At 70.5% G+C, this 55801-nt stretch carries 51 protein-coding genes, 1 pseudogene and 1 riboswitch; of the genes and pseudogenes, 21 read left to right on the top strand and 31 right to left on the bottom strand.

Annotation, left to right across the window (positions count from 1 at the left end):
- The coding region (gene leuE, locus ABZ471_RS32465) for a leucine efflux protein LeuE (protein WP_359071457.1) at nucleotides 1–631 on the bottom strand (631 nt) is incomplete at its 3' end.
- A gap of 48 nt (nucleotides 632–679) precedes the next feature.
- Entirely contained in the window at nucleotides 680–2260 is a 1581-nt protein-coding gene (locus ABZ471_RS32470) for a methylmalonyl-CoA mutase family protein (protein ID WP_359071459.1), read from the bottom strand.
- Between the two features lie 80 nt (nucleotides 2261–2340).
- Here ABZ471_RS32470 and ABZ471_RS32475 point away from each other — a divergent pair, with 80 nt between their 5' ends.
- Entirely contained in the window at nucleotides 2341–3171 is an 831-nt protein-coding gene (locus tag ABZ471_RS32475; RefSeq protein WP_359071461.1) for a L,D-transpeptidase family protein, read from the top strand.
- A 207-nt stretch (nucleotides 3172–3378) separates the two neighbouring features.
- On the opposite strand, the gene ABZ471_RS32480 is transcribed toward ABZ471_RS32475, so the two are convergent.
- The 8 genes from ABZ471_RS32480 to ABZ471_RS32515 all read right to left on the bottom strand — a co-directional run bounded on the left by ABZ471_RS32480 (nucleotide 3379) and on the right by ABZ471_RS32515 (nucleotide 10751).
- Nucleotides 3379–4530: a hypothetical protein gene (locus ABZ471_RS32480; protein ID WP_359071463.1), complete on the bottom strand. Its 1152-nt coding sequence runs from the start codon at nucleotides 4528–4530 to the stop codon at nucleotides 3379–3381.
- Nucleotides 4530–5192 carry an RNA polymerase sigma factor gene (locus ABZ471_RS32485; protein ID WP_359071465.1) on the bottom strand — a complete coding sequence of 221 codons (663 nt, stop codon included), beginning with the start codon at nucleotides 5190–5192 and terminating at the stop codon, nucleotides 4530–4532. The genes ABZ471_RS32480 and ABZ471_RS32485 overlap by 1 nt, the downstream gene beginning before the upstream one ends.
- A gap of 247 nt (nucleotides 5193–5439) precedes the next feature.
- Nucleotides 5440–6225: a hypothetical protein gene (locus ABZ471_RS32490; protein ID WP_359071467.1), complete on the bottom strand. Its 786-nt coding sequence runs from the start codon at nucleotides 6223–6225 to the stop codon at nucleotides 5440–5442.
- Nucleotides 6226–6326: 101 nt separating this feature from the next.
- On the bottom strand, nucleotides 6327–6968 hold the full coding sequence (locus ABZ471_RS32495; RefSeq protein ID WP_359071469.1) for an RNA polymerase sigma factor: 642 nt from the start codon (nucleotides 6966–6968) through the stop codon (nucleotides 6327–6329).
- 183 nt (nucleotides 6969–7151) lie between these two features.
- Complete coding sequence (locus tag ABZ471_RS32500; protein WP_359071470.1) at nucleotides 7152–7535, bottom strand: hypothetical protein; 384 nt, start codon at nucleotides 7533–7535, stop codon at nucleotides 7152–7154.
- Nucleotides 7536–7682: 147 nt separating this feature from the next.
- Nucleotides 7683–8240, bottom strand: coding sequence for a hypothetical protein (locus ABZ471_RS32505; protein WP_359071471.1), 558 nt, complete (start codon nucleotides 8238–8240; stop codon nucleotides 7683–7685).
- Between the two features lie 91 nt (nucleotides 8241–8331).
- The gene (locus ABZ471_RS32510) at nucleotides 8332–9006 is read right to left on the bottom strand and encodes a DUF4328 domain-containing protein (RefSeq protein WP_359071472.1); all 675 of its coding nucleotides are present in this window, start codon (nucleotides 9004–9006) and stop codon (nucleotides 8332–8334) included.
- 86 nt (nucleotides 9007–9092) lie between these two features.
- Nucleotides 9093–10751 carry a glycoside hydrolase family 20 protein gene (locus tag ABZ471_RS32515; RefSeq protein WP_359071474.1) on the bottom strand — a complete coding sequence of 553 codons (1659 nt, stop codon included), beginning with the start codon at nucleotides 10749–10751 and terminating at the stop codon, nucleotides 9093–9095.
- 154 nt (nucleotides 10752–10905) lie between these two features.
- Here ABZ471_RS32515 and ABZ471_RS32520 point away from each other — a divergent pair, with 154 nt between their 5' ends.
- From ABZ471_RS32520 to ABZ471_RS32565, 10 genes are all read left to right on the top strand, one after another.
- A complete protein-coding gene (locus ABZ471_RS32520) occupies nucleotides 10906–11454 on the top strand; it encodes a 2-oxo-4-hydroxy-4-carboxy-5-ureidoimidazoline decarboxylase (protein ID WP_359071476.1) in 549 nt (182 codons plus the stop codon).
- 191 nt (nucleotides 11455–11645) lie between these two features.
- Nucleotides 11646–12026 (top strand): succinate dehydrogenase, cytochrome b556 subunit, encoded by a 381-nt coding sequence (gene sdhC / locus ABZ471_RS32525; protein ID WP_359071478.1) that lies wholly within the window; start codon nucleotides 11646–11648, stop codon nucleotides 12024–12026.
- 5 nt (nucleotides 12027–12031) lie between these two features.
- Nucleotides 12032–12514, top strand: coding sequence for a succinate dehydrogenase hydrophobic membrane anchor subunit (locus ABZ471_RS32530; protein WP_359071480.1), 483 nt, complete (start codon nucleotides 12032–12034; stop codon nucleotides 12512–12514).
- A gap of 19 nt (nucleotides 12515–12533) precedes the next feature.
- On the top strand, nucleotides 12534–14288 hold the full coding sequence (gene sdhA / locus ABZ471_RS32535; RefSeq protein WP_359071482.1) for a succinate dehydrogenase flavoprotein subunit: 1755 nt from the start codon (nucleotides 12534–12536) through the stop codon (nucleotides 14286–14288).
- Nucleotides 14288–15052, top strand: a complete 765-nt coding sequence (locus ABZ471_RS32540) for a succinate dehydrogenase iron-sulfur subunit (protein ID WP_359071483.1) — start codon at nucleotides 14288–14290, stop codon at nucleotides 15050–15052. Before sdhA ends, ABZ471_RS32540 begins: the two co-directional genes overlap by 1 nt.
- Before the next feature lie 184 nt (nucleotides 15053–15236).
- The gene (locus tag ABZ471_RS32545) at nucleotides 15237–15743 is read left to right on the top strand and encodes a hypothetical protein (RefSeq protein WP_359071484.1); all 507 of its coding nucleotides are present in this window, start codon (nucleotides 15237–15239) and stop codon (nucleotides 15741–15743) included.
- Nucleotides 15744–15830: 87 nt separating this feature from the next.
- A complete protein-coding gene (locus tag ABZ471_RS32550) occupies nucleotides 15831–16241 on the top strand; it encodes a VOC family protein (protein ID WP_359071486.1) in 411 nt (136 codons plus the stop codon).
- 109 nt (nucleotides 16242–16350) lie between these two features.
- Nucleotides 16351–16758, top strand: a complete 408-nt coding sequence (locus tag ABZ471_RS32555) for a hypothetical protein (protein WP_359071488.1) — start codon at nucleotides 16351–16353, stop codon at nucleotides 16756–16758.
- Entirely contained in the window at nucleotides 16755–17264 is a 510-nt protein-coding gene (locus ABZ471_RS32560) for a DUF393 domain-containing protein (protein ID WP_359071489.1), read from the top strand. The genes ABZ471_RS32555 and ABZ471_RS32560 overlap by 4 nt, the downstream gene beginning before the upstream one ends.
- A gap of 9 nt (nucleotides 17265–17273) precedes the next feature.
- Nucleotides 17274–18014, top strand: a complete 741-nt coding sequence (locus tag ABZ471_RS32565) for a TetR family transcriptional regulator (RefSeq protein ID WP_359071491.1) — start codon at nucleotides 17274–17276, stop codon at nucleotides 18012–18014.
- Between the two features lie 18 nt (nucleotides 18015–18032).
- Here the strand turns inward: ABZ471_RS32565 and ABZ471_RS32570 are convergent, their stop codons facing one another.
- From ABZ471_RS32570 to ABZ471_RS32580, 3 genes are all read right to left on the bottom strand, one after another.
- Nucleotides 18033–19577: an ABC transporter substrate-binding protein gene (locus ABZ471_RS32570; RefSeq protein WP_359071493.1), complete on the bottom strand. Its 1545-nt coding sequence runs from the start codon at nucleotides 19575–19577 to the stop codon at nucleotides 18033–18035.
- 236 nt (nucleotides 19578–19813) lie between these two features.
- Nucleotides 19814–21145, bottom strand: coding sequence for a metallophosphoesterase (locus tag ABZ471_RS32575; protein ID WP_359071495.1), 1332 nt, complete (start codon nucleotides 21143–21145; stop codon nucleotides 19814–19816).
- 16 nt (nucleotides 21146–21161) lie between these two features.
- Nucleotides 21162–21401 (bottom strand): SCO4848 family membrane protein, encoded by a 240-nt coding sequence (locus tag ABZ471_RS32580; RefSeq protein ID WP_316747584.1) that lies wholly within the window; start codon nucleotides 21399–21401, stop codon nucleotides 21162–21164.
- A 91-nt stretch (nucleotides 21402–21492) separates the two neighbouring features.
- Here ABZ471_RS32580 and ABZ471_RS32585 point away from each other — a divergent pair, with 91 nt between their 5' ends.
- Nucleotides 21493–22731: a D-alanyl-D-alanine carboxypeptidase gene (locus ABZ471_RS32585; protein ID WP_359071497.1), complete on the top strand. Its 1239-nt coding sequence runs from the start codon at nucleotides 21493–21495 to the stop codon at nucleotides 22729–22731.
- On the opposite strand, the gene ABZ471_RS32590 is transcribed toward ABZ471_RS32585, so the two are convergent.
- On the bottom strand, nucleotides 22679–23596 hold the full coding sequence (locus tag ABZ471_RS32590; RefSeq protein WP_359071499.1) for a YihY/virulence factor BrkB family protein: 918 nt from the start codon (nucleotides 23594–23596) through the stop codon (nucleotides 22679–22681). The two genes, ABZ471_RS32585 and ABZ471_RS32590, sit on opposite strands and share 53 nt — an antisense overlap.
- An 85-nt stretch (nucleotides 23597–23681) precedes the next feature.
- Between ABZ471_RS32590 and ABZ471_RS32595 the strand changes: the two genes are divergently transcribed.
- Complete coding sequence (locus ABZ471_RS32595; protein ID WP_359071501.1) at nucleotides 23682–24437, top strand: decaprenylphospho-beta-D-erythro-pentofuranosid-2-ulose 2-reductase; 756 nt, start codon at nucleotides 23682–23684, stop codon at nucleotides 24435–24437.
- 56 nt (nucleotides 24438–24493) lie between these two features.
- On the opposite strand, the gene ABZ471_RS32600 is transcribed toward ABZ471_RS32595, so the two are convergent.
- From ABZ471_RS32600 to ABZ471_RS32610, 3 genes are all read right to left on the bottom strand, one after another.
- The gene (locus ABZ471_RS32600) at nucleotides 24494–25078 is read right to left on the bottom strand and encodes a 2'-5' RNA ligase family protein (RefSeq protein ID WP_359071502.1); all 585 of its coding nucleotides are present in this window, start codon (nucleotides 25076–25078) and stop codon (nucleotides 24494–24496) included.
- 214 nt (nucleotides 25079–25292) lie between these two features.
- Nucleotides 25293–26306: a tryptophan--tRNA ligase gene (trpS, locus tag ABZ471_RS32605; RefSeq protein ID WP_359071504.1), complete on the bottom strand. Its 1014-nt coding sequence runs from the start codon at nucleotides 26304–26306 to the stop codon at nucleotides 25293–25295.
- Between the two features lie 150 nt (nucleotides 26307–26456).
- Nucleotides 26457–27905, bottom strand: coding sequence for a glycine hydroxymethyltransferase (locus tag ABZ471_RS32610; RefSeq protein ID WP_359071505.1), 1449 nt, complete (start codon nucleotides 27903–27905; stop codon nucleotides 26457–26459).
- Between the two features lie 32 nt (nucleotides 27906–27937).
- Nucleotides 27938–28027, bottom strand: a riboswitch (ZMP/ZTP riboswitch).
- Nucleotides 28028–28129: 102 nt separating this feature from the next.
- Between ABZ471_RS32610 and rocD the strand changes: the two genes are divergently transcribed.
- Entirely contained in the window at nucleotides 28130–29335 is a 1206-nt protein-coding gene (gene rocD / locus ABZ471_RS32615) for an ornithine--oxo-acid transaminase (RefSeq protein ID WP_359071506.1), read from the top strand.
- A 7-nt stretch (nucleotides 29336–29342) separates the two neighbouring features.
- Here the strand turns inward: rocD and ABZ471_RS32620 are convergent, their stop codons facing one another.
- On the bottom strand, nucleotides 29343–30527 hold the full coding sequence (locus tag ABZ471_RS32620; protein ID WP_359071508.1) for a glutathionylspermidine synthase family protein: 1185 nt from the start codon (nucleotides 30525–30527) through the stop codon (nucleotides 29343–29345).
- A gap of 26 nt (nucleotides 30528–30553) precedes the next feature.
- The gene (locus ABZ471_RS32625) at nucleotides 30554–30925 is read right to left on the bottom strand and encodes a hypothetical protein (RefSeq protein WP_359071510.1); all 372 of its coding nucleotides are present in this window, start codon (nucleotides 30923–30925) and stop codon (nucleotides 30554–30556) included.
- Between the two features lie 119 nt (nucleotides 30926–31044).
- Between ABZ471_RS32625 and ABZ471_RS32630 the strand changes: the two genes are divergently transcribed.
- Complete coding sequence (locus ABZ471_RS32630) at nucleotides 31045–31887, top strand: DMT family transporter (RefSeq protein ID WP_359071537.1); 843 nt, start codon at nucleotides 31045–31047, stop codon at nucleotides 31885–31887.
- A gap of 1 nt (nucleotide 31888) precedes the next feature.
- Nucleotides 31889–32155: pseudogene (locus tag ABZ471_RS32635) on the top strand (tyrosine-type recombinase/integrase); the annotation flags it as partial.
- A 152-nt stretch (nucleotides 32156–32307) separates the two neighbouring features.
- Here the strand turns inward: ABZ471_RS32635 and ABZ471_RS32640 are convergent.
- The 4 genes from ABZ471_RS32640 to ABZ471_RS32655 all read right to left on the bottom strand — a co-directional run bounded on the left by ABZ471_RS32640 (nucleotide 32308) and on the right by ABZ471_RS32655 (nucleotide 40911).
- A complete protein-coding gene (locus ABZ471_RS32640; protein ID WP_359071511.1) occupies nucleotides 32308–32712 on the bottom strand; it encodes a hypothetical protein in 405 nt (134 codons plus the stop codon).
- Between the two features lie 167 nt (nucleotides 32713–32879).
- A complete protein-coding gene (locus tag ABZ471_RS32645; protein ID WP_359071512.1) occupies nucleotides 32880–39974 on the bottom strand; it encodes an RHS repeat-associated core domain-containing protein in 7095 nt (2364 codons plus the stop codon).
- A 419-nt stretch (nucleotides 39975–40393) separates the two neighbouring features.
- The gene (locus tag ABZ471_RS32650; protein WP_359071514.1) at nucleotides 40394–40654 is read right to left on the bottom strand and encodes a hypothetical protein; all 261 of its coding nucleotides are present in this window, start codon (nucleotides 40652–40654) and stop codon (nucleotides 40394–40396) included.
- Nucleotides 40651–40911 (bottom strand): hypothetical protein, encoded by a 261-nt coding sequence (locus tag ABZ471_RS32655; protein WP_359071515.1) that lies wholly within the window; start codon nucleotides 40909–40911, stop codon nucleotides 40651–40653. The genes ABZ471_RS32650 and ABZ471_RS32655 overlap by 4 nt, the downstream gene beginning before the upstream one ends.
- 167 nt (nucleotides 40912–41078) lie before the next feature.
- Here ABZ471_RS32655 and ABZ471_RS32660 point away from each other — a divergent pair, with 167 nt between their 5' ends.
- Nucleotides 41079–41342: a GntR family transcriptional regulator gene (locus ABZ471_RS32660; protein WP_359071517.1), complete on the top strand. Its 264-nt coding sequence runs from the start codon at nucleotides 41079–41081 to the stop codon at nucleotides 41340–41342.
- Nucleotides 41343–41354: 12 nt separating this feature from the next.
- On the opposite strand, the gene ABZ471_RS32665 is transcribed toward ABZ471_RS32660, so the two are convergent.
- On the bottom strand, nucleotides 41355–42743 hold the full coding sequence (locus ABZ471_RS32665) for a PLP-dependent aminotransferase family protein (RefSeq protein ID WP_359071518.1): 1389 nt from the start codon (nucleotides 42741–42743) through the stop codon (nucleotides 41355–41357).
- Nucleotides 42744–42789: 46 nt separating this feature from the next.
- On the opposite strand from ABZ471_RS32665, the gene ABZ471_RS32670 reads away from it, so the two are divergent.
- Nucleotides 42790–43290, top strand: coding sequence for a carboxymuconolactone decarboxylase family protein (locus tag ABZ471_RS32670; RefSeq protein WP_359071519.1), 501 nt, complete (start codon nucleotides 42790–42792; stop codon nucleotides 43288–43290).
- Nucleotides 43287–44009, top strand: a complete 723-nt coding sequence (locus ABZ471_RS32675) for an isocitrate lyase/phosphoenolpyruvate mutase family protein (protein ID WP_359071520.1) — start codon at nucleotides 43287–43289, stop codon at nucleotides 44007–44009. The genes ABZ471_RS32670 and ABZ471_RS32675 overlap by 4 nt, the downstream gene beginning before the upstream one ends.
- A 6-nt stretch (nucleotides 44010–44015) precedes the next feature.
- Here the strand turns inward: ABZ471_RS32675 and ABZ471_RS32680 are convergent, their stop codons facing one another.
- The 5 genes from ABZ471_RS32680 to ABZ471_RS32700 are packed head-to-tail and all read right to left on the bottom strand — an operon-like array spanning nucleotide 44016 to nucleotide 51099.
- The gene (locus ABZ471_RS32680) at nucleotides 44016–44975 is read right to left on the bottom strand and encodes an ABC transporter substrate-binding protein (RefSeq protein ID WP_359071522.1); all 960 of its coding nucleotides are present in this window, start codon (nucleotides 44973–44975) and stop codon (nucleotides 44016–44018) included.
- Between the two features lies 1 nt (nucleotide 44976).
- Nucleotides 44977–46923 carry an ABC transporter permease subunit gene (locus ABZ471_RS32685; protein WP_359071524.1) on the bottom strand — a complete coding sequence of 649 codons (1947 nt, stop codon included), beginning with the start codon at nucleotides 46921–46923 and terminating at the stop codon, nucleotides 44977–44979.
- Nucleotides 46923–47990: a glycine betaine/L-proline ABC transporter ATP-binding protein gene (locus ABZ471_RS32690; RefSeq protein WP_359071526.1), complete on the bottom strand. Its 1068-nt coding sequence runs from the start codon at nucleotides 47988–47990 to the stop codon at nucleotides 46923–46925. Before ABZ471_RS32690 ends, ABZ471_RS32685 begins: the two co-directional genes overlap by 1 nt.
- Complete coding sequence (locus ABZ471_RS32695; protein ID WP_359071527.1) at nucleotides 47990–49519, bottom strand: GMC oxidoreductase; 1530 nt, start codon at nucleotides 49517–49519, stop codon at nucleotides 47990–47992. Before ABZ471_RS32695 ends, ABZ471_RS32690 begins: the two co-directional genes overlap by 1 nt.
- A 59-nt stretch (nucleotides 49520–49578) precedes the next feature.
- Complete coding sequence (locus tag ABZ471_RS32700; protein ID WP_359071528.1) at nucleotides 49579–51099, bottom strand: aldehyde dehydrogenase family protein; 1521 nt, start codon at nucleotides 51097–51099, stop codon at nucleotides 49579–49581.
- A gap of 200 nt (nucleotides 51100–51299) precedes the next feature.
- On the opposite strand from ABZ471_RS32700, the gene ABZ471_RS32705 reads away from it, so the two are divergent.
- Complete coding sequence (locus tag ABZ471_RS32705) at nucleotides 51300–52067, top strand: hypothetical protein (protein ID WP_359071530.1); 768 nt, start codon at nucleotides 51300–51302, stop codon at nucleotides 52065–52067.
- Here the strand turns inward: ABZ471_RS32705 and ABZ471_RS32710 are convergent.
- The gene (locus ABZ471_RS32710) at nucleotides 51983–52996 is read right to left on the bottom strand and encodes a LysR family transcriptional regulator (RefSeq protein WP_359071531.1); all 1014 of its coding nucleotides are present in this window, start codon (nucleotides 52994–52996) and stop codon (nucleotides 51983–51985) included. The two genes, ABZ471_RS32705 and ABZ471_RS32710, sit on opposite strands and share 85 nt — an antisense overlap.
- Nucleotides 52997–53097: 101 nt before the next feature.
- Here ABZ471_RS32710 and ABZ471_RS32715 point away from each other — a divergent pair, with 101 nt between their 5' ends.
- Nucleotides 53098–54501: an MFS transporter gene (locus ABZ471_RS32715; protein ID WP_359071532.1), complete on the top strand. Its 1404-nt coding sequence runs from the start codon at nucleotides 53098–53100 to the stop codon at nucleotides 54499–54501.
- 100 nt (nucleotides 54502–54601) lie between these two features.
- On the opposite strand, the gene ABZ471_RS32720 is transcribed toward ABZ471_RS32715, so the two are convergent.
- Nucleotides 54602–55591 (bottom strand): malate dehydrogenase, encoded by a 990-nt coding sequence (locus ABZ471_RS32720; RefSeq protein WP_359071534.1) that lies wholly within the window; start codon nucleotides 55589–55591, stop codon nucleotides 54602–54604.
- Nucleotides 55592–55801 lie beyond the last annotated feature (210 nt).

Below are 55801 nucleotides of genomic sequence, written 5' to 3' on the forward strand. Positions count from 1 at the left end.
GCTTCACCGCGAACCCGAGGAACAGGGCCCCCGCCGCCGAGGTGGCCGTCGCCGACAGACGCCTGCGGCGGCGGAAGGCGGCGGACAGGCGGGTGCCGCCGAATATCAGCGCGCTCAGGTACAGAAAGCTGGCCACCTGCGCGAAGGCGCCGAGGACGACGAAGGAGAGGGCCGGGTAGGCGTACCCCGGGTCCACGAACTGGACGAAGAAGGCGACGAAGAAGAGGATCGCCTTGGGGTTGAAGAGGCTGACGACGAGGGCCCGGCGAAAGGGCCGCTCCTCCGCCGACGCGACGGGTACGACCTCCTCGGCGGACTGTTCCCGCCGGTTCCGCCACATCCCCCGCGCGGCCCGCAGCATCCCGATCGCCAGCCAGGTCAGGTATCCGGCACCGGCGTACTTCACGATCCCGAACAGCACGGCGTTCCCCTGCAGCAGCGAGGCGACCCCGGCGGCGGACAGCGTCATCAGCACGGTGTCCCCGCACCACACCCCGGCGGCGGCGGTGTACCCCGCCCGCACGCCGCGGCGGGCGGCGACGGAGAGCACGTACAGCGAGTTGGGACCGGGCAGCAGGACGATCAGGACGAGACCTGCCAGGTAGGTGGGGAGATCGATGACGCCGAACATGAGAAGGAGTGTCGCACGGGAGTACGACATCGACTCCGGCGCAGGCGCTCAGAACGCGTCCGAAGGCACATGGCTCCCCCACACCTCCCGCAGCGCGGTGCACACCTCCCCGACCGTCGCCCGCGCCCGCAGCGCCTCCCGCATCGGATACAGGACGTTGTCCTCGCCCTCGGCCGCCTTCTTCAGGGCGGCCAGGGCCGAGGCCACCGCGCCCCGGTCCCGCCCGGCCCGCAGCACGGCCAGGCGCTCCGTCTGCCGGGCCTCGATCGCCGGGTCCACACGGAGGGGCTGGTACGGCTCCTCCGCGTCCAGCTGGAAGCGGTTGACGCCCACGACCACCCGCTCGCCGGCATCCGTCTCCCGGGCGATGCGGTACGCGTTGCGCTCGATCTCCTGCTTCTGGAGACCCTGCTCGATCGCGGCCACCGCGCCACCCAGGTCCTCGACCCTCCGCATCAGGTCCAGGGCGGCCGCCTCGACGTCGTCCGTCATCCTCTCGACCGCGTAGGAGCCCGCGAAGGGGTCCACCGTCGCCGGTACGTCCGTCTCGTACGCCAGCACCTGCTGGGTGCGCAGTGCCAGGCGCGCGCTCTTCTCCGTCGGCAGCGCGATCGCCTCGTCGAAGGAGTTGGTGTGCAGGGACTGGGTGCCGCCCAGTACGGCCCCGAGGGCCTGCACCGCGACCCGGACCAGGTTCACCTCGGGCTGCTGGGCCGTCAGCTCGACCCCCGCCGTCTGGGTGTGGAAGCGCAGCATCCAGGACTTCGGGTTCCGCGCGCCGAAGTCCTCCCGCATCACCCGCGCCCAGATCCTGCGGGCCGCACGGAACTTGGCGACCTCCTCCAGCAGCGTCGTACGGGCCACGAAGAAGAAGGACAGCCGGGGGGCGAAGTCGTCCACGTCCATGCCGGCCGCCACCGCCGTACGGACGTACTCGATGCCGTCGGCGAGGGTGAACGCGATCTCCTGTGCGGGGGACGCACCCGCCTCGGCCATGTGGTAGCCGGAGATCGAGATCGTGTTCCACTTCGGGATCTCGGCGGTGCAGTACTTGAAGATGTCGGCGGTCAGACGGAGGGAGGGCTTCGGCGGGAAGATGTACGTTCCCCGCGCGATGTACTCCTTCAGGACGTCGTTCTGGACGGTGCCGGTCAGGCGGTCCGCCGGAACGCCCTGTTCCTCCGCGACCAGCTGGTAGAGGAGGAGCAGCAGGGCCGCCGGGGCGTTGATCGTCATCGAGGTGGAGACCCGGTCCAGCGGGATGCCGTCGAACAGCACCCGCATGTCCTCGACCGAGTCGATCGCCACGCCCACCTTGCCGACCTCGCCGTGCGCGAGGGGCGCGTCGGAGTCGTGACCCATCTGGGTGGGCAGGTCGAAGGCGACGGACAGGCCGGTGGTGCCGTGCGCGATCAGCTGCCGGTAGCGGGCGTTGGACTCCGCCGCCGTGCCGAAACCGGCGTACTGGCGCATGGTCCAGGGCCGGCCGGTGTACATGGTCGGGTACACCCCGCGGGTGTACGGGTACGCCCCCGGTTCGCCCAGCTTCCGGGCCGGGTCCCAGCCGGTCAGGTCCGCCGGCCCGTAGACCGGCTCGATCGGCAGTCCCGACTCCGACTCACGCGCCATGGATGCCTCCGCAGTACGTTCTGTCCCCCCTCACCATGCCCCGTAGTTCGGCGGCGGTCACGCGGGGAAGCATCACCGGCATGAGGATCCCGGGGAGACCTGCCGTCGTACTCGTCTCGGTCGCCGCCCTCGCCGCGCTCTGCGGCTGCACCGTGCAGCCCCCGGGCGACGACGGCAAGCACCGCCTGCCGGTGCAGATCCAGCTGCCCTCCAGCCACGCTCCCGAACCCACCCGTACGGCCGAGAGCACCCCCGCCGCCGAGCCCGCCGCGCCCGCGCCCCGGGTGCTGTGGTCGCGCGGGAACAGCGGCTCGGGGGTCCGCGAACTACAGGCCCGCCTCCGCCAGGTCGCCTGGCTGTTCGACGGGCCGACGGGGACGTACGACGATCTGACCGAGCAGGCCGTCAGGGGCTTCCAGGGCAAGCGCGGGCTGCCGCGGACCGGCGAGCTGGACACCGTCACGTGGCAGCGACTGCTGGCCATGACGCACGCGCCGGACCGGTGGGAGCTGTATCTGATGGGTGGCCAGCCGGCCGCCGCACCCGATGCGCGCTGTCTGACCGGCCGGGTGCTGTGCATCGACAAGACCACCCGGACGCTGCGCTGGATGATCGACGGGCGCACGGTCGAGACGGTGTCCGTCCGCTTCGGCACGCAGTACACCCCCACGCGCGAGGGTGTGTTCCGCGTCTACTGGAAGTCACGGCACCATGTGTCGACGCTCTACCACTCCCCGATGCCGTACGCGATGTTCTTCAGCGGCGGCCAGGCGGTGCACTACTCCTACGACTTCGCGGCGCGCGGCTACGCGGGCGGTTCGCACGGGTGCGTCAACGTGCGGGACGAGGCGGCGATCGCGGAGCTGTTCGCGCAGGTGAGGATCGGCGACAAGGTCGTCGTCTCCTGGTGAGTTTGCAGGGCGCGGGCGGGACCGGGGGAACGTGTCCCGCCCGCGCCAGGTGCACGAGCCACGGGTACGGGGGGAACCCCGGCTCAGTGCGACGGCCGATGACCAGTCGGCTCACTCAGTACTGCGTTGCGCGGGCTCAAAACGTCACACCTCTCGCGGAAAAATTTTCGCGGTTTACAAAACCGCAGGTCAGAGAGGTGAGAGGAGTCAGAGCGCGCTGTACGAGGGGCTCGGCGAGGGCGCCGGCGCGTTCGCGTGCCCGCCCGGGGACCGGGTCACGAGGGCCGAGGGTGCGGCGGAGGCGAGGCCGTCCCGCTCGTGGCGGTCGTGACCGCGGCCGTCGTGACCGCGGCCGTGACGACCGTGACCGTGACCCCGGCCCGGGTGACCGTCGTCGTCACCGCCCTTGCCCTTGCCGTCCCCCTCGTCCTCGCCCTTGCCCTTGCCTTTTCCGCCGCCCTTGCCGTGCTTGCCGTCCTTGCCGTGCTTGCCGTCCTCGCCGGTGCCCTTGCCCTGGCTGCCGTAGGCGGACTGGCCCGCCAGGACGGACTTGCAGTAGACGGTCACCCGCGTGGAGCCGCCCGCCAGGCCCTCCAGGGCCCGCTTGCGGTCGGTGCCCAGCTCCCTGCCGTCCCGCAGGTCGCGGCAGGCCTCGGTGGCGACCTGCCACCAGGTGCCGGCGGACCCGGAGGGAGCGCCGGAGCCGGGCGCGGCACCCTGGTCCGGTCCGGTGGCCTGCCCGGAGGGGGCACCGGTGAGGGACCCGCTCGTGCCGCCGAGCGGGGTGTCCGTGCTCGGGCGGATGCCCTGGGGGGACTGCGGGGAGGGCGAGACGAGCGGCTGTCCGGAGGTCTGGGCCGAGACGGAGGCACCGGGATCCGGGCGATCGTGGTGGAACGGGAGCGGCAGGACTCCGCTGCCGGTGGCCATGGCGACCCCGCCGAGCGTGCCCGCGGCGACCGCCGCGGCCAGCGCGAGGCGCACCGGGCGGGCCCAGTGCGGCCGGCGGGAGCGGGTTCCGTTACGGGGCGGCGCACCGATGCGGACCAGTCCGGCGTCGGAGCCGTGGGCGAGGAGGCCGGAGCGGCCGGCGGAGGTGTCGTCGCCGGGCGCGGCGGCGGTCCGCTCGGCGGCGGCCGCATCGCGGGCCTCGCGGGCCTTGCGGAACGCGGCCAGCGCGGCCTGCTCGCCAGGAAGTTCACCAGTCGCGGGCGCCGCCTCGGTGGCGAGGGCGCCCAGCGCATCGACCAAGCGTTTCGCCTGGTCAGGGGAAGGTTCGTCGACGGCTTCCAGCGACTCACCGCGCAGCAGACGTTCCGCCGTTTCTTTGGTAAGCCACTTGTACTGCTCGTCGGCCATCACATGTCCTTCTGCGTCCGCGCACGCGTATGCGTCACAGTGGCGGACGTCACCGCACGGCCGCGCGGTTCTCGCTGGGGCGGGAGCGCGTCGAGCCCGCCGGCCGATTCCGGATCGTCGCCGAGCAGCTCGGCCAGCCGCTTCAGGCCCCGGTGCGCGGCGGTGCGTACGGCGCCGGCGCGCTTGCCGAGCGTCTCGGCCGCGGACTTGGCGTCGAGGCCCACCACCACACGCAGCACGACCGCTTCGGCCTGGTCCTGCGGGAGTCGGGCGATGAGGGAGAGGGTGCTGTCGGTGGCCAGGGCCTCGATGGCCTCGCCGGCCGTGTCGGACTCGGCTGCCCGGCCGGTCAGTTCGGTCTCGTCGCCGCCTATCGCGGGGCGGCGGGCGCGCATCCGCATGTGGTCCAGGGCGCGGTTGCGGGCGATCCGGGCGGCCCAGCCGCGGAACCTGTCCGCGTCGCCGCTGAACCGGTCGAGGTCCCGGGCGATCTGCAGCCAGGCCTCGGACGCGACGTCCTCCGCGTCCGGGTCTCCGACCAGCGTGCGCACATATCCGAGCAGCCTCGGCTGCACCGCGCGGTACACCGTACGGAACGCGGTCTCGTCCCCGTCCTGTGCCGCACGCACCGCGGCGGTCAGCTCCGCGTCGTCCCCCAGCACCGCACTCCCTATACGCCTGTCTTCGGTCGGCGCGAAAGGCACGTTACGGCGTGAAACCGTTCGGCGTCCATGTCTGTAGAAGATGCAACTAACTCGTGACACCGACAGGGTGTGACAGAAAACGCACTCACGGCGCTGTAGGAAGTACGGGCCGCCGCGCGGCTCGTGAGCGCGACGGCCGGGGCCTCTCCTGTGGGGGGTGGCGGCCCCGGCCGTTGCCCTGGCACCCGACGGGGGGTGGACAGGGTCACTTCTTGCCGCCGACCTTCTCGGGGTCGGCGGCCTTTTTGTCGGTACTGCCGCCGTTGTCCGACTTGTCACCCTTGTCTTCGGTCGAGCCGTTCGAGCCGTCCGCATCTTTCGCATCTTTCGCATCTTTCGCGCCGTTCACACCGTTCGCACCGTTCGTACGCGCGAGCTGGGCGGCGCAGTAGGCGGCGACCTTCTCCTCGCCGCCCGCGGCCGTGACCAGCCGCTGCCAGGCGGTCGAGTCCAGGGCCTTGCCGCGGCCCTTGACGTGCTCATAGGCACGGCAGTGGGCCAGGGTGTCCTTGGCCGTGTCCGGACGGTCCGGGCGTGCCGACGGTGCGGTGGACGCGGGCGCGGTCGGCTCGGTGGCCGACCGTTCCGGGGCGCTCGCGGAGGGGTGGACCCGCTGCCGGTCGCCGGCGTCCGCCCCGGACCCGGCGGAGCCGATCTCGGCGTAGGCGACTCCGCCCAGCGTGGCGCTGGCGAGGAAAACGGAGAGCGTGGTCTTCAGCGACAACCTCGTACGGCTCGGCAGGGGCCGCCAGTCGTCCCGGCGCCGGGTGTGCGTCCGGTGTGCCCCGGAGTCTCGGACGGCACGGAACGCGGCCACGGCGCGCTGCTCGGCCTCGGAGTCGATGCCGTCCGCGGTGGCGTCCCTGCGAAGGGCGGCGGCGAACCGCAGCTCGAACTCGGCGTCCCCGCCGGCCGGCGCCGGTCCCAGAGTGGTGCCGCCAGGGTGCGCGCGCCGACGGCCGGACCCGTCGCCACTGTGCCGTTCACCCATGTCCGTTCCGTTCCTAGTCCAGCCCGTCCGGCCGCTCGAATCCGCCGGGGGTCCCGCCCCACTGTTTCTTTCAGATCCATACGGACGACGGTCGTCACCGTTCATTTCGACTCACCCAGCGTCCGGGAGCCGTCATCCGTCACACCTGTGTCCCCGGTGTCCGCCGCGCCCTCGACACCCAGCTGGCGGGCGAGCCGCTTCAGCCCCCGGTACGCGGCCGTGCGGACCGCGCCGGGGCGCTTGCCGAGGACGCGCGCGACGGAGGGGCCGTCGAGGCCGACGACCACCCGCAGCAGGACGGCCTCGGCCTGGTCCCGCGGCAGTTCCCGGACCAGGGCCAGGGCACGCTCGGTGGAGAGGGTCTCCAGCGCCTGGTCGTACGTGCTGTGCGGTCCGGGCAGGTCCAGTACGTCCTGTTCGAGCGCGGCCGCCCGGGGCCGTACCCGCTGTCTGCGCAGGTGGTCCAGGGCCCGGTGCCGGGCGATGGTCGCGGTCCAGCCGCGGAACCCGGCGCCGTCCCCGCGGAACCGCCCGAGGTCGCGGGCTATCTCCAGCCAGGCGTCGGAGGCCACGTCCTCCGCGTCGTCCCCGACGAGGCCGCGGAGATAGCCGAGGAGCCCCGGCTGCACGATCCGGTAGGCCACCGCGAAAGCGTTCTCGTCACCGTCCTGGGCCCGCGCGACGGCCGCGCCCAGCTCCCCGTCGTGCGCCTGCAGGCGACGGGGTTCCCCTCCCTGGCCCAAGACTGTCCTCGTTCGTACCGAGTTCGTAGCCACCACGTGTGGCCGCATCCCTCACCGGGCGACACGCTCCGGCCGTGTCCACGCCCTCCAAGGCCATCAGCGCCGGGCCTCACAGAAGTGTCACAGGGAGGCCCGGGACCTCGACCGCCGGGCCCCTCGGGCCACCGCCCGGCGGCGGGTGGGTCAGCCGGCGGCGGTCGCGTCCCGGCACAGCAGGCGCAGCGAGCCGTTTCCGGCGAAGCAGCGGCGGGCCTCGGCCATGGGGTCCCACAGCCGGCCGTCGGTCGTGCGGATCCAGTGCTCCCCGCCGGTCGCCCACCACTCGGCGCCGGTCTGGCGGACGACGACCTCGCCGGCGTAGGCGCCGAAGCCGCGCAGCACGCTCTCCACCGCCTCGTACGGCGCTCCCTCGCGCCGTATCTCCTCGATCATCCGGTCCACCCGCCACAGGCTCTGGGCCGTGTAGTCGAGCCGCACCCGCGCACCCTCGCGCATGGTCGCCACCGCGTCGGCCGCCCACCGGACGGGCTTCGCCGCGGCGTGCGGCCTGGTCTCCTGTGCTGTCACGTACTGCGCTGTCACATAGGGAAGAGCGAGCGCGGCCGGGTATCCGTCACGCGAATCCGGCCCGTTTCCCCAACCGGCGCAGCACCGCCCCACCGCCGCCGCACGACGGTCACAGGACTCGCCCAGAAGCGGGGGTTTGAAATCCGGTCACCCGCGGCTGCGGGCCCGGCGGGACACCACCGCCTGCAGCACCCGGCGGCCCTCGACCGAGACGTCGAGGGCGCGGCGCAGCCCGTTCGTGCCGTGCTCGGCGAGGAGTTCCAGAACGACGACCTGGCGGCGCAGCTCGGCGGCAACCAGCGGGGACACCTCCGCGGCGCCGCCCGCGCGCCCGGCCTCCAGGCCGTCGGCCGACGAGCCGTCGCCCGCGGCCGGGTCGAGGAGCCGGTGGATGCGCAGGGAGGCGACGGAGCAGGCGTCGGCCCAGGACCGTATCGCCTCGGCGGTGCGTTCGACCGGGGCCGCGTCCAGCATGCGGTGGGCGAGATGCTCGGCCTCGTCCTCACCGGCCTGTGCCGGACCGAGCGCGCCGCGCGCCTTCTCCAGGCCGGCAGTCCACTCGGAGCCGTCGGCGATGCTCGCCCACATCGGGCGCAGCACCTCGTCGTCACCGCCGAGCAGCGGCACACATCGATCCAAACAAGCCAGCCCACTGGCAGCCAGTCCGCGTTCGTCGGCCTGAGCGATCAGTTCCACCAGGCTCATGAAAGCCTCCCTCGCCAGGGCGCCGCCTTTACGGAGCCCGCACTTCCCCTTACTGCGTGCGACGGCGAGAGAGTGTCACAGAAGTGGGTTTTCAGCCAAGAGCCGGAACGAGGATCGGGCCGGCGAGGGCCTTCTCGTGCTGCATGCGGGTCAGCCGCAGTACGACGAGGACGGCAAGCCCGGCGGCCACGATGTCGACGGCGTCCGAGATCATCACCTCCAGCGCGGCTTCATGGAAGTCGGCCACGGTGTGCGCCGAGCCGTAGGCCCTCTGCATGAGCCAGCCCACCTGGCTGGACACGAGCCACAGCGCCCACCAGAGGTTGATCAGCCCGTGCCGCGGGCGAGCGCCCGCCGGGCCGCTCGCGTCCCAGATGTCCAGGACGACCCGGCGCGGGTACCAGAAGTTCGCCAGCGGCACGACCCAGCCTGCGATCGCCCAGGCGCGCGCCTTGCTGTGGCCGTCCGGGCTGAACACCTCGGCGTTCACCCGCACCCGGTAGAGCCAGACGAGGAACACCACACTGCAGACCAGCCACATCGCCGTCTGCACTACCCCGGACGCCGTGTACAGGGTGTCGGCTTGGTGGGCGCGCCCGGTCAGAGCCGCGCCGAAGTTGCCGGAACCCCTCGCGAGTTCGTCCGCCACCCGGTACACACCGAAACCGGCCCCGACGGCGAGCAGATCGGTCAGGGCGACCAGGCCGAGCAGCACGATGGTGGCCCGGCCGAGCCCGAGCGGCGAGCGCAAGCGTGGAACAGACATGAATCGAGACCCCCCGGTGTCCCCCTGTATGTGCTTCGGCACGCGGAAGATACGGTTCATCGGCCCCCTACGTCCACCCGAACGGGTCAGCCCAGCCGGTCCGCCAGCTGCTTGAACTGCGCCCAGGACAGCTCGGGCGTGCCCGGGTCCCACAGCTTCTGCACGGTGGCCCGCAGGGGCATCCGGATGCCGGCGGCGACCTGGTCCTGCGTCTGCGAGTTCGCGAGGTCGCTCCACACCGCGAAGGACCCGCCGAGTATCTGCCCCTCGTAGCTCGCCGGTACGGCGGTGGTGCCGCGCAGCACCCGCGGGTTCCACTGCTCGTAGATCCGCTGCCCGGTCGGGTAGACGAAGGTCTGCGGCTGTCCCAGGACGTAGTAGAGGAACTCGTCGTTGTAGTTGATCACCTTGCGGCCCGCGCTCAGGTACTCCGCCGGCGGCCGGGCGCCGATCTCCTTGCCGGTCCAGTAGGCCACCTGGAGGTCCTTGGCGGGCTGCACCGAAGTGTTCCGGAAGAAGCCGTCGTTCCAGGCCCGCATGGTCCTGTCGTGGGCGCGCACGGTGGTGGCGCGGTCGTTCAGCCAGCCGGTGGCGAGGTCGGCGACGGTGGCGCCGGAGCCGAACCTCTGCTGGGCGGCGGCCGCCAGCTGCGGATAGGAGGCCTGCGGGTTCGCCACGGTCAGTGCCTGGTACTCGTCGCCGCCGAGGTGCCACTGGTTGCCGGTGAAGAGCCCGGCGTACTCGTTGAGCAGATCGTCGACGATCTTCGCGGAGGCGCCGTTGGAGATGTCGATCGCGCCGCGCGTCGCGACCCCGTTCACGTTGCGCAGCTGAAGGTCGGGGTGGACGGCGATGACAGCGCCCAGGTGCCCGGGCGAGTCGATCTCGGGCACGACGGTGATGTGCCGCGCTGCCGCCAGGTCGACGATCTGCTTGACCTGCGCCTTGGTCAGATGGTCCTGGGAGACGATCTCGGGATGGCTGCTGGACTCGATCCGGAAGCCCTGGTCGTCGGAGAAGTGCAGGCCCAGTTCGTTGAACTTCAGGTCCCCCAGCTCGCGTATCCGGTCCTCGATCCAGGACGCGGTGTACGGCTTGCGCGCGATGTCGAGCATGAAGCCGCGCACCGGCTTCGCGGGCTCGTCGCGTACGACGCCCTCCGGGGCCGTACCGCCGCTGTGCACCACCTGCTTGAGGGTGCGGGTGCCGTAGAAGACGCCCGCGTCGCCCGGCCCGCTGATGTCGACCCGCCCGTCGCGGACGGTCATGGTGTACGACTCCGGGTTCCCGCCCCCGCCCCCGCTCCCGAGCGCCAGCCGGACGTCACCCGCCCGCCTGTCGTCCTTCTCCCCCGCGTACGCCAGCCCCAGTTCGCCCGCCAGCAGCCGCCCCTCGTCCGCCAGCTGCGGGTCGCCCACCACCACCCGCTCGCCCTGCTGCGGACGCCAGCCGGGGCCGTGCGCAGCGGTGTGGGAACGCACCGCGGGGATCGTGCGCGGTGCCTGGGAGAGCGGATAGGACCGGCTGGGCGAGGGACTCCTCGGCGCGGCGGCCTGCGCGTTCGCGGCGCCGGAGGAACGTTCCGACGAGGCCGGTGCCGTGCCCCGGGCCGGTTTCCCGCCATCGGCCGAGGCCCACACGCCGACGCCCACGCCGAGCGCGACGGTCCCCACGAAAGTGACGGCCACGACCGCCTGCTTCCGCCTGACCTGCTGCGCCGAGGCACGGCGCCTGTGCTGGCTCACTCAAACAACGTACGACCGATCGGCGCATCAGGCGTCACCGACACGTTCCGAAACTCTCCCGTCCGAGTGAAATTCGGGCATCCGACGGACATACAGTGACCACTCTCGATAACGTGATGACACACCTTTCACCACATCCCCTGCCACGCCACATGTGACGCGAGGACCCACGCTGCCTGCGCACCGTCTCCCGTATCTCCCGACGCCGCTGGACGCCTTCAACGCCGCACCCGCCGGCGAGGCCCGCACCCTGCTCCTCGCCTGCCTGCGCAGCCCGCGCTGGTCCCGCCGCATCGTGGCCCACCGTCCGTACCCCGACCTGGACTCCCTCCTGGCGGCAGCGGACGAGGCGGCGTACGACCTGTCCCCGGGAGATCTGTCGGCCGCCCTGGCGGGCGAGTCGCTGCCCGAGCTGCCTGACGGAACGTATTCGGCCGCGCATACGGCGCTGAGCGCGGCACATGCCGCGTACGAGGCCCGCTTCGGTCATGTGTTCGTCATCTATTTGGGTGACACTCCGCCCGAGGAGTGCCTGGACCGCATCCTCGAAGGCATCCGATCACGATTGACAAACGATCCCGAGGAGGAGCGGGTGACAGCGGCGGAGCAGCTACGGCGTCTTGCAAGAAGCAGACTGGCAGCCAACCTGAGGGGCGCGGGGAACTGCGCGACCAGCCCAAACGCACCCGCACGCGGCAAATGACCGATGAGCCCGCCCCCGCGGCCGCCCGGCAATAGCCCGTCCGGTGCCACTTTGATCACACCAACGGGCCCCCCGTCAGCGGCAGCGCACCGCATGGATACGATGCTGGGGGCCGGTGGACCGTACCCGGCCGGGCCCGACCGACACCGAAGCCGGCGCGGCCCTAATCCCCGCTCCCGGAGGGTTCTTCCGTGCCGGCTGGAACGCTGTACCGCGGCCGGGAAGGAATGTGGTCCTGGGTGGCTCACCGAGTCACCGGCGTCCTCATCTTCTTCTTCCTGTTCGTTCACGTGCTGGACACCGCACTCGTCCGTGTCTCCCCCGAGGACTACGACAAGGTCGTAGCCACGTACAAGACGCCCGTCGTCGCGCTGCTGGAGTACGGCCTTGTCGCCGCCATCCTCTTCCACGCGCTCAACGGCCTGCGCGTCATCGCCGTCGACTTCTGGTCGAAGGGCCCGCGCTACCAGAAGCAGATGCTCTGGACCGTCGTCGGCGTCTGGGTCGTCCTGATGGCCGGGGCGATCTACCCCGTTCTCGGCCACGCCGCTCGTGTTCTGCTCGGGAGCTGACGCCCATGTCCACGACTGAAACCACCGTGTCCGGAGTCGGCCCCGTCGAGGGCGCCCCCGTCTACACGGTCGACAACCCGGCCCCGTTCATCGAGGCGCCGCGCAAGCGGACCAAGAAGACCCCGAAGTCCACGCGGGGCAACTTCGAGATGGCGGCCTGGCTGTTCATGCGCCTGTCCGGCGTCGTGCTGGTCGTTCTCGTCCTCGGCCACCTGCTGATCCAGCTGGTGCTGGACGGCGGTGTCTCCAAGATCGGCTTCGCCTTCGTGGCCGGCCGCTGGGCGTCCCCGTTCTGGCAGGTCTGGGACCTGCTGATGCTGTGGCTGGCGATGCTGCACGGCGCCAACGGCCTGCGCACCGTCATCAACGACTACGCGGAGCGCGCGAACACCCGGCTGTGGCTCAAGGGCCTGCTCTACACCGCCACGGTGTTCACCATCCTGCTGGGCACGCTGGTGATCTTCACCTTCGACCCGAACATCCGCTAGGCACGGGGCTGCGAGAATCATGAAGATCCACAAGTACGACACCGTCATCGTCGGCGCCGGCGGTGCGGGCATGCGCGCGGCCATCGAGTCGACGAAGCGCAGCCGCACCGCGGTCCTGACCAAGCTCTACCCCACCCGCTCCCACACGGGCGCCGCGCAGGGCGGCATGGCCGCCGCGCTCGCCAACGTGGAGGAGGACAACTGGGAGTGGCACACCTTCGACACGGTCAAGGGCGGTGACTACCTGGTCGACCAGGACGCCGCCGAGATCCTGGCGAAGGAGGCCATCGACGCCGTCCTCGACCTGGAGAAGATGGGCCTGCCGTTCAACCGGACCCCGAACGGCACCATCGACCAGCGCCGGTTCGGCGGTCACTCCCGCAACCACGGCGAGGCCCCGGTCCGCCGGTCTTGCTACGCCGCGGACCGCACCGGCCACATGATCCTCCAGACGCTCTACCAGAACTGCGTCAAGGAGGGCGTGGAGTTCTTCAACGAGTTCTACGTCCTGGACCAGCTGATCACCGAGGTCGACGGCGTCAAGAAGTCGGCCGGTGTGGTGGCGTACGAGCTGGCCACCGGTGAGATCCACATCTTCCAGGCGAAGGCCGTCATCTACGCCTCCGGCGGCACCGGCAAGTTCTTCAAGGTGACGTCGAACGCCCACACGCTGACCGGTGACGGCCAGGCCGCCGTCTACCGCCGGGGTCTGCCGCTGGAGGACATGGAGTTCTTCCAGTTCCATCCGACCGGCATCTGGCGCATGGGCATCCTGCTGACGGAGGGCGCCCGTGGTGAGGGCGGCATCCTCCGCAACAAGGACGGCGAGCGCTTCATGGAGAAGTACGCGCCGGTCATGAAGGACCTCGCGTCCCGTGACGTCGTCTCCCGCTCCATCTACACGGAGATCCGCGAGGGCCGCGGCTGCGGTCCCGAGGGCGACCACGTCTACCTCGACCTGACGCACCTCCCGCCGGAGCAGCTGGACGCCAAGCTCCCGGACATCACGGAGTTCGCGCGCACGTACCTGGGCATCGAGCCGTACACGGACCCGATCCCGATCCAGCCGACCGCGCACTACGCGATGGGCGGCATCCCGACGAACGTCGAGGGTGAGGTCCTGTCGGACAACACCACCGTCGTCCCGGGTCTGTACGCGGCCGGCGAGGTCGCCTGCGTGTCGGTGCACGGCGCCAACCGCCTGGGCACCAACTCGCTGCTGGACATCAACGTGTTCGGGCGCCGCGCGGGCATCGCCGCCGCCGAGTACTCCCACACGGCCGACTTCGTCGAGCTGCCGGAGAACCCGGAGTCCCTCGTCGTCGAGCAGATCGAGCAGCTGCGCAACGCCACCGGCAACGAGCGGGTGGCCACGATCCGTCGCGAGCTGCAGGAGACCATGGACGCCAACGTCATGGTGTTCCGCACCGAGCAGACGATCAAGACCGCGGTCGAGAAGATCGCCGAGCTGCGCGAGCGCTACAAGAACGTGTCGATCCAGGACAAGGGCAGGCGGTTCAACACGGACCTGCTGGAGGCCATCGAGCTGGGCAACCTGCTCGAACTGGCCGAGGTCATGGCGGTGTCGGCCCTGGCCCGCAAGGAGTCCCGCGGCGGTCACTACCGCGAGGACTACCCGAACCGGGACGACGTCAACTTCATGCGCCACACGATGGCGTACCGCGAGGTCGGCGCCGACGGCTCGGAAACCGTCCGTCTCGACTACAAGCCGGTCGTCCAGACCCGCTACCAGCCGATGGAGCGTAAGTACTGATGGGAACCCCCGTTCTGGACAAGGTGGAGGCGGAGGCCGCCGCCTCGTCGCACCTGATCACGGTCACCTTCCGGGTCCGCCGCTTCAACCCGGAGGTCGCGGCGGAGGCGACCTGGGAAGACTTCCAGCTGGAGATCGACCCCAAGGAGCGCGTCCTCGACGGCCTCCACAAGATCAAGTGGGACGTCGACGGCACGCTGACCTTCCGCCGCTCCTGCGCGCACGGCATCTGCGGTTCGGACGCGATGCGGATCAACGGCAAGAACCGCCTTGCCTGCAAGACCCTCATCAAGGACATCAACCCCGAGAAGCCGATCACGGTCGAGCCCATCAAGGGCCTGACGGTCCTGAAGGACCTGGTCGTGGACATGGAGCCGTTCTTCCAGGCGTACCGGGACGTCATGCCGTTCCTGGTCACCAAGGACACGAACGAGCCGACGCGCGAGCGTCTGCAGTCCGCCGAGGACCGCGAGCGCTTCGACGACACGACGAAGTGCATCCTCTGCGCGGCCTGCACGTCCTCCTGCCCGGTGTTCTGGAACGACGGCCAGTACTTCGGTCCGGCCGCGATCGTGAACGCCCACCGCTTCATCTTCGACAGCCGTGACGAGGCGGGCGAGCAGCGCCTGGAGATCCTCAACGACAAGGACGGCGTGTGGCGCTGCCGCACGACGTTCAACTGCACGGACGCCTGCCCTCGCGGTATCGAGGTCACCAAGGCGATCCAGGAAGTCAAGCGCGCGCTGATCACGCGTCGCTACTGACGGCAGACTCTGGCTGGGCCCGAGGGGCCGTTCCTTCCGGTACCGGGAGGAACGGCCCCTCGCCGCAGCAGCCCGGGCCACCCGTTCCTGACACCTGTCGGGGCGCGGGTGGCAGGATGAGCCACTGATCCACATCGAGGCAGCCTGATCCGGGGCGGCTGCCGAAAAAAAGGGGGACGCGAGCATGACCGAGCCGACGGCGTACCAGGGCGGCGGGGAGAGCCAGTGGGGACCGGGGCACCCGCCCGCGCAGCCGCCCGCCGTGCAGCCCGGCTACGGGTATCCGGCACCCGTGCAGGGGTACGGCTTCCCCGAGCAGCCGGCGGCTCCGGTTCCCGCGGGCGGGACCCCGATGCTGGCCATCGGTGACATCACGGTCATGGGCGAGCAGATCGTCACGCCCTCGGGCACCCTCCCCCTGCGCGGCGCGATGTGGAACGCCACCGACATGTCGCACACCGAGGAGAAGATCCCGACGCACGCCGTCGTGCTGGCGATCATCTTCTTCCTGTTCTGCCTCCTCGGCCTGTTCTTCCTGCTGATGAAGGAGAAGAGGACCGTGGGCTACATCCAGGTCACCGTGACCAGCGGGGGACGGCACCACTCGACCATGATCCCGGCCCACGGGCCGCAGACCTTCCCGGCGATCATGGGTCAGATCAACTACGCCCGGTCGCTGAGCCACGTGTGACCCGCCCGGCCGGGCCGGGACCCGCGACAGCGCAGGCCCGCACGGGAAATCACCGGTTCGGGGCGGTCACCGGCCTACTCTGACGGTATGTCAGATGACCAGTCGTACGAGCTGCTCGGATTCGACAACGTGCTGCTGCCCGTCGGGGACCTCGGTGAGGCCGTCGGGTTCTACGAGCGGGCCGGGTTCGCCGTCGCGTTCCGGTTCGACGAGGGCGGGATCGCCCTGCTGAAAGTCGGTGGTGAGACGCCCGGGATCCTCCTGCGCGTCGAGGACGGGCTGGGCCGCCGGCCGCCGGCCTGGCCCTCGCCGCGCCTGTGGCTGGAGGTGCCGGACGCGCGGGTCGCGGCACGGGAGCTGGCCGCCGCCGGGATCGCGCTGCTGGACGAGGTGTTCTCCGTGGCCACCGGCTGGACCGTCGAGATCGCCGACCCCTGGGGCAACATCCTCGGCTTCGCCGACTACACCAAGCGCCCGGAGTTGAGCCGCAGGAGCTGAGACGAAGGCCTCACCACCCCACTCCCTCTATTGAGTTGAACACGTTCAAAAGCAGGTCTACAGTCATGCCTGTCAGCGTTTTGAACGCGTTCAAGAAGGGGTGGGGCGCATGGACCGCATCGTCATCGCCTACGTCATCTACCTGGTCGTCAGCATCGCGCTGACCATCTGGGTGGCCCGCACGCTCAGCCGCAACGGCCGGATCTTCCTCGCCGACGTGCTGCACGGCAACGAGAAGCTCGCCAACGCCGTCAGCCACCTCCTGGTGGTCGGCTTCTACCTCGTCAACCTCGGCTTCGTGGCCCTGTTCCTGACCGACAACTCGGACGTCAGCGACACCCGGGCGATCTTCGAGGTCCTGTCGGTCAAGCTCGGCGTGGTGCTGCTGGTGCTCGGCGCGATGCACCTGGGCAACGTGTACGTGCTCAACCGGATCCGGCGGCGCGGGATCATGGAGCGCGAGCAGCAGCCTCCGGTGAACCCGCAGGGCTGGCTGCCACCGACGGTCGGGGCGTGACCGCCGTGACCGTCGGTCAGGACCGGGGCGCCACAGGTGCTCCGGTCCGCGGACTCACCGTCCTGTACGACGCCGAGTGCGGCCTGTGCACGCACCTGCGCGGCTGGCTCGTACGACAGGCGCAACTGGTGCCGCTGGAGCTGGTTCCGGCGGGGTCGGCCGAGGCGTGCGGGCGCTTCCCGGGGCTCGATCACGCCGCCACCCTCGACGAGGTCACCGTGATCGGCGACTCCGGTCAGGTCTACCGGGGCTCCCGCGCCTGGATCGTCGTCCTGTGGGCCCTGCGCGAACACCGTCCGCTGGCCCACCGACTGAGCACTCCGGCCGGCGCGAAGCTGGCGCGGGGCGCGGTGCTGGCGGCCGCGAAGTGGCGGGGCGCGCAGTGGCCGGGCACGCAGTGGGGCGGGCAGTCGTACCAGCGCGCGGAGGGGTGGCAGTACCACCCGAGCACGGGCTGGAGTCATCACCCGCCGTCCTGTTCCGGCGGTGCCTGCGCCACTGGTTAGGCTCCTACCGTGCCCGCGAAGAACGACGGCCCCGAGGCCGGTCCCCTGACCAAGTCCGAGCAGACCCGCGCGCTGATCCTGGAGACCGCGATGCGGTTGTTCCAGGAGCGCGGCTACGACAAGACGACCATGCGGGCCATCGCCACGGAGGCAGGGGTCTCCGTCGGCAACGCGTACTACTACTTCGCGGGCAAGGAGCACCTGATCCAGGGCTTCTACGACCGGATCGCCACCGAGCACCAGGAGGCGGTCCGGGAGGTCCTGGACCGGGAGACCGACCTGGAGGCGCGGCTCGCGGGCGTGCTGACCGCATGGCTGGACATCGCCAGGCCGTACCACGAGTTCGCCGTCCAGTTCTTCAAGAACGCAGCCGACCCGGACAGCCCGCTCAGCCCGTTCTCCCCGGAGAGCGAGCACGCCCGCGAGCAGGCCATCAGCGTCCACCGCGAGGTACTGGCCGGGTCCAAGTCCAAGGTGGCACCCGAACTCCGGGACGTCCTGCCGGAGTTGATGTGGCTCTCGCAGATGGGCCTCGTCCTGTACTGGGTGTTCGACCGCACCGAGGGATACGAGCGCAGCTACCGGCTGGCGCGGCGGGGGGCACGGCTGACCGCCCGCGGGGTCGCCCTGGCCCGCTTCCGGGTGCTGCGCCCCCTCGTGCTCGAAGTCCACGAACTGTTCACGGACTTCCTGCCGGGGATGACGAAGGCACTGCCGGACCCGGGGGCCAGGGCGCGGCGCGAGGACTGACCGCGCCCCGGGCGGAGGTCAGATCCACTGCAGGCGCCACAGGCGGAACACGCCCGTGCCGTCCGAGAGGTACTGGCCGCCGCCGACGTCCTCCGTGCTGACCACGTACTCCTTGCGCTGCCACAGCGGGATCAGCGGCACGTCGGCCGCCACGTCCCCCTGGATCTCACGGAAGTCGGCGACGGCCCGCGTGCGGTCGGCGTACTGCTGGCTGTCCAGGATGAGGTGGTCGACGACCTTGTTGCTGTAGCCGGTGCTCATGGTGGAGCCGGTGCCGACGAGCGGGGAGCCGAAGGTGTCCGGGTCGGGATAGTCGGCCACCCAGCCGACCGCCCAGGCGTCCATCTTCCCGGCGGCCCAGCGCTTCTGGAAGTCGGTCCACTCGTAGCCCTGGACGTCCACCTTGAACAGGCCGCCCGCCTCCAGCTGCTTCTTCAGCGCCGCGGCCTCTTCCTCGCCGGCCCCCCGGCCCTTGCCGTAGCCGAAGGTGAAGCGCACGGGCAGGGTCACCCCGGCCTCGGTGAGCAGCTCCCGCGCCTTCTTGGTGCTCTGCTGCGGGTAGGTGTCGAAGAAGGACGTGGTGTGGCCGGTGATGCCGGTCGGGATCAGCGAGTACAGCGGGTCGACCGTGCCCTCGTACACCTTGGCCGCCAGCTGCTCTCGGTTGACCAGCCAGGCCATGGCGCGGCGCACGCGCACGTCGTGCAGCGGGGAAGCCGCACGGGTGTTGAGGTAGAGGTTGCGGATCTCGGAGCTGTCGGACTCGGTGACGCGCTGGGCGGGATCGCTCGGGTTCAGTTCGGAGAGCACGTTCGGCGGCAGCGTCCGGGTGGCGACGTCGACCTGCTTGGCCTTCCACGCGCTGTCCAGCTTCTGCGAGTCCGTGAAGTAGCGCAGCTCGACGGGGCGGCCGGTGCCGCTGAGATAGCCCTTGTAGCCCTCGTACGGCGCCAGGACGGCCTTCGTGTCCTTCGTGTACGAAGTCAGCGTGTACGGGCCGGTGCCGTCGACGCCGGTGTCGGTACGCAGGGAGCGGGCCGGGTACTTGTCCTTGTCGACGATCGAACCGGCGCCGGTCGCGGCCTTCAGCGGGAAGGTGGCGTCCGGGGACGACAGGTGGAAGGTCACCGTCGTCGCGTCGTCCGCGGTCACCGAGCCGAGGGTGGAGAAGAGGGACGCCGGGCCGACCTCGGAGTTGATCCTCTTGACCCGCTCGAAGGAGTACTTCACGTCCTCGGCGGTCATCTTGCGTCCGCTCGGGAAGGTGATGTCGTCGCGCAGCCTGCACTGGTAGTTGGTCAGGCCGCCCGCCTCGAAACCGCAGCTCTTCGCCGCGTCCGGGACCGGTTCGACACCGCCCGGCTCGAAGGTCAGCAGCGTCTGGAAGACGTTGCTGAACAGGGCCCAGGAACCGGCGTCGTAGGCGCCGGCCGGGTCCAGCGAGGTGACGGCGTCCGTCGTGCCGACCCTGATGGTCTTGTTCTTGTTCTCCTGTGACGGCAGCAACTGCCAGCCGCCGATTCCCACGACGGCGAGTACGAGCAGCGTCACGAGAATGCGCATGCGAACAGATCGCATGGTGGTGCCCTCCCCAGGCCTGCCAAGGCCCTACCCCTGGCCCAGCACAAAACCGCCACTCCCCTAGTGGCGCGGCTCACCTAATCACACGTGTTTCAGCGGGGGGAAGAGCAATCCGACCGAATGAGAAAGAACTTACCGAGGCGTTGTTTCCGCCGGGTTTCACAGCGTCTTCACAGTGGCCGCAAGCGTTTTCTGTCAAGCGCCCGTTGGGGCTGCGTTCATGCGCGCGTGGCGGCCAGCTCGATCACCGTGACGTCCGACGGCGCTCCCACGCGTGTGGGCGGACCCCAGGCGCCCGCGCCCCGGCTGACGTACAGCTGTGTGTCGCCGTAGCGGTCGAGACCGGCCACGGTCGGGTTGGCGGCGGCCGCGATCAGGTTGCCGGGCCAGAGCTGGCCGCCGTGGGTGTGGCCGGAGAGCTGGAGGTCGACGCCGTGCCGGACGGCCTCGTGGATCTGCACCGGCTGGTGGGCGAGGAGCACGCAGGCGCGTGCCGGGTCACGGTCCCCGAGCGCCTTCCGGAAGTCCGGGCCCTGGCCCTCGCTCTCGCCCTGGAGGTCGTTCACCCCGGCCAGATCGAAGTACGGCAGCTCGGTGCGGGCGTTCTCCAGCGGGTGCAGGCCGAGGGTCCGCATCTCGGCGACCCACTGTTCGGCGCCGGAGAAGTACTCGTGGTTGCCGGTGACGAAGTAGGCGCCGTGCCGGGCGGTGAGCTGGGCGAGGGGCACGGCGGCCGGACCGAGGTCCTTGACGCTGCCGTCCACCAGATCGCCGACGACCGCGATCAGATCGGGCCGGGTCGCGTTGACGGTGTCGACGACCCGCTGCGCGAAGCCGCGGCCCAGCACGGGGCCCAGGTGGATGTCGCTGACGACCGCGATCCGGAAACCGTGCGCGGCGCGCGGCAGCTTGGCGAGCGGGACGGTGACCCGTTTCACGCGCGGCCCGCGCAGGACGCCGTAGGTGCCGTAGCCGACGGTCCCCGCGGCGACGGCCGCGGCGGCCCCGCCGACGACCCGGGAGACGACGAGGCGGCGGGAGGGTTCCCCGGGCCCCTCGGGCGCGGGCTCGGACGCACTCGGCGCCGGCGCGCGTTCGCCCGACACGGACTCGGACCCGCTCGGCACAGACTCGCGCACGCTCGGCACGGGCGCGGGCTGGGTTCCGCTCGCCTGCGCCGCCCCCGCCGGTACGGTCTCCGGCTCCCGCACGGAGGTCGCGGCGCTCGCCCGCCGGGCCATGGAGCGGCGCAGCAGGGGCCGTACGGCCTCCCCCGCCACCGTCGCCAGCAGCAGGTACAGCGCGAGCGCCATCCACAGGAACCCGGGCCAGGCGAGCGTGCGCTGGAGCCAGAAGGGGGCGCCGGAGCGTTCGGCGACCAGGGCCGTGATCATCAGCAGCGGACCGGCGACGAAGACCGCCGTGCCGGCGCGGCGGGCGAGGCCCGGGCCGCGCGTCGTGTCCCGGACCAGGCGGCGCCACACGTACCAGTGGCCGAGCACCAGGACGGCCACGGCGACCAGCGCCACGAGGACGAAGACGATGACCACGCTGCCGTATCCCCCGCTATGACGTCCGGCGCAGTGCGCGCAGACCGCGCAACCCGATGACCCCGATGACCGTCCCCAATACGAAGGAGACGACCGCCAGCAGCAGGTGCACCCAGAAGTACGCGGTCGGGTGGCCGTCGTCGAAGGCGAGACCGCTGCTGTCCTTGATCAGGTTCTTGACGAAAGTGACCCAGATGACCCAGCTCCACACCCCGAAGGCGAGCAGGAACCAGGAGACCGGGCGGCTGAGCTTCATGAGACCAGTATCGCCGTCCGGTGTCCGGTTCCTTGGCCGGGGTGGGGGGCGGGGCGGGACTTCGCAGTCCGTGGCAGGTACGTTCTCGACCGTGCCCGCTCCCAAGAAGACCGTCAGGGGTTCCCTGCTGGTCACCACTGCCACGCTGCTGTCCCTGGCCGCCACCGCGCCCGCCGCCCTCGCGGCCCCGACCCCCTCGACCAGCCCGACGGCCACGCCGCCGGCGCAGATGTCACAGGTGGGCGGAGCCCGGCTCGGACTGCCCGGGACACAGGTGAACCTCGCCGACGGTGTGCCCGTGCTCCCCAAGGACCTCACCGCCCGCTCGTGGCTCATCTCCGACGCCGAGTCCGGCGAGATCCTCGCCGCGCACAACGCGCACTGGCAGCTGCCCCCGGCGAGCACCCTGAAGATGCTGTTCGCGGACACCGTGCTGCCGAGGTTCCCGAAGACGACCGAGCACAAGGTGGCACCGACCGACCTGGCGGGCATGGGCGTCGGCTCCAGCGTGGTCGGGATAAAGGAGGGCCGCACCTACACCGTGCACGACCTGTGGCTCGGCGTGTTCCTGCGCTCGGGCAACGACGCCGTGCACGTGCTGTCCGCGATGAACGGCGGTGTCGCACAGACCGTCAGGGACATGCAGGACCACGCCGACGACCTGCAGGCCATGGACACCCACGTGGTCAGCCCGGACGGCTACGACGCGCCGAAGCAGGTGTCGTCGGCGTACGACCTGACGCTGTTCGCCCGCTCCGGGCTGCAGAAGAAGGACTTCCGCGACTACTGCTCGACCGTGTCGGCGAAGTTCGGCTCCGGCGAGATCCGCAACACCAACCGGCTGCTCAGCGGCGACACCGACGTCCCCGTCTACCAGGGCATCGCCGGGGTGAAGAACGGCAACACCACCAACGCGGGGGCGACCTTCACCGGTGTCGCCGAGCGGAACGGCAAGGTGCTGCTGGTCACGGTGATGAACCCGGAGAAGCACGACCACAACGAGGTCTACAAGGAGACCGCCAAGCTGTTCGACTGGGGCTTCCAGGCGGCCGGCAAGGTCAAGGCGGTGGGCGCGCTGGTCCCGCCGAAGAACGCCGCGCAGTCCACCGCCCAGCCCGGCGCCACCGCCTCCGCCGGGCAGGCGGAGGGGACCGGCGGGTCCGGCTCGAAGCCGGTGGCGAGCGCCACCGCCGGGGGCGGCGGTTCCAGCGGCGTCGGGATCGCCCTGGCCGTCGCGGGCGGTCTGCTGGTGCTGCTCGGCGGCGGTGCGTTCCTGGTCAACCGCCGCTGGCCGCTTCCGGATCTGATGCGCCGTCGGCCGCGTTCCTGACGTCGCCGGGTTCGCTCTCCGCGCTCTGCGTCGCCGTCCAGGCGGCGCAGAACAGGACGAGTTTCGCAGTGAAGTTGATCCACAGCAGCAGGGCCACGGGGACGCCGAACGCGCCGTACATGCTCTTCGCGGCGACTCCCTGGATGTAGCCGCTGAGCAGCAGCTTCAGCAGTTCGAAGCCGACCGCGCCGAGGAGCGCGGCGACCACCAGCCGACGCCGCGGCGGCTCGACGCCGGGCAGCAGGGTCAGGACGTAGAGCAGGAGCAGGAAGTCGGCGAGCACCGCGACGGCGAACGCGGCGATCCGCAGCAGGATGCCGCCCCAGCCCGACCGGTCGATGCCGAGCTGGTCGGTGATCCAGCCCACCATCGCGGAGGCGACGGTGGAGATGGCGAGCGTGGCGAGGACGGCTCCGCCGAAACCGACCAGGATGCCCGCGTCCTTGGCCTTGGCCAGGACCGGGTTCTCCTCCTTCTCGGGCAGCTGCCACACCGCGCGCAGGCAGTCGCGCATCTGGCCGACCCAGCCCACGCCGGTGAACAGCAGCACGATGCCGGCGATGAGCCCGACCGTACCGGCGTTCTGGACCAGGGAGTTGATGTCCACCTGGTCGGCGAGGCCGGGGATCTGGTCGGCGATCTTGTTCTGGAGGTTCTTCTGCTGCGACGTGCTGAGCGTGGCGGCGGCGATCGCACCGCCCAGCGTCAGCAGCGGGAACAGTGCCACGAAGCTGATGAAGGTCATCGCGGCGGCCAGCCGCGTCCACTTCACCCGGTCCAGGCGCTCGTACGACTGCCACGCGTGGGTGGCCGTCAGCCACGTGACGGTCGGCCCGACCCCGGGAAGCCTCTTCAGCCAGTCCATGATCGGACTGTGCCCGCTCCGAGTGGGCGTCAACACCGCGTTTCTTCGCCAAGACGGTCATATACGGGCGATACGGTCGGCTGTCATGAAGGACGCCACCGAACTGCCCCGGTCCCTGCTCGTCCTCGGCGGCACGTCCGAGATCGCGCTGGCCACCGCCCGCCGCCTGATCGCCCGCCGCACCCGCACCGTCTGGCTGGCCGGCCGCCCCTCCCCCGCCCTGGAACAGGCGGCCGACAGCCTGCGCGCCCTGGGCGCCGACACCCGCACCGTCGCCTTCGACGCCCTCGACCTCGCGTCCCACGAGACGGTCCTCGGCAAGGTCTTCGCCGAGGGCGGCATCGACATGGTGCTGTTCGCCTTCGGCGTCCTCGGCGACCAGGCCCACGACGAGCGCGACCCGGTGCGCGCCGTCCAGGTCGCCCAGACCAACTACACGGGAGCCGTCTCGGCCGGACTGGTCGCCGCTCGCGCCCTCCAGACCCAGGGCCACGGCTCCCTGGTGGTCCTCTCCTCCGTCGCGGGCGAACGGGCCCGGCGCGCCGACTTCATCTACGGCTCCAGCAAGGCCGGGCTCGACGCCTTCACCCAGGGGCTCGGCGACGCGCTGTTCGGCACCGGCGTGCACGTCATGGTCGTACGCCCCGGATTCGTCCGTACGCGGATGACGGCCGGACGGCCTCCGGCCCCGCTCGCCACCACCCCCGAGGCGGTCGCCACGGCCATCGAGCTGGGCCTGCGCCGCCGCTCGGAGACGGTGTGGGTGCCGGGCGCCCTGCGCCTGGTGATGGCCGCTCTGCGGCACGCACCGCGGGCGCTGTTCCGGAGGCTGCCGATCTGACCGACCGGCCGCCGCCACCGGCTACCGGCTACCGGCTACCGGCTACCGGCTACCGGCTACCGGCTGGCGATCGTCCCGCGTTCGATGTCGGCGTGGCCCCCCTGCGGCGGCACCACCGACCCGCCGAACGTGTACTCCCGCAGCTTGCGCCACACGTCGTCCGCGCCCTGCTCGTACAGCGCGAACCCGGCGCACGACCACTCCGCCTCGAAGCCCGCCAGCTCCGCGAAGGCGCGGTCCATCGCCGCCTCGTCGATGCCGTGCGCGACCGTGACATGCGGGTGGTACGGGAACTGCAGCTCGCGCGCCACGGGCCCCGAGGCGTCGCGGACCCGCTGCTGCAGCCAGGCACAGGCCTCGGCACCCTGCACGACGCGCACGTAGACGACCGGTGACAGGGGCCGGAACGTGCCCGTCCCGGACAGCCGCATCGGGAACGGCCGGCCGGCCGCCGCGATCTCCGTGAGGTGCGTGTCGACCGCCGGCAGGTCGGCCGCCGCCACCTCGGTCGGCGGCAGCAGGGTGACGTGCGTGGGGATGCCGTGAGCCGCGGCGTCGCCGAAGCCCGCGCGCCGCTCCTGGAGCAGGCTGCCGTGAGGCTCCGGGACCGCGATCGACACGCCGATCGTTACGGTCCCCACGTCGTCTCCTGTCGTCGCGCGATGTCGTCTCGGCCCTCTTCGTCCGGGCCGTCGGCTATCGACTGTACGGCCACGGATGTCCTGTGGGCAGGCGCAGCAGAAGTGATGTGCAGCGCTCCGCCCTGTCGGACGTGTGTGCGGCGTACGCCGCTGTGCTCCCCGGTGCCTCCGGGCGCCTCTCTGTGCCCCCTGAGCACCTCTCGGTGCCGCCTGCTCAGTGCTTCGCCGGCAGGAAGCCCACGCGGTCGTACGCCTGCGCGAGCGTCTCCGCCGCCACGGCTCGCGCCTTCTCCGCGCCCTTGGCCAGGACCGAGTCCAGCGTCTCGGGGTCGTCCAGATACTGCTGGGTGCGCTCCCGGAACGGCGTCACGAACTCGACCATGACCTCGGCGAGGTCCGTCTTGAGCGCGCCGTAGCCCTTGCCCTCGTACTTCTCCTCCAGGTCGGAGATACCCGCCCCGGTGAGCGTCGAATAGATCGTGAGCAGATTGCTCACACCCGGCTTGCTCTCGGCGTCGAAACGGATCACCGTGTCGGTGTCCGTGACCGCGCTCCTGACCTTCTTCGCCGTCGTCTTCGGCTCGTCGAGCAGGTTGACGAGGCCCTTCGGCGTGGACGCCGACTTGCTCATCTTGATCGACGGGTCCTGGAGGTCGTAGATCTTCGCCGTCTCCTTGAGGATGTACGGCTTCGGGACCGTGAAGGTCCGGCCGAAGCGCCCGTTGAAACGCTCGGCCAGGTCGCGGGTCAGCTCGATGTGCTGGCGCTGGTCCTCGCCGACCGGCACCTCGTTGGCCTGGTACAGCAGGATGTCCGCGACCTGGAGGACCGGGTATGTGAACAGGCCGACGGACGCGCGGTCCGCACCCTGCTTGGCCGACTTGTCCTTGAACTGGGTCATGCGGCTGGCTTCGCCGAAGCCGGTGAGGCAGTTCATGATCCAGGCGAGCTGGGCGTGCTCGGGGACGTGGCTCTGCACGAAGAGGGTGCAGCGGTCGGGGTCGAGGCCGGCGGCCAGCAGCTGGGCTGCGGCCAGTCGGGTGTTGGCGCGCAGATCCTTCGGGTCCTGCGGGACCGTGATCGCGTGCAGGTCGACGACCATGTAGAAGGCGTCGTGGGACTCCTGCAGGGCTACCCACTGGCGGACGGCGCCGAGGTAGTTGCCGAGGTGGAACGAGCCGGCGGTGGGCTGGATGCCGGAGAGCACGCGGGGTCGGTCAGAGGCCATGTTCACCATTCTCTCAGGTCGCTGATGCCGATCCGGAACTGGTGGGAAACAGCGCCGCTGGGTGGCCCGGCGTGCTGCCGGGCCACCCAGCGGGAGAAGTCTCGTCGGGGGCTGGTCGGCCGGTGAGCGGCCGGTGCGCCTTTGGGCGGGTCAGCCCAGGTCGATCTCCGGGTACAGCGGGAACCCCGCCACCAGGTCCGTCGCCCGCTGGGCGATCTCCTCCGCCACCTTCGGGTCCAGGACGTGGGCGGCCTTGGACGGGGCGCCCGACTTGGTGGTGCCCGGCTCGGCGGTGGTGAGGACGCGGTCGATGAGGCCGGCGACCTCGTCCATCTCCGCGGTGCCGAGGCCACGCGTGGTCAGTGCGGGGGTGCCGATGCGGATGCCGGAGGTGTACCAGGCGCCGTTCGGGTCGGCCGGGATGGCGTTGCGGTTGGTGACGATGCCCGAGTCGAGGAGGGCCGTTTCGGCCTGGCGGCCGGTGAGGCCGTAGGAGGTGGCCACGTCGATCAGGTTGAGGTGGTTGTCCGTGCCGCCGGTGACCAGGGTGGCGCCGCGGCGCATCAGGCCCTCGGCGAGGGCGCGGGAGTTGTCGACGATGCGCTGGGCGTAGTCCTGGAAGGAGGGCCGGCGGGCCTCGGCGAGGGCGACGGCCTTCGCGGCCATGACGTGCGGGAGCGGACCGCCGAGGACCATCGGGCAGCCGCGGTCGACCTGGTCCTTCAGGGAGTCGTCGCACAGGACCATGCCGCCGCGCGGGCCGCGCAGGGACTTGTGGGTGGTCGTGGTGACGATCTGGGCGTGCGGAACCGGGTCGAAGTCGCCGGTCAGGACCTTGCCGGCGACCAGACCGGCGAAGTGGGCCATGTCGACCATCAGGGTCGCCCCGACCTCGTCGGCGATCTCGCGCATGATCCGGAAGTTCACCAGACGCGGGTACGCCGAGTAGCCGGCGACGATGATCAGGGGCTTGAACTCGCGGGCCTGGGCGCGCAGGGCCTCGTAGTCGATGAGTCCCGTGGCCGGGTCGGTGCCGTAGGAGCGCTGGTCGAACATCTTGCCGGAGATGTTCGGGCGGAAGCCGTGGGTGAGGTGGCCGCCGGCGTCCAGGGACATGCCGAGCATGCGCTGGTTGCCGAAGGCCTGGCGGAGCTGGGCCCAGTCGGCCTCGGAGAGGTCGTTGACCTGGCGGACGCCGGTCTTCTCCAGGAACGGGGCCTCCACCCGGTCCGCGAGGACGGCCCAGAAGGCGACGAGGTTGGCGTCGATGCCGGAGTGCGGCTGGACGTAGGCGTGGCGGGCGCCGAAGAGGGCCTTGGCGTGCTCGGCGGCCAGGGACTCCACCGTGTCGACGTTGCGGCAGCCGGCGTAGAAGCGGCGGCCGATGGTGCCCTCGGCGTACTTGTCGCTGAACCAGTTGCCCATCGCCAGCAGGGTGGCCGGGGAGGCGTAGTTCTCGGAGGCGATCAGCTTGAGCATCTCGCGCTGGTCGGCCACCTCCTGGCCGATGGCGTCGGCCACCCGCGGCTCGACGGCACGGATCACGTCGAGGGCGGCGCGGAAGGCAGTGGACTCGGTGGACGGGGACTGCTCTGGCATGGGGACCTCCGGACGGTGTGCGTACAGCGTTCACGTTCGGCCCAGGCGCACGGCACTCATTCCCACTCGGGCCGCTCCCCGATGGTCCGTCCCATCCCAGCGCGCCAGTCACGACCCGGTGATCAGCCTACCGGGCGCGCCGGATCGTGCAGTTCCCGCGTCCACCATGCGAGCGAGGATAAGAAAGGGGGTGCATCCCGACTCTCTGGCCCTCTGGAGTTCCCGTGAACGCTACGGAGACGCTCATCACCGCCGCCGACGCCCACAGTGCGCACAACTACCATCCGCTGCCCGTGGTCGTGGCCACCGCGGACGGGGCCTGGATGACGGATGTCGAGGGGCGGCGCTACCTCGACCTGCTGGCCGGGTACTCGGCCCTGAACTTCGGCCACGGCCACCGGCGGCTGGTGGAGGCGGCCAAGGCGCAGCTGGAGCGGGTGACGCTGACGTCGCGGGCGTTCCACCACGACCGGTTCGCCGCGTTCTGCGAGCAGCTGGCCCATCTGTGCGGCATGTCGATGGTGCTGCCGATGAACACCGGCGTCGAGGCGGTGGAGACGGCGGTGAAGACCGCCCGGAAGTGGGGGTACCGGGTGAAGGGGGTGCCCGCGGAGATGGCGAAGATCGTGGTCGCGACCGGCAACTTCCACGGGCGTACGACGACGGTCATCAGCTTCTCCACCGACCCCGAGGCACGGGCGGACTTCGGGCCCTACACGCCGGGCTTCCAGATCGTGCCGTACGGCGACCTGACCGCGATGCGGTCGGCGCTCACCGAGAACACGGTCGCGGTACTGCTCGAACCGATCCAGGGCGAGTCGGGCGTGATCGTCCCGCCGGCCGGTTACCTGCCGGCGGTGCGCGAGCTGACCCGGCAGCGGGACGTGCTGTTCATCGCCGACGAGATCCAGTCGGGGCTGGGCCGGACCGGGCGGACGTTCGCCTGCGAGCACGAGGGCGTCGTACCGGATGTGTATGTGCTGGGGAAGGCACTGGGCGGCGGGATCCTGCCGGTGTCGGCGGTGGTGTCGAGCACCGAGGTGCTCGGGGTGTTCCGGCCGGGCGAGCACGGGTCGACGTTCGGCGGGAATCCGCTGGCCTGCGCGGTGGCGCTGGAGGTGATCGCGATGCTGCGGACGGGCGAGTACCAGGCACGCTCCGCCGAGCTCGGCGAGCATCTGCACCGGGAGCTGGGCGCCCTGCTCGGCACCGGCAAGGTGACGGCGGTGCGCGGGCGCGGGCTGTGGGCCGGGGTCGACATCGCGCCGAGCGTCGGGACGGGCCGGCAGGTGTCCGAGCGCCTGATGGACCGGGGCGTCCTGGTGAAGGACACCCATGGTGCGACGATCCGGATCGCCCCGCCGCTGGTGATCAGCAAGGAGGACCTCGACTGGGGACTCGCCCAGCTGCGGGCGGTCCTGGAGGCCTAGGGACGTCCTAGAGGATCACGTGCGGCAGGAAGCGGGCGTACTCGTCGGTGATCAGGCCCGAGGACTCGCGGATGCCGAGGCCGGCCGGCTCGTCCTGGACGACCCAGGCGCCGAGGACGACGTGGTTGCCGTCGAAGGCGGGCAGCGGGGCGAGCTGCTGGTAGCAGCAGGGTTCGTCGCGTGTGACGGCCGGGGCGCCGGGCTCGTGGACGGTCACGCCCGCGCCCTCGCGGCCGAGCAGGGGCTTGGCGACGTAACCGGTCGATCGCGCCAGCTCGCGGGGGCCGTCCAGGTAGGAGGGAAGGAGATTCGGGTGGCCGGGGTACAGCTCCCAGAGGATCGCCAGGAGGGCCTTGTTGCTCAGGAGCATCTTCCAGGCGGGTTCGATCCACAGGGTGGTGCCGGTGCCGCCGCCGTTGTCCAGGGTGTCGAGGACGTGCCCGGCGAAGGCGTCGGTGGTGAGCCACTCCCACGGATAGAGCTTGAAGATGCTGCGGATGAAGCGGAGCCGGTTGTCCACGAAGCGACCGGAGAGGGTGTCCCAGCCGATCTCCTCCATGGAGATCCAGTCGGTGGCGAGGCCGGCCTGTTCGGCGGTCTCCTTCAGATAGGCGACCGTCATCAGGTCCTCGCCGAGTTCGTCGGCGGAGGAGTGCGCGAAGTGCAGGGGGCTGCCCGGCGGGAGCAGCGCGGCCTGTTTCCGCCAGGCGTCGACGAGGCGTTCGTGCAGGGAGTTCCACTGGTCGGCGCCGGGAAAACGTTCCTCCATCCAGAACCACTGGGGTGAGGCGGCCTCCACCAGGGACGTGGGGGTGTCGGCGTTGTACTCCAGGAGCTTCGCCGGGCCGGTGCCGTCGTAGCAGAGGTCGAAGCGGCCGTAGACGGAGGGGAGTTCGGCGCGGCGGTGCCAGGCCTCGGTGACGGCCCCGGCGATACGCGGGTCGGTGATGCCGAGGTCGGCGAGGCGGTTCTTCGCCACGATGTGCTCGGCTGCCGCGAGGCACATGCGGTGCAGTTCCTCGACGGTCTCCTCCAGCGCCTCGACCTCGTCCAGCGTGAAGACGTAGTAGGCGCTCTCGTCCCAGTAGGGGCGCAGCTCGCCGTCGGGGTGGCGGGTGAGGGGGTAGACGAGCCCCTGTTCCTCGACGGTCTGCTGCCAGCCGGGGCGGGGGGTGGTCGTACGGCGTTCCATGCGGCGGATCCCGGTCCGGTTTTCGGTCAGCCGCCGGAGCTGCCGTGGCCGCCGCCGAAGCCGCCGCGGTGCACTCCGCTGTGGTAGCCGTCGTCGTTCGAGGAGCCGCGCGAACCGGAGCCGGAGCCCGAGCCCTTGCTCGGCTTGGTGAAGGAACCGCCGCTGACCCAGGAGCCCTTCTTCTTGCCGCCGTAGTACCAGGCCCCGTTCACGGAGGCCTTCGTCACCTTGCAGTTCTTGTCGGAGACGACCTTGTAGCCCTTGGCGAGCCGGTAGCTGTCGCGATCGACGCAGCGCTTGTCCGGGGCGGAGGAGCAGGCGGTCAGGGCGGTGGCCAGGAGGCCCATGCCGCCGAGAAGGACGGTTCCCGAGCGGAGTCGTCGGCGTGCGGTGGCCATGCTGGTGTCTCCCCCGTTGGTTGGCCTGTTTCGGCCGTCAGCCTAGAGACCGGTGAGAGCGGGCCCCGAGGCGGGTTGCCTGTTCGCCTCTCCCCTAGAGTCACTTCGTGCTCTTTGGAATGGTGTGTGCCCTGGCCGCGGCGGTCTGCTTCGGTACGGCGACGGTGTTGCAGGCGGTCGCCGCGCGAGAGGCCGGTACGGGCGGCGGCGGCGAAGCCGCTCTGCTGCTGCGCGCGTTGCGGCAGTGGCGGTATCTGGCCGGTCTTGCGCTGGACGGACTGGGCTTCGTGTTCCAGATCGCGGCGCTGCGGTCGATTCCGATCTACGCCGTCAGCGCGGCACTGGCGTCGAGTCTGGCGGTGACGGCGGTGGTCGCGGCGCGCCTGCTGCGGGTCCGGCTGAGCGGCACGGAGTGGGGCGCGGTGGGCGTGGTCTGCGCCGGACTCGCGATGCTGGGGCTGGCGTCCGGGCCGGAGGGGGAGCAGGAGGGTTCCGACGCCCTGAAGTGGGCGATGCTCGCGACGGCGCTCTGCATGCTGGTGCTCGCGCTGCTGGGCGGGCGGCTGTCCGGGCGCATGCGGGCGCTGGTGCTGGGGCTGGGGGCGGGTTTCGGGTTCGGGGTGGTGGAGGTGTCGGTCCGCCTGATCGACTCGCTGCGGCCGGCCGATCTGTTCACCAACCCGGCGGCCTACGCCCTCCTGATCGGTGGCGGCGCCGCCTTCATCCTGCTGACGTCCGCCCTGCAGCGCGGCTCGGTGACGACGGCGACAGCCGGCCTGGTGATCGGCGAGACGATCGGCCCGGCCGCGGTCGGCGTGATCTGGCTCGGCGACCGGACGAAGGAGGGGCTGGCCTGGTTGGGGGTGCTGGGGTTCGCGGTGGCTGTGGCGGGGGCGTTGGCACTGGCGCGGTTCGGGGAGGCGCCGGTGGCGGAAGAAGCGCCGGTGACGGGAGAAGGCTGAGGTCACCCGCGCCTTCACCACGCTCCTCCGCGAGGCCGGCCTCCGCCGCATCCGCTTCCACGACCTCGGCCACTCGACCGCCACCCTGCTCCTGGAACAGGGCGTCGAACTCGTCGTCATCAAGGAACTCCTCGGCCACGCCCACATCGGCGTCTACGCCCACGTCCGCCTCCGCCTCCAGCGCCAGGCCATCGACACTCTGGGCAGCATGCTGGCCGAGGGCGACGACTCCGGAGAGCCGCCGCCCTCGGCAGCCGTCGTCCGCTGACGTTGCCGTCAGCGTTGCCGTCACAAGACGCCAGGCCCCTCCGGAGATCACTCCGGCGGGGCCTGTTTGATCTATTTTTCCGAGAAATGAAAATGCTCGACTATCACGCGTCCCGCACCAGGCACTTACCGAATCCTCTGACTCGGTTCAACCTATCCGCGTGAAGAAGTATCACTCGCTGGGATCCTGTAGGAAGCTGCGAGACCCTCGTCGAAGAACACGATTAGCTCATCGGGCATATACGTGAACCCTTCTCCCTCGGCCGTACCTAGCGCAACAACCAGGAATGACTTATTGGAGAATCCAAGGCGATACGCCCAGGGCATTTCAGGGCAACCTTCATTGGGAACGTGCCAGGCAGAGCCGATTTCCACAATCTCCGCCCCAAGGAACCTCTCCCAATCGGCATGGTCGCTCACGTCGACAGCGTCCCCCGGCGAGTCGGCGGCCGACTCTCCAGGTTCCCTAAGCCCGATCGCCATCCCTTCATTGAGACCATCCATCGCCCAGGACAGGGATAGTGCAGCCCCAGTGCTCATGACCAGATCAACGGCCATGTCGACTTCATGAGCACGATCCTCCCTGTGCCCTTCGGGCCAGGTTTCCCCCTGCGGCACTACATAGCGGACCGCACTCACAGACGCCCCCGCGATCGCACTCCGAAGGTCCGCGAGGCTAGCGCCGCCGCGCGCCTTTGCATCCCACGGCTCGATTACCAACATGCCTAGTACCGCCCGAAGTATTGGAACTGTCCATTTGCGTCGAAGGTTGCACCGATCCCGCGTCCACCAGCAGGGTCCGGCATGATATATCGCGTTCCGCCCGCGAAGTTGCCGGAATTAACAGCGGACGTAGCGGTTTGCGGATTGGTCAGAATGTCGTCCAACAAATCCTGTCCGGCAGTCTTCAACTCCTTGCCGGGAACCACAGGAAGATCGCCACGGTTCATATGTTTCTGATACTCACGCCCTGCATGAGTCGTCTTCCCCTTAGCTGGACGCATTCCACTTTGCGAAAGCGCATCCAGATCAGGGCAGCCTCCGGAGTTATGCACGAGCACGGGAGTCTCGCCCGCCAGCACATAGTACGTGTGGAGGTCGTCGACGGTGAGGTTGTACATGTCGCGATCGCCGGAGCGCGCGATGACGGCGGCGACGCGGACGTGGTGATCGCTCGCGGTGTTGAGGTTGTGGCCGGTGCGGAGTTCACCCGCGGGGACCCAGGCGTGGAGGGTGTCGTCCCAGAAGGGGTGTTTCGCGGTGGTGTGAAGGGTGGTGACACCTCCGTCGGGACGCTTAATCCGGAGGTCGACGAGGTCGTAGTCGTGGTTGATGTGCGTGGCGGTGACCTTGCGGAGACCCTTGTGCTTGCCGTCGGCGGGGTCAGCGGCTTCGACCTTGTCCCCGGTCTTGAGTTTGCCGATGGGTTTGGTCTTGCCGTGAGCCATGAGGACCGGGGTGGATGGGGTAAAGCTGCAGCCCCGTTCGAGGAGGGACCTCAACTTCATCCCGTCGGCGGCCTCGCCCGCGACGAATCCACGTCGCGTCGCCACCAGCATGACCAGGTCGAATACCACCTTCCCGGTACCCTGGGCGCTCCGGCCGTTTGCGTAGTCGCCGTATATCTCGGCTCCGCGCGAGACCAGCCCCTTACCCACACTCTGGCCCGTGATGGTACCGATCAGATTGGCGACCACATTTACGCAATCATCAGCGTGGAGGCCGATGCACTGCGTTTCTGTGTCGAATTGCTGCTTAGCAGCTGTGCCGATGGAGATTATCTCGTCGCCCACGCTGCGGGCGAGATCACCCAGCCAGCCGCCGAGTCCTCCGCTGCCGCCGCTGCTGCCGCTGCTGCCGCTGCTGCCGCTGCCGCTGCCGCCGCCTGATCCGGCTACCGTCCCGCCAGTTTTGGTCCGTCCGGGATTTGACCCGTTGCATGCGTTCCAGCCTCCGGTGCACTGGCCGCTGGTCTCGGGGTAGGCGACCTTGTCGTACGTGATGAGCCCGGTGGGGTCGGAGTAGTTGATTGGGTCGTTGCCGCTGTAGCTGTAGGCGGAGAGGTTCTGCGGGTCGTAGGGGGTGCTGAGTGGGTCGGGGCTGAGGAAGCGGCCGAGGTGGGGGTCGTAGGCGCGGGCGCCGAGCAGGGACAGGCCGGTGCTGGTGTCTTCTGTTTTGCCGAGGAAGCCGTGGTCGGTTCCGGTGGGGAGGGTGCCGCTGCGTTGGTCGCCGAAGGGGGTGTAGCGGCGGCGGGTTGCGGTGCCTGTGGTGGCGTCGACGGCGAGTTGGGTGGAGGCCTGGGTGTCGGCCATCAGGTAGGTGACTGTGCCGCCGGCCGTGGTGTTGTCCGTGGTGGTGCGCATCGCCACGGTGGAGGAACCGCTGGTGTAGTAGCGGGTGGCTGTGGCTGAGGTCCCGTCGGTGGTGCGCAGTTCCATGCCGCCGAGGTAGGCGACCGTTTCCTGCGGGGTGGCGCGGACGAGGAGGGTCCCGTTGGCGTCGTAGGTGTAGCGGGTGAGCTTGCTGCCGCTGGAGTCGGTGGTCTTGGCGGTGGCGAGCCGGCCGAGTTTGGTCCAGGTGTAGTCGGACGTCTTGGTGGGTTCGACGTGCTGGGTCATCTGGCCGTCGAAGTTGTAGCTGAAGCTCTCGGTGGCGGTGGTGGTGCCGTCCTGGAGGTGGTTGATCTTGCGGACGCCGTGGGGGTGGGCGGCGTTGGCGGTGGTCCAGGTGCCGCTGTCGTCGTAGCCGGGGTAGAGGTAGTCCCGGGTCGTCGCCTTGCCGTCGGAGCCCCGGCTGGTGACGGACTGGAGGTTGCCGAGGCGGTCGTAGGAGTACGAGCTCTCGTACGGATCGGGACCGGTGAAGTCGGATATGCCCGAGGGCAAGAGGCAGCTGCCGTCGCGCGTCCAGGCCTTGGTGAGCCGGGCCTGATCGTCAAACACGAAGCACTGGTTCTGCGTCGGCTGGTTTGCGGCGCTTTCGCGGATTGACGTGATCTGGCCGTCGGCGTTGTAGGTGTAGGTGTCCTTCTGGACTTCGGTGGTGAAGCCGGAGCTGGAGCCGAAGCCCACCATGCTGGCGCTCGTGGTGATGCTCTTGAGCCAGCGGGTGCCGTTGGCGTCGTCGTAGGTGTAGCTGCGCTCCGTGTTGACCGTGTCGGGGTTGACCGGAGGTTGGCCGTAGGTGCGGCCTGTGAGGCGGCCGTAGGAGTCATAGCCGGTCGACTGGATGTAGGTCTGCAGGCCGGACTGGAGGCTGCGGGGGTGCCCGTAGGCGGTGTAGCCGGTGGTGACGGTCTCTGCCGGTAGTCCGCCGGCGGCCGGATAGTCGATGGAGGTGACGTGGTCGGCGGCGTCGTAATGCAGGCCGGTGGTGTAGGAGCCGGCCAGGGCGCTGACCGCGGCGGGGATCGTCGTTGTGGTGCTCTGCGGGCGGCCCCGGCCGTCGAAGCTGTTGACCTTGGTGGTGTAGAGGTTGCCGTCGGCGTCACGGCTGGTGGAGGCGACGATCTGTCCGAGCCCGCCGGGGACTTGGTTGAGGCCGATTGATCCGTCCCAGGTCCAGGACGCGAGTTCGGTGCTGCCGTCGGAGACGGCGGTCTTGCGGCCGAGGTTGTCGTAGCTGTAGGTCAGCTGGATCTCGTGACCGAGGTCGAGGATGTTGCTGGTGGTCTTGCTGATCTGGCCGTTGGCGTCGTACTCGGTTCTGGAGAGGCCGGAGTCGGGGTCGTCGACGCTCGTGCGCTGTCCGGCCCAGTCGTAGCCGTACTTGGTGGTGTTGCCGCGCGAGTCGGTGATCTTCGCGAGCTGGCCCTTGGCGTTGTAGCCGTACGCGGTGGTGAAGGTGGAGGTGCCGTTGTGCTCGACGACCTTGGACGTGCGGCCGAACACGTCGGTGTACGTGTCGGTGGCACCGCTGTTCGAGGGCAGTGCGGTGGTGTAGTCGTCGTGGTACTCGGTGCGGGTCCCGCCGTACTGGGAGGTGGTGAAGCCGCTGCCGTCGCCGATGAGGATCTTGGACTGGGTGGTGCGGCCTGCCCAGTCCAGGGTCAGGTCGGTGTAGGAGGGCAGGTCTTCGACCTTCGGGCTGACCGGTCCACCGGAACCGGCTGTGCCCTGGCTGCGGAAGACCGCGGACGTGCCGGTGACGTTGCCCGCGTCGTCGTAGCGGGTCGCAGAGACCTGGCGCTCATCAGAGGGGAGCGGGATCTGTGTCTCGCGGGTGCGGCCCAGGGCGTCGGTGTAGGCGTAGGAGTGCAGGTAGGTGGTGCCGGACTGCAGGACGTGGGTGCCTACCCGGGGGAAGCCGTCCACGGAATCGGGGACCCCGCCAAGGGTGGAGGTGGGGACGCTGTAGCTGTACGTGACCGAGGGTGAGTCGCCGGTCTCGGTGGGCTTCCACACCTCGGTGACCCGTCCGGCCGCGTCCAGCGTGCTCCAGGTGACGTTGCCGTTGGCGTCCTGGCTCTTGTACACCAGGCCCCAGTAGCGGGACTTCCAGATCGTTGAAGACAGCCGAGGAGCCAGGCCGGCTAGCGGGCTGGTGGTGGTGATGCCGTCGGTGGGCCAGTTGGCTGCGGGATTGAAGGAGATGTTGGTGCGCTGGTGCTTGCCGTCCTCGTGCCAGATCACACGGCCGGCGTTGTCGTAGCCGTAGTAGGCGGCCCGGTATTTGTCCGACTGGGTGTGGGTGCGGATCTCGGTGGCGTTGCCGTCGTAGGGCTTGTTGCCGTCCACCGTGGTGGCGTTGTCGTAGAGGGTGACGGTGTAGCCGTCCTGGTTGGTGGAGGCGCGGTCGTCGCAGCCGGCCGCGTAGTGGAGGGTTTCGTCGATGAGCACGGTCCAGCGCTGGATGCTGCCGTCCATGTCGGTGTTGTAGGCGCGGCCGTATGTGGTGCAGCTGTTGTCGGAGACGCCGGTCTGGCCCCAGTCGTCGACGCGCAGCGGCAGGCCGTAGGTGGCGGAGGTGCCCACCGTGGCGTCGTATTCGTTCTGGACGATGTGCTCGCGCCAGCCGGTGGAGGTCTTGTCCATGGTGCGGGTCTGGGACTCGCGGACGAAGCGGGCGTCGGGCAGGCCCTCGTACTGGGCTGTGTCGTGGGTCCAGTAGCTGTGGAAGACCCGTTCGTGGGAACCTGCCGCGTCGTCGCGCGTCGAGGTCTCGATGGTCTTGCCGCGCAGCCAGGCGGAGTCGGGGTAGGAGGTGTTGTCGCCGTCGGTGACGGTGACCGTGCGGGTCTTGGTGGGGTCGGTTTTGGAGGTGCGGTCGCCGTCCAGGCCTCGATAGAGCCAGGAGAAGGTGGAGTGCTTACCGCTGCCGCTGCCGCCGGTGACCTCCACGCGCTGGTAGCCGCGCCAGTCCGACCAGGACTCGTCCTCGTCCGGCGTGAGGGGGTCGTTGGTGAAGCCCCAGCCGGCGCCTCCCTGGTAGTCGTAGCTGGTGGTCATCTCCGGCGCGCCGTCCTGGCTGGTGGTCACCGTGGGGTCGGTGGTGACCTTGGTGACCAGAAACTTCTTGAACCAGCCGGCCTTGGAGTCGGTGGCGCCCTCGGGGGTCCACTTCTGCCAGAAGCAGTCCTGGGTGTTGGAGGACTCGGTGGGCAGGTTGTCGGCGCTGCAGGGGTTGGGCTGGCCGTAGGTGACGGTGGTGGTGGCGCCCAGGTCTCCGTGGATCGTGCTGACGCGGCGGAAGTTCAGCTCGGTGGAGCCGACCTTGTTGTCGAGGTCGACGCCGTTGAAATTGATGACCGGCAGGACCAGGTCGGTGCCCGAGCCGTATGTCTTGCGCTGGACGTAGTCCAGCCACAGCGTCTTGCCGATCGACCCGTCCGGGTTGGGCAGGGCGTGCTTGGTCTGGTACTGCTGCACCAGGTCCCAGTCGTCAGCCGAGGTGCTGAGCACGTAGGTCTTGATGTCCCACAGCATGTCCTTGGAGAAGAACGTGGGGTAGTACGTCTTGCCCGCGCAGTAGTAGTCGCCCGAGGTACCGTCGCACATCAGGTCGACCGGCACGTCCGGGTACGACGAGGGGCTGGAGGAGATCGAGGGGCAGGCGCCCGGCTCGCTGCGCAGCGGGTCGGTGTCGGACATCCGCTCCACGCACCGGCCGACATGGGTGAGCACGACCTTGCCGGTCGGGAGGGAGCCGGGGACCTGGGAGGCCCAGCCGTACTGGATCTCGTTCAGGTAGCCGGCCGAGGTGTACTGGCGGGCCTTGTCGCCATTGGCGACCGACCGGTAGTAGTTGTACTCCTTGTCGTAGAAGTAGGCGGATTCGACCTCGTTGGCGTCCACGACCCGGTCCAGGTTCCACCGCCAGGCCTGCGTGCACGGCTCGGGGAACTGGTCATGGCACGGCTCGCCCGCGTTGTTGCCGACCACCGGCATGGTGAAGACCGACGCGGTCGCCGCCTGGGTGCGCTCCGAACGGCCCCAGCCGAAGTAGTAACGCTGCCCGTCCTGCGTGGAGATCACCCAGTACTCGTCGTCCGCACCATGCCCGCCCCACAGGTGCTGCACCCGCCAGCCCGGGTCGTCCTCAAGGTGGTAGGAGCCGGTGCCGTTGTTGTCCTGCACCAGCGTCGACGTCACCCCGTTGAGGCTGATGACGTAGACCGCGCCGTCCGGCTCCTTGGCCGTGTTCGGCGAGTCCCAGCACATGTCGCCGATCGTCTTGAGGCCGTCCTGGGTGCAGTTGCGGTAGCGGCGCTCGATGAAGCCTGCGCCGAGATCCCACCCCATGCCGGCCCAGGAGGCCTGGTTGTTCGTTGCCGACGTACGGCCGTCCACCGACTGCGAGTTGTACGACAGCGCAAGCCCTGGCGCTGTCCCCATCGCGGGGCTCGGCAACTGCACCGGCAGGTTGTAGGTGAAGGCCCCCGAGCCGGTCGCCACCTCCCACGATCCGCTGGCGGAGAGCGTCGAGGCCCGGAAGTCGCCCTGGTCCGAGGACGAGCCGCTGCTCAGCGCGTACACGCTTGCCCCGCCGCTCACCAGCTGCGTCGACAGGCCCTGCGTGTCCGGCGCCGCCTCCACCGTCGCCGTCAGCGTCCCCTGCGCCGTGTCATTCTCTGCCGGAACCACGTCGCGGGAGGCGCACTCCTCGGCCCCCGGGGTCTGCAACGCGCACGCGGGCATCTTCACCAGCACCAGGCGCGAGGCGAAGTCAGCACCGTAGGCGTACTTGAAGCCCGAGTAGTCGATCGACACCTGCACTTGCCCCGGCGCCGAAACGCCGTCGCTGCGGGTCACCTGCAGACCGAGGCCCACCCCGCTGACCGGGGCCACCTCCTGGCGGTCCAGCAGCCGCACATCCACCTGCTCCGGCGATACCGGCGAGGGCTCCGGGTCTGCACTGGGCGATGCGGTCGGTGACGGGTCCGCGCTCGCCGTCTCGGACGGCGACGCGGCAAGGGTCGGCTCGCCGGCCGACGACGGCGTGGCCTCCGGCTCTGGAGTGCTGCTCGGGCTGGGCTCGGCAGACGGAGACTCCCCCGCGGCCCGGACCCGGGCCAGCTGGGGCGCGGTATCCGGCTTCGGCTCCGCCAGGGGTGCGACCTCGACGACGTCTCCGACCTGCGTTCCGCCACTTGACCCGGACGCAGACGCGGACGGGGACGGCGTCACCGTGCCGGGATCGCCCGGAGCCGCCTGGGACAGGTCGACCGTCGCCTCAGCAGCAGCGGGCCACACCGGCTTCGGCAGCGGCTTGCCCACCTCTTCCTGCTGCTGCGCCGGCACCGTCCCCAGCGACTGCGACGGCACCAGCGGCGTCGTGTCGGCATCCGCAGCCGCCGCCGACGGCGACGTCACGAACGACACGCTCGACAACAGTCCTGTCAGCAGCGCGCCAGCGAGCCCGACAGAGACGGCACGCGCTCGGCGAGCACCCACCCCAAACCCCCACACCAAAGAGCCCGCCCTGCACGGCGGACAGAGAATCGAAGACCCATCGACCGGCATCAAGGCAGCCCGAAGCAGCACATGACTGTGCATGCGCTGGCCGAATTCGATCAGTGAACGGGGACGGTAGCTGCTGTGAGGAGGTTGTGAACAGGGGATTCCGGTTGGGGTTCCCGCACTTCCTGATGATCTCTGTCACACGCCCACAGAACGCGGGTCGGCAGGCAGCAGTTGCCTGCCGTTCGACCGCCGTGATGTGACAGCCGATCGGCAGGTGCCCAGGTCGAGCCCGGGCACCCACGGCATCATCGGATGCCTGACAGCGGGATGCCTCTACGTCACCCCTCGCTGTCCGACGCCATCATGCCGACGCATTCGTCGAGGGCCGCGTGCAACGGCGATACGAGGGCGGCGAGTTCGGCGTCCGATGCCTCGCCCGCCTCCAGTACGGCGCCGACGACTGCCACCAGGACGGCGGCGGTCTCCAGGGCATGCGCGTCAGCCAGCGATTCGAGGAGACCACCAGGGCGCGCGACCACGAACGCCTCCTTGCCGGTGGTGGGATCGACGCCGAGGCTGCGGAGCGGTGACGTGCTCATACGACGGCCTCCCACGGGGCGTAGTAGCGCCGTTCTTGTTCGTCACGCTCGCGTTCCCAGACGACGACGTAGGGCCGGACCAACGGCAGACCGTCGGCGGCGATCACGTCCGTCGGGTACGGCCTCGTCCGACGCACGGAGGTGAGTCGGAACGCGGGAACGGACGGACAGGTGATGAGGGGCGGCGGCATGTCGGCGCGGTGCGCTCCGCGGGGAGGCAGGAAGAGGCTCAGGATCGCGGCCACTAGGCTGCGCATAGGTCGACTCCTACTCAGTCGGCTCAGCCCCGGCACGGAAGCTCTCACCCTTCCCGCCGGGGCGTCTTTGTTCCCCCGCACCCTACTCAGATTACGGTAGTGATAGGTAGTGGTTGGTAGTAGTGCTAGGTAATGCGTAGTGGAGGGTGGCGCTCTACGGTCAAAACGTGGACAAGATCAGCCCCGACTCGCCGCAGTACGTGTATGAACAGTTGGCCGCGATCATCGAGCGGAAGATCCGTTCCGGCGAGTACCCGCCCGGCACCCGGCTGCCGGGCGAACTGACGATGACGCACGAATACAAAGTCGGTCCGGGTACCGTCCGCCGCGCTCTCGACATCCTTCGGGACAGGGGGCTGGTAGTAACCGTGCGTGCCCGGGGGTCGTTCGTGGTCGACCCCTTGCCTCCCTCCCCCACAGCCTCCGCTTAGCCGAAGCTGCCCTCACGGCAACACCCGGCACAACGCCTCCAACGCCCCCGCCCAAGCACTGTCCGGCGGCGTCCCGTACCCCACCACCAGCGCGTCCAGCGGCTCGGCGACCGCCTCCGGATGCCGGTGGAAGGCAAGGCCGTGCAGGGCCAGCCCCTGCCAGGTGGCGGCCTGGATCACCGACTGCTCGGTGCCGGGCGGCAGCCGCAGCACGGCGTGCAGACCGGCCGCGATCCCGGTGACCGTGACCTCGGGTGCGCGGTCGGCGACGGCGGCGGCGAGAGCGTCACGGCGGCGCCGGTAGCGCAGGCGGGAGGAGCGGACGTGACGGTCGTACGCGCCGGACACCAGGAACTCGGCCAGGGTGAGCTGGTCCAGTACGCCGCAGGTGTCGATGTGGCCCTTGGCGGCGATCGCCTCCTCCAGCAGGGACGGGGGCAGCACCATCCAGCCCAGGCGCAGGCCGGGGGCGAGGGACTTGCTGGCGGTGCCGAGGTAGACGACCCGGTCGGGGTCGAGTCCCTGGAGGGCGCCGACGGGCTGGCGGTCGTAGCGGAACTCGCCGTCGTAGTCGTCCTCCAGGACCAGTCCGCCGGTCCGCCGCGCCCACTCCACGACGGCGGTCCGCCGGTCGGGGTGCAGGGGGGTACCCATCGGGAACTGGTGGGCGGGGGTGAGGAGGACGGCACCCTCGTCGCTCAACGGGCCTGGGTCGGTGCCGAGTCGGTCGTACGGCAGCGCGGGGGTCGCGAGGCCCGCGTTCCTCAGTAGCCCCCAGTGGACGTCGAGCCCGTACGACTCCACCGCAACCGCCCTCACCCCGCGCGCCCGCAGCAGGGTCCCGAGGATGCGCAGGGCGTGCGAGAAGCCCGCGGTGATCACGATCGTGTCGGGGTCGGTGCGGACGCCGCGGGCGCGGGCCAGGTAGCCGGCGAGGGCGGTGCGCAGTTCGGGGCGGCCGTGCGGATCGCCGTAGCCGAGGGCGTCGAAGGGGGCCGTGGCCAGGGCACGGCGGGCGGCCTTGAGCCACTCGGTGCGCGGGAAGGAGGCGAGGTCGGGGGTGCCGGGGATGAGGCTGTAGGCGGGCGGGCCGGGTTCGCGGCGTCGGGGTGCGGCGCCGGAGGAGGGGACCACCGCACGCTCCGCGACCCGGGTGCCGGAGCCCTGGCGGGCCGTGAGCCAGCCCTCGGCGACCAGGTCGGCGTAGGCCTCGGCGACGGTGTTGCGGGCGATGCCCAGGTCGGCGGCGAGGCTGCGGGAGGAGGGCAGCCGGGTGCCGGGGGTAAGGCGGCCGGTGCGGACCGCGTCCCGCAGCGCGTCGGTCAGACCGCGGCGCAGCCCACTGGAGCCGGCCGGTTCCAGGTGCAGGTCGACGCCCAGAGTGGCCCATGAATTCGCCATGGAAATGGACCATACTCCTGGGCTTCCTCGCTCCTAGGGTCGAAGCATGACCACTGCACAGGAAACCGTCGAGTACGCCGCAGAACACGCCCCGCGGATGGAGTGGGCCAAGCACGCGCCCGAGGTCTACAAGGCGATGGTCCGCCTGGACTCGGCCGCCAAGCAGGGCCTGGACCCCACGCTGTACGAGCTGGTGAAGATCCGCGCCTCGCAGCTCAACCACTGCGCGTTCTGCCTCGACATGCACACCAAGGACGCGCTCGCGGCCGGCGAGAGCGTGGAGCGGATCGTGCAGCTCGGCGCGTGGGAGGAGTCGCGGCACTTCTACACGGAGAAGGAGCTGGCGGCGATCGAGCTGACCGAGGCGGTCACCGTCCTGACCGACGGCTTCGTGCCGGACGAGGTGTACGAGCGGGCCGCCCGGCACTTCGAGGAGGCCGAGCTGGCCCAGCTGATCGCCGCGATCACGGTGATCAACGCGTGGAACCGGTTCGGCGTGACCACCCGGATGACCCCGGGGCACTACCGGCCGGGGCAGCACCGGTGAGCAAGGCGGAGGTGTTCCGCGCGCTGCATCTCAAGCGCCCTCACGGTGACCCGCTCGTCCTCCCCGGCCCCTGGGACGCGGCGAGCGCCCGGGTGTGCGTGGAGGCCGGGTTCCCCGCGCTGGCCACGCCCAGCGCGGGCGTCGCCGCCTCCCTCGGGTACGCGGACGGGGCGACCCCGGCCGACGAGATGTTCGCGGCGGTGGCCCGGATCGTGCGGGCGGTGGACGTGCCGGTGTCGGCGGATGTCGAGGGCGGGTACGGGCTCGCTCCGAAGGAGCTGGTGGAACGGCTGCTGGAGGCGGGTGCCGTGGGGTGCAACCTTGAGGACTCCGACGGGGGTGTCCTCAAGGACCCGCACGCGCACGCCGAGTTCCTCGCCGAGGTCCGTTCGGCCGCCGCCGACCGGCTGTTCGTCAACGCCCGCATCGACGTGTTCCTGCACGGCGACGGTGATCCCGAACGGGCCATCGAGCGGGCCGCGCTGTACGTGGCGGCGGGCGCCGACTGCGTGTATCCGATCCTCGCGCCGGCGGACGTACTGCCCCTGCTGCGGTCCGGGATCCAGGGCCCGATCAACATGGTGGCCCGGCTGGACGGCGAGGGCCCCTCGCCCGCCGCACTCGGCGAACTCGGGGCCACCCGCGTCACGTTCGGGCCGGGGCTCCAGCGGCGGGCCGCTGCCGCGCTGCGGGAGATCGCCGACAGCCTTTCCGCCTGAGGGTGTTCAGGACAGCCACTGCCTCCACACGGAGTGGTGGCCGTCCACCCACTTCTTCGCCGCCTGCTCGGGCGAGAGCTTCTGGTCGGCGATCATCAGGGAGACCTCGTTCTGGTCCTCGGTCGTCCACTTGAACTTCTTCAGGAAGGCCGAGGCCTTGCCGCCGGACTGCGCGAAGTCGGCGTTGAGGTACTTCTGCAGCGGGGTGTGCGGGTAGGCGCAGGCGACCTCGGCCGCGTCCGCGTCGCAGCCCTCCTTGTACGGCGGCAGTTTCACCTCCGTCATGGGGACCTTCTTGAACAGCCACTGCGGCGCGTACCAGTACGTCAGGAACGGCTTCTTGTCCTTGGCGAACTGCTTCATCTGGGTGATCTGGGCCGCCTCGGAACCGGCGAAGACGACCTGGTAGTCCAGCTTCAGGTTGTTCACCAGGGCCTTGTCGTTGGTGACGTAGGACGGGGAGCCGTCCATCAGCTGGCCCTTGCCGCCGCTCTCCGCGGTGCGGAAGAGCGGGGCGTACTTGTTCAGGTTCTTCCAGTCGGTGATGTCCGGGTGCTGCTTGACCAGGTACGTCGGGACGAACCAGCCGATGTGCCCGGTCACCCCGAGGTCGCCGGCACGGGCGATCGTCTTCTTGTCGGTGACGTACCGCTTCTCCTGGTCGGGGTGGCCCCAGTCCTCCAGGATCGCGTCGACCCGGCCCTGGCTGAGCGCGTCCCACGCGGGCACCTCGTCCACCTGGACGGTGTCGACGCGGTAGCCCAGCTCGTGTTCGAGCAGGTACTGGGCGACGGCCACGTTGGACTGGGCGCCCACCCAGGACTGCACGGACAGGGTGACCGTCTTCGAACCCTGGGCGTTCGCGAACGGCGAGGCCTGCTTGGTCATGTCGGCTGCACCGCAGCCGGTCAGCAGCGCCAGCGCGGACACACCGGCGGCCACCGTGAAGGTCGTACGCATCCGCATGTCAGGCTCCCTTCCTCGCGCGGCGCTCCGTCGGCTGCGTCACCCGGTCGAGCATCAGCCCCAGGCAGACGATGGCGGCGCCGGCAACCAGGCCGGTCGCCAGGTCGCCCTGGGCGAGGCCGAAGGCGACGTCGTAGCCGAGGGCACCGCCGCCGACCAGGCCGCCGATGATGACGACGGCGAGGACGAGGACCACGCCCTGGTTGAGGGCGAGCAGCAACGACCGCCGGGCGAGCGGGAGCTGGATCTGCCACAGCTGCTGGCGGCCGGTCGCGCCGAGCGAGCGCGCCGACTCCAGCGCGGCCGGGTCGACCTGGCGCAGGCCCTGCGCGGTGATCCGGACGACGGCCGGGAGGGCGTAGACGACCGCGGCTGCGACGGCGGGTGCGCGGCCGACGCCGAACAGGGCGACGACCGGGATCAGGTACACGAACTGCGGCATGGTCTGGAAGACGTCCAGGACCGGGCGCAGGGCCCGTTCGACGCGGTCGCTGCGGGCGGCGGCGATGCCGGTCGCGAAGCCGAGGACGAGGGTGACGGCGACGGCGGCGAGCACCTGCGAGAGCGTGTCGAGGGACGGATCCCACACCCCGAGCACACCGATCGCCGCCATGGCGAGGACGGCGGTCAGGGCGGTGCGCCAGGTGCCGATCAGCCAGGCCAGGGCGGCGACGAGGAGCAGCACCGACCACCAGGGCAGCCCCTGGAGGCCGCCGCGTACGGGGTCCAGGACCCAGGTGGTGAAGTGGCCCGCCCAGTCGGCGGTGCCGCCGACGACCGGGACGCCGGAGTAGAGATGGGCGGTCATCCAGTCGACGGCGCGGTTGACCGGTTCGGCGATGTGCAGGGTCCAGCCGGAGGGCCAGTCGAGGCGGCCGAGGAGGCGGGCGGCCAGGGCGACGGTCACGGTGACCGCGAGGGCGTAGGGCCAGCCGATGGTCCGGGGGCGCTCGCTCGCGTGGGTGCCGTCCCCGGCCGCTCCGGTGACGCGGTCCAGGACGACGGCCAGCAGCACGATCGGGATACCGGCCGCGAGGGCCGCGCCCACGTCGACGGAGGCGAGGGCCTGGTAGACGCGGTCGCCGAGGCCGCCGGCGCCGATGACGGAGGCGATGACGGCCATGGACAGCGCCATCATGATCGTCTGGTTGAGGCCGAGCAGGAGTTCCTTGCGGGCCAGCGGGATGCGGGCGGTCAGCAGCCGCTGACGGGCGGTGGAGCCCAGCGACTCCACGGCCTCCAGGACTTCGGGGTCGGCGCCGCGCAGGCCGAGCGCGGTGAGGCGGGCCATCGGCGGGGCGGCGTAGACGACGGTGGCGAGGACGGCCGCGGGGACGCCGATGCCGAAGACCAGGACGACGGGGAGGAGGTACGCGAACGCCGGGAGCACCTGCATCGTGTCCAGGACCGGGCGCAGGGCGCGGTCCAGGCGGTCGGAGAGGCCGGCGGCGAGGCCGAGCACGATGCCTACGGCCACGGAGGCGAGGACGGCGACCACCATGAGCGCGAGGGTCTGCATGGTGGGCACCCACATGCCGAGTGCTCCGCAGGCCAGGAAGGCGACGGCGGTGCCGGCGGCCAGGCGGACGCCGCCGAGGCGCCAGGCCACGAGTGCGCCGAACGCCGTGACGCCCGCCCAGCCCGCGGCGAGCAGGGTGAGGTAGACGGCGCGTACGGAGAGGACGACGGCGTTGCTGACGTAGCCGAAGCCGTACAGGAACAGGGGGTGGCTGTCGCGGTTGTCGATGACCCAGTCGCTGGCGGTGGCGAGCGGCTTGGAGAGGTCGACGGTCAGCGTGTGCGGCCAGGCGCCACTGCCCCAGCGGCTGTCGAGCAGCGGGACGAGGACCGCGGCGGCGAGCGCGAGCAGGAGGAGCTTGGCCGCGGCACGGTTCTTCAGGAAGCCGGGGAGGGCCGTACGGGAGGTGGGAACGGTGAGCGTGGCCATCAGACGGCCCCCGTACCGGTGGCCAGGGCGGCGTTCGTGCCGGCCACCACGCCCAGCAGCTGCTCGTGGCCGACCACTCCCACGCACTTCCCGCCGTCCATCACGCGGGCCGGAGCACCCGCGCGGGCCACCGCCTCGATCGCCTCCGCGACCGGGGCGTCCGGGCGGACGGCCGGGCCGGTGGTCGTCTCCTGCGGGATCGCGGGGCGCATGGCCGTGCGGCAGGTGATGACCTGCTCGCGCGGGACGTCACGGACGAACTCGCGGACGTAGTCGTCGGCCGGGGAGGCGACGATCTCCTCCGGGGTGCCGAGCTGGACCACGCTGCCGTCGCGCATCAGGGCGATGCGGTCGCCGAGTTTCAGCGCCTCACTGAGGTCGTGGGTGATGAAGACCATCGTGCGGCCCTCCTCGCGGTGCAGGCGGGCCACCTCGTCCTGCATGTCGCGCCGGATCAGCGGGTCGAGGGCGCTGAACGGCTCGTCGAAGAGGAGGACCTCGGGGTCGACGGCGAGCGCGCGGGCGAGTCCGACGCGCTGGCGCTGGCCGCCGGAGAGCTGGCCGGGCCGGCGCTTCTCCATGCCCTCCAGACCGACCTTGGTGACGAACTCGGCGGCCCGCTCGCGCCGTTCGGACCTGCCGACGCCCTGGATCTCCAGGCCGTAGGCCACGTTGTCCAGGACCGTGCGGTGCGGGAGCAGGCCGAAGTGCTGGAAGACCATGGCGGCGCGGTGCCGGCGCAGTTCGCGCAGGCGGGCCCTGTCCATGGCGCGGACGTCCTCGCCGTCGATGGCGATCGTGCCGGCGGTCGGCTCGATCAGCCGGGTCAGGCAGCGGACGAGGGTGGACTTGCCGGAGCCGGACAGGCCCATGACCACGAAGACCTCGCCCTTGCGGACGTCGAAGGAGACGTCCCGGACGGCGGCCGTGCAGCCGGTGCGGGAGCGCAGTTCGGCGGGCGCGAGGCCGGCCAGCTCGGGGTCCGCGGGGATGCGGTCGGCCTTCGGGCCGAAGACCTTCCACAGGCCGTCGACGGAGAACACGGGCGTCTGGGGTGCCGTACTCATCACGCACCACCTCCCATCAGGTCCACGGCTTTCTCCCCGACCATCAGCACCCCGATCATCGGGTTGACGGCGGGCATGGTCGGGAAGACGGAGGCGTCAGCGATGCGGATGCCGTCGAGGCCCCGGATCCTCAGATCGGGGTCCACCACGGCGAGTTCGTCGTCGGCGGCGCCCATCCGGCAGGTGCCGGCCGGGTGGTACACGGTGTGGGCGACCTTGCGGGCGTACTCGCTCAGCTCCTCGTCGCCCGTGATGCCGGGGCCGGGGGCCACCTCGCGCTTGAGCCAGCCCGCAAGCGGCTCGGCCCGGGCGATCTCGCGGGCGATGCGGATGCCGTCGACCAGGGTCCGGGCGTCGTAGTCGTCCTCGTCGGTGAAGTACCGGAAGTCGAGGGCGGGCTTCACGGACGGGTCGGCGCTCGTCAGGTACAGACGGCCACGGCTCTTCGGCTTGGGGATGTTCGGAGTCATGGAGACGCCGAACTCCGGCCGCTCGTAGCCGAGGCGCTCGGGGTTGTCCGTGAACGGGATCTGGTAGAAGTGGAACATCAGGTCCGGGCCCGCGTGTTCGGGGTCGCGGCGCACGAACAGGCCCGCGTCGGAGTCCATCGCGGAGTTCTCGGGGATCGGCCCGTGGGTCTCCCAGACGATCACCGACTCGGGGTGGTCGAGCAGGTTCTCGCCGACGCCCGGCAGGTCGTGCACGGCGGGGATGCCGAGCGCCTCCAGGTCCTCGCGGGGGCCGATGCCCGAGTGCAGCAGCAGACGGGGCGTGTCGACGGCGCCCGCGCACAGGACGACCTCGTTGCGGGCCCGTATCAGCAGGTCCTCGCCGTCCTTGGTGCGCACGTGCACGCCCTCGGCGCGGGTGCCGTTCAGCTCCAGCCGGTGCGCCCAGGTCTCCAGGAAGAGGTGGAGGTTGGGTCGCTCGTCCATCACCGGGTGGAGGTAGGCCACCGAGGCGGAGGAGCGCTTGTTGTTCTCGGGGTGGTAGGCGAGGTCGAAGAAGCCGACGCCCTCGGTGAACGGCTTGCGGTTGAAGCCCTCGACGCGGGGGACGCCGAGCGCCGACTGCGCGGCGTCCACGAAGTCGCGGGCGATGGCGTTCCGGTCCTTCTCGTCCACGGAGACGATGTTGTTGAGGAGGCGGGCGAAGTAGGCCTCCATCGGGACGGCACCCCAGCCCTTGGCGCCGGCCGCCTCCCACTCGTCCCAGTCGGACGGGAGCGGCTTGAAGGAGATGAGGGTGTTGTGGGAGGAGCAGCCGCCGAGGACGCGGGCGCGGCTGTGCCGGATGTGGGAGTTGCCGCGGGGCTGTTCGGTCGTCGGGTAGTCGTAGTCGAGGTCGCCGCCGAGCAGGCCCATCCAGCGGCGCAGGGTCAGGACGTCGTCGCGGCCGACGTCGCTCGGGCCGCCCTCGATGACGGCGACAGTGACGTCCGGGTTCTCGGTCAGTCGGGAGGCGATGACGGAGCCCGCGGTGCCGCCGCCGATGACGACGTAGTCGTACAGCTGGGGGGTGTCGGACATGGTGGTGCTTACTCCGGAAGCTCGAAGGGGACTCGAAGGGGACTCGAAGGGGAGGGGCGTCAGCCGGCGAACCAGCGCACCGGCTTCGGCGCGAGGTTCTGGTACACGTGCTTGGTCTCGCGGTATTCGGCGAGCCCGGCCGGGCCCAGCTCTCGGCCGGTGCCGCTCCTGCCGAAGCCGCCCCACTCCGCCTGCGGCAGGTAAGGGTGGAAGTCGTTGATCCAGACGGTGCCGTGGCGCAGCCGCCCGGCGACCCGTCGGGCCCGGCCCGCGTCGGCGGTCCAGACGGCGCCGGCGAGCCCGTACTCGGTGTCGTTGGCGAGGAACACCGCCTCCTCCTCCGTGCGGAACGTCTCGACGGTGAGGACCGGGCCGAACACCTCCTCGCGTACGACCTTCATCTCGCGGTGGCAGTGGTCGAGGACGGTCGGCTCGTAGAAGTAGCCGGACTCGGGCCGCTCCGGCGCGGGCGAGGGCCGCTTGCCGCCGCTGCGCAGCACCGCGCCCTCGGACAGCGCGGAGGCGACGTACGTCTCGACCTTGGCGCGCTGCTGCTCGGAGACGAGCGGGCCGCACTCGACGCCGTCCTCGGTGCCACGGCCGAGCCTGATCTTCTGGGCGCGGCGGGCGAGTTCGGTGACGAAGCGGTCCCGGACGGACTCCTCGACGATGAGGCGGGCGCCGGCCGAGCAGACCTGTCCGCTGTGGATGAAGGCCGCGTTGAGGGCCTGGTCGACGGCGGTGTCGAAGCCCTCCTCGGTGGCGCAGGCGTCGGCGAAGACCACGTTGGGGTTCTTGCCGCCGAGTTCGAGGGCGACCTTCTTGACGGTCGGGGCGGCCGCCTGGGCGACCTTGGTGCCGCTGGCCAGGCCGCCGGTGAAGGAGACCAGGTCGACGCCGGGGTGTTCGGCGAGGCGGGCGCCGACGGTGTGGCCGGGGCCGGTGACCAGGTTGGCGACGCCGGCGGGCAGGCCGGCCTCGGCCAGCAGCTCGATCAGCGCGATGGTCGTCAGCGGGGTGATCTCGCTGGGCTTGAGCACGAAGGTGTTGCCGGCGGCGAGGGCCGGGGCGATCTTCCAACTGGCCTGGAGCAGCGGGTAGTTCCAGGGCGTGATCAGCGCGCAGACGCCGACCGGCTCGTGGACGACGACGCTGTGGATGTCGGGGGAGCCCGCGTCGACCACCCGGCCGGGCGCCTCGGCGGCGACCAGGTCGGCGAAGTAGCGGAAGGCGTCGGCGACGCAGTCGATGTCGACGCGGCCCTCCTCGGCGGTCTTGCCCGCGTCCCGGCTCTCCAGCAGACCGAGTCCCTCGCGGTCGCGCAGGAGGAGGTCGGCGACGCGGCGCAGCAGGGCGGCGCGCTCGGCGACGGGGATGCCGGGCCAGGGGCCCTGGTCGAAGGCCTGCCGTGCGGCGGCCACCGCGCGCTCCGCGTCCTTCTCGTCGCCCTCCGCGACCACGGCGAACGGCCGGGCGTCCGCGGGGTCGAGGATCTCGCGCGTCGCGCCGGAGATCGCTTCCAGCCACTCGCCCCCCGCATGGATGGTCGCCTGGGCCGGTCGTTCCGTTCTGTCCGCCATGATCGGTATTGCCTTCCGTTCCTGTTCAGTGCCCGTGTGTCACAGTCGTGTCACAGTCAGGGACCGTGACCGCCTGCCCCGCCCCTTCCATCGCATGCGCAATCGGTGGCCGAAAGTGCGCCGCGTCACTGAAAATGCGGCCTAAAAGGGACAAAAGTAGTCTGGAGAGGGGTGCTTGGGGTGATCACGGAGGTACCGCGATGGCCGTACGACCTGCGATGGCCGGACTACCACTGATCAGTGCGGCGGCAGGCGTGACCCTGTTCCTCTCCCCCGCCCCGGCGACGGCGGCCACGGCGGACGACAGCGGCGATCCGAGCGCCGGCGCACTCGCCCGGGAGGCGCAGGACCACTTGGTGCACACGCAGTCGCTCCACATGGCGTGGACGGACCGGGCCGCGGCCGCGAAGAAGGGGGAAGCGGAGTCGATGGACCTGTCCCTGGACCGGGACGGCAACTGCGTCGGCACCGTGTGGATGGGTGCGGACGGCGGCCGCGTCCAGATCGTCAAACAGGGGGACGAGGTGTGGATGAAGGCCGACACCGCGTACTGGAAGGCCGAACTTCCGGGCAGCGAGGGCACCGCGGCCGCCGAGCTCTTCAAGAACCGGTACATCCACGGCACCACGCACGACAAGGACCTCAAGGACTGGAAGGACGTGTGCGACCTGACCGCCCTCCAGAAGGACCTGACCGACGCGTCCGTCGAGGAGCCGCTGACGAAAGGCGCCGAGACCACCGTCGACGGCATCCCGGTGATCCCGCTGTACGGCAAGGAGGACGGTGAGCCGTTCACCGTGTACGTCACGACGGACTCGCCGCACCTGCTGGTCGAGGGCACCCAGAAGGGCGACGACACCGACCTGACGGTGAAGCTCTCGGACTACGGCGAGCCCGTGCCGTCCGCCACCCCCTCCGCGGACGAGTCGGTGGACGTGTCCAAGCTGGAGGATCTGGAAAGCACCTGAGCAGGTCGTGGACGGGGCCTCGGCGCGCACTCCTCCACCAGTTCCCGAACGCACCCGCGCAGCCACGCGTGTGCGGGGTCGGCGTCGTGGCGCGGATGCCAGGCCAGCCCGAGCCGCAGCGGCGGCAGGGGCACCGGCACGGGGAACGTCGCGAGGCCGAGTGCCGACACCAACGGCTCGGCCATGCTGCCGATCATCCCCACCAGATCGGTGTCGCGGATGACGAAGAGGGAGGCGGGGAAGGTCCCCACGCTGCCCACCACCCGTCGCTTCAGGCCTAGTTCGGCGAGCGCGCCGTCCACGGGACCGTACAGCCTCCCCCGCCGCGAGACGGTGATGTGACCGGCCGCCGTGGCGAAGCGCCCGGGTGTCATCTCCCCCTCCAGCAGGGGGTGCCCGGCACGGACGACACCGACCATCCGGTCCTCGGCGAGCGCCTCCACGTGCACCTCGGGCGCGACCGTGTCGATCACCCCCACTTCCAGGTCGGCGGTCCCCTCCCGCAGGAACGGCGCGTCCACGTGGCTCTCGGTCAGGAAGCGGATGCGGATGCCGGGCGCTTCCCGGGCTGCGCGTGCGAAGAGGGCCGGGCCGTGGGACGCGGCGACCGTGTCGTGACCGAGGATCGTGAAGGTGCGTTCCACCGTCCCGAGGTCGGCGTCCCGACCGGGCTGGAACAGTGCGCGGGCCCGCTCCACGACCGCGCTCACCTCGGCCCGTACGGCGACTGCGTGCGGCGTCGGCACCATCCGGCGCCCGGCCCGGACGAGGACCGGATCGCCGAGCGCCTTGCGGATCCGGCCGAGGGTGCGGCTCATCGCCGGTTCGGACAGATGCAGCCGGCGGGCGGCACCCTGGACGCTCTGCTCCTCCAGCAGAACGTCCAGCGCGACGAGCAGGTTCAGGTCCAGCCCCGTGGATTGCGTCATGTGCAATCGTCCCTTGCAAAGGTTGCACTGGAGTGCAGGTCACGGGCGAGCCTACGGTGAGAGGGCATCCCACACCACCCGCCTAGCTCCCGGGAGGAGCCGTGCCCGCGCACGCCCTGAAACGCCCCACCCTGCTCGCGCTGTGTGCCTGCGTCATGGTCGCCCAGAGCATGGTCGCCGCCATCAACCTCCTGATCCCGCAGCTGACTTCGTCCGCCCTGCACCCCTCGCACACCGAGATCCTGTGGACGGTCGACGCCTACGTCATCGCCTTCGCCGCACTTCTCATACCGGCCGGCGCGCTCGGCGACCGGTACGGACGCAAGGGCGCCCTGCTCACCGGGCTCGCCCTGTTCGCCGCCGGGGCCGCGACCAGCGCGTTCGCCCCCGACCCCGCGGTACTCATCGCGGGACGAGGACTGTCCGGCGCCGGGGCCGCCCTCATCACCCCCGCCACGATGTCGATCATGATTCACCTGTCCGCCCCGGAACACCGCGCCCGGACCATGGCCGCCTGGACCCTGTCCATCGGCCTGGGCGGCGCGGTGGGCAACCTGGGCGGCGGCCTGGTCGGCCAGTACCTGACCTGGCGGGCCCTGTTCGCGGCGATGATCCCGCTGGCCCTGCTCCTCGGCCTCGCGGTGGCCGTCACCACCCCGCGCACCGACCGCTCCGAGCCCAGCAACCTCGACCCGCTCGGCACCCTCCTGCTCACGGCGGGCCTGGTCGCGGTCCTCTTCGGCATCATCGAGGGACCGGCGTACGGCTGGAGCTCGGCGCGCATCCTGGGCTCGTTCGCGGCGGGCGGTCTGCTGGTCGCGCTCTTCACCGTCCACGCCCTGCGCTCGCCGCGGCCCCTCTTCGACCCGCGCGTCTTCGCCTCGGCCCGGCTGCGCGCCGCGTCCCTCGGCACGGCCACCGGCTTCTTCGGCCTGTTCGCCCTCTTCTTCGTCAACTCGCAGTACCTGCAGGAGGTGAAGGGCTTCGGAGCCGCCCTCACGGGCATCGCGATCATGCCGCTGCCCGTGGGCATGGCCCTCTCCCAGAGGCTGGCCACCCGTTGGGCGGGACACCCCCGCGCGGTCATCGGCACCGGACTCGCCCTGATCGGCCTGGGCCTGCTCGGCGTGTCCGCCTCCGGCGCGGGCACGTCCTACTGGGCGTACGCCTGCTGGCTGCTGGTCATCTCGGCCGGTACCGGGCTGTCCATGCCCGCCCTGACCCTCGGCGTGGTCAGCTCGCTCCCGCCCCACCAGGCGGGCCTCGGCTCCGGCCTCGGTACCACCGCCCGCGAGACCGGCGCGGCCCTGGGCGTGGCGGTCACCGGAACCGTCCTGTCCGCCCACACCGGCCTCACCCACGGCATGGGTCCGGCCCTGCGCACGGTCGCCGTGGTGGTACTGGCGGCGACGGCCCTGGTGATCACGGGCTACGGCAGCCGGACCACCACCCGCACGGCCACGGCAGCCCGCAAGGACCGGGAACCCGCACTGCCCCGTTCCTGACCGGCGTTGACGGTCGTGGGGAAAACGGGCGCGGGCCCCGCTCCGGACGAAACCGGAACAGGGCCCGCGCAGGCTCGCGGCGAAACCGCCTGAGGCAACCTCAGATGAGGCCCAGGGAGCGGACCGCCTCGCGCTCCTCCGCCAGCTCCTTGACGGAGGCGTCGATGCGGGCGCGGGAGAACTCGTTGATGTCCAGGCCCTGGACGATCTCGTACTTGCCGTCCTTGGTGGTGACCGGGAACGAGGAGATCAGGCCCTCCGGGACGCCGTAGGAGCCGTCCGACGGGATGCCCATGGAGGCCCAGTCGCCCTCGGCGGTGCCGTTGACCCAGGTGTACACGTGGTCGATGGCGGCGTTGGCGGCGGAGGCGGCGGAGGACGCGCCACGGGCCTCGATGATCGCGGCACCGCGCTTGGCGACGGTCGGGATGAAGTCCTCGGCCAGCCACTTCTCGTCGTTCACGACCTCGGCGGCGTTCTTGCCGGCGACCGTGGCGTGGAAGATGTCGGGGTACTGGGTGGCGGAGTGGTTGCCCCAGATGGTCAGGCGCTTGATGTCGGCGACCGTCGAGCCCGTCTTCTTCGCGAGCTGGGTCAGCGCGCGGTTGTGGTCGAGGCGGGTCATCGCGGTGAAGCGCTCGGCCGGGACGTCCGGGGCGGCGGCCTGCGCGATGAGCGCGTTGGTGTTGGCCGGGTTGCCGACGACGAGGACCTTGATGTCGTCTGCGGCGTGGTCGTTGATGGCCTTGCCCTGCGGCTTGAAGATGCCACCGTTGGCCTCGAGCAGGTCGCCGCGCTCCATGCCCTTGGTGCGCGGGCGGGCGCCCACGAGGAGGGCTACGTTGGCGCCGTCGAAGGCGACGTTCGGGTCGTCCGAGATGTCGATGCCCTGCAGGAGCGGGAACGCGCAGTCGTCCAGTTCCATGGCCGTGCCCTCGGCGGCCTTCAGCGCGGGCGTGATCTCCAGGAGGCGCAGCTTGACCGGCACGTCCGCGCCGAGCAGCTGGCCGGAGGCGATGCGGAAGAGGAGGGCGTAACCGATCTGGCCGGCCGCGCCGGTGACGGTGACGTTCACGGGAGTGCGGGTCATGGCGTTCTCCGTATGACAGCTGGCGGTGGGGCGTCACTGCCCCGGCGGATGATCGATCTCTTGGCGTCAAGAGAATCCAGCGGTCAGGCTATCGCGCATCCGGCATGCGAGACGTCCGGGGCCCTGTGGCTCACCCCACAAGTCGGACCGGGGGTCGAGGAGACGGCGGCCGCCTGTCCGGGAGAGGGAGACGAAGGCGGCCGCCGATGG

Source organism: Streptomyces sp. NPDC005728, assembly GCF_040630895.1.
Classification (GTDB): domain Bacteria; phylum Actinomycetota; class Actinomycetes; order Streptomycetales; family Streptomycetaceae; genus Streptomyces.

What these genes read in the sequence shown, in the direction of transcription:
- ABZ471_RS32470 (WP_359071459.1), bottom strand. Translation starts at nt 2,260, where the DNA reads ATGGCGCGTGAGTCGGAGTCGGGACTGCCGATCGAGCCGGTCTACGGG.
- ABZ471_RS32475 (WP_359071461.1), top strand. Translation starts at nt 2,341, where the DNA reads ATGAGGATCCCGGGGAGACCTGCCGTCGTACTCGTCTCGGTCGCCGCC.
- ABZ471_RS32480 (WP_359071463.1), bottom strand. Translation starts at nt 4,530, where the DNA reads ATGGCCGACGAGCAGTACAAGTGGCTTACCAAAGAAACGGCGGAACGT.
- ABZ471_RS32490 (WP_359071467.1), bottom strand. Translation starts at nt 6,225, where the DNA reads ATGGGTGAACGGCACAGTGGCGACGGGTCCGGCCGTCGGCGCGCGCAC.
- ABZ471_RS32505 (WP_359071471.1), bottom strand. Translation starts at nt 8,240, where the DNA reads ATGAGCCTGGTGGAACTGATCGCTCAGGCCGACGAACGCGGACTGGCT.
- ABZ471_RS32510 (WP_359071472.1), bottom strand. Translation starts at nt 9,006, where the DNA reads ATGTCTGTTCCACGCTTGCGCTCGCCGCTCGGGCTCGGCCGGGCCACC.
- ABZ471_RS32530 (WP_359071480.1), top strand. Translation starts at nt 12,032, where the DNA reads ATGTCCACGACTGAAACCACCGTGTCCGGAGTCGGCCCCGTCGAGGGC.
- sdhA (WP_359071482.1), top strand. Translation starts at nt 12,534, where the DNA reads ATGAAGATCCACAAGTACGACACCGTCATCGTCGGCGCCGGCGGTGCG.
- ABZ471_RS32540 (WP_359071483.1), top strand. Translation starts at nt 14,288, where the DNA reads ATGGGAACCCCCGTTCTGGACAAGGTGGAGGCGGAGGCCGCCGCCTCG.
- ABZ471_RS32545 (WP_359071484.1), top strand. Translation starts at nt 15,237, where the DNA reads ATGACCGAGCCGACGGCGTACCAGGGCGGCGGGGAGAGCCAGTGGGGA.
- ABZ471_RS32550 (WP_359071486.1), top strand. Translation starts at nt 15,831, where the DNA reads ATGTCAGATGACCAGTCGTACGAGCTGCTCGGATTCGACAACGTGCTG.
- ABZ471_RS32555 (WP_359071488.1), top strand. Translation starts at nt 16,351, where the DNA reads ATGGACCGCATCGTCATCGCCTACGTCATCTACCTGGTCGTCAGCATC.
- ABZ471_RS32570 (WP_359071493.1), bottom strand. Translation starts at nt 19,577, where the DNA reads ATGCGCATTCTCGTGACGCTGCTCGTACTCGCCGTCGTGGGAATCGGC.
- ABZ471_RS32580 (WP_316747584.1), bottom strand. Translation starts at nt 21,401, where the DNA reads ATGAAGCTCAGCCGCCCGGTCTCCTGGTTCCTGCTCGCCTTCGGGGTG.
- ABZ471_RS32590 (WP_359071499.1), bottom strand. Translation starts at nt 23,596, where the DNA reads ATGGACTGGCTGAAGAGGCTTCCCGGGGTCGGGCCGACCGTCACGTGG.
- ABZ471_RS32595 (WP_359071501.1), top strand. Translation starts at nt 23,682, where the DNA reads ATGAAGGACGCCACCGAACTGCCCCGGTCCCTGCTCGTCCTCGGCGGC.
- trpS (WP_359071504.1), bottom strand. Translation starts at nt 26,306, where the DNA reads ATGGCCTCTGACCGACCCCGCGTGCTCTCCGGCATCCAGCCCACCGCC.
- ABZ471_RS32610 (WP_359071505.1), bottom strand. Translation starts at nt 27,905, where the DNA reads ATGCCAGAGCAGTCCCCGTCCACCGAGTCCACTGCCTTCCGCGCCGCC.
- ABZ471_RS32620 (WP_359071508.1), bottom strand. Translation starts at nt 30,527, where the DNA reads ATGGAACGCCGTACGACCACCCCCCGCCCCGGCTGGCAGCAGACCGTC.
- ABZ471_RS32625 (WP_359071510.1), bottom strand. Translation starts at nt 30,925, where the DNA reads ATGGCCACCGCACGCCGACGACTCCGCTCGGGAACCGTCCTTCTCGGC.
- ABZ471_RS32630 (WP_359071537.1), top strand. Translation starts at nt 31,045, where the DNA reads ATGGTGTGTGCCCTGGCCGCGGCGGTCTGCTTCGGTACGGCGACGGTG.
- ABZ471_RS32640 (WP_359071511.1), bottom strand. Translation starts at nt 32,712, where the DNA reads ATGGCCGTTGATCTGGTCATGAGCACTGGGGCTGCACTATCCCTGTCC.
- ABZ471_RS32650 (WP_359071514.1), bottom strand. Translation starts at nt 40,654, where the DNA reads ATGAGCACGTCACCGCTCCGCAGCCTCGGCGTCGATCCCACCACCGGC.
- ABZ471_RS32655 (WP_359071515.1), bottom strand. Translation starts at nt 40,911, where the DNA reads ATGCGCAGCCTAGTGGCCGCGATCCTGAGCCTCTTCCTGCCTCCCCGC.
- ABZ471_RS32665 (WP_359071518.1), bottom strand. Translation starts at nt 42,743, where the DNA reads ATGGCGAATTCATGGGCCACTCTGGGCGTCGACCTGCACCTGGAACCG.
- ABZ471_RS32670 (WP_359071519.1), top strand. Translation starts at nt 42,790, where the DNA reads ATGACCACTGCACAGGAAACCGTCGAGTACGCCGCAGAACACGCCCCG.
- ABZ471_RS32680 (WP_359071522.1), bottom strand. Translation starts at nt 44,975, where the DNA reads ATGCGGATGCGTACGACCTTCACGGTGGCCGCCGGTGTGTCCGCGCTG.
- ABZ471_RS32685 (WP_359071524.1), bottom strand. Translation starts at nt 46,923, where the DNA reads ATGGCCACGCTCACCGTTCCCACCTCCCGTACGGCCCTCCCCGGCTTC.
- ABZ471_RS32690 (WP_359071526.1), bottom strand. Translation starts at nt 47,990, where the DNA reads ATGAGTACGGCACCCCAGACGCCCGTGTTCTCCGTCGACGGCCTGTGG.
- ABZ471_RS32695 (WP_359071527.1), bottom strand. Translation starts at nt 49,519, where the DNA reads ATGTCCGACACCCCCCAGCTGTACGACTACGTCGTCATCGGCGGCGGC.
- ABZ471_RS32700 (WP_359071528.1), bottom strand. Translation starts at nt 51,099, where the DNA reads ATGGCGGACAGAACGGAACGACCGGCCCAGGCGACCATCCATGCGGGG.
- ABZ471_RS32705 (WP_359071530.1), top strand. Translation starts at nt 51,300, where the DNA reads ATGGCCGTACGACCTGCGATGGCCGGACTACCACTGATCAGTGCGGCG.
- ABZ471_RS32710 (WP_359071531.1), bottom strand. Translation starts at nt 52,996, where the DNA reads ATGACGCAATCCACGGGGCTGGACCTGAACCTGCTCGTCGCGCTGGAC.
- ABZ471_RS32720 (WP_359071534.1), bottom strand. Translation starts at nt 55,591, where the DNA reads ATGACCCGCACTCCCGTGAACGTCACCGTCACCGGCGCGGCCGGCCAG.